The organism is Emticicia soli, assembly GCF_037860775.1.
In the GTDB taxonomy this organism is placed as follows: Bacteria; Bacteroidota; Bacteroidia; order Cytophagales; family Spirosomataceae; genus Emticicia; species Emticicia soli.
In genome coordinates this window covers 1-57,671 of the sequence record NZ_JBBEWC010000020.1, presented here as the reverse complement: position 1 = coordinate 57,671, position 57,671 = coordinate 1, and the positions used below count along the sequence as shown (strand labels likewise).

Below are 57,671 nucleotides of genomic sequence, written 5' to 3'. Positions count from 1 at the left end.
CATGGGACGATTATAATGATTATTATTCGGCCGAAATATCACCCTTGCCTATGTACGGAAACGTAGTTAGAATAAATATTGATAAAGAAGAGTTTTCACCACAACCGACTATTTTTCAGAATAGTTTTTACAAAAAAGACGAAGGGACAAGTATTGTCCGTATTCAGACAGATAATTTGTTTTTGTTGCCTAAATCTATGTTGCAGAAGAGCAGCTATACCCAAGATATTCCTTTTAAAACATCTACTGGTTTAACCCAGCAATTATTGATAGACACGCTACGTAAAAACGTAGGGTTGCTACATATACCCGTGCCTAGAGAGGCCAAAACCTTGTATAGCACTACCTCAGAAGATGTATATCGCCTTATGATGCAGGAAAGCGACAATATGCTGGCTGAGCATTTGCTTTTACTTTGTGGTACTGTAATAAAAGACTCTTTGAACTCTTCGTTTGTAATTAAGACTATCACCGAAAAATACCTGCAAGATTTACCCGATGCACCCAAATGGGTTGATGGCTCTGGTTTATCAAGGTATAATCTTTTTACACCTCGCTCAATCGTAAAGCTTTTAGAAAAATTACGTGCCGATGTGCCACAAGAAAAACTCTACTCAATATTGCCTATAGGCGGGCAATCGGGTACATTAAAGAATGGCTATAAAACCACCGACCGCCCCTTTATATTTGCCAAAACAGGTTCGTTTAGCGGCGTTTACAACCTGAGCGGGTATTTGCTTACTAAAAAAGGCAAAACCCTGGCTGTGAGTTTTATGAACAACAACTTCAATCAGTCAACAACCAAGGTGCGTAAAGAAGTAGAGAAGATTCTGACCTGGATTTATGAAAATCAATAGTTATTTTACTTCGGCAAAGTACTCTTTATCAAAAATACGGTAATATATCCAGACAGGTATTTTGTCAAAATAAGGTTGCATATCGTTGAAAGTAGGTCTTTGAGAAACATGCAAAAGCATGGCTTGTTTCTTAAAGTCGCCTACTTTACTTATTTTAAATGCCATAGTTGGCGTAGGCAATATTGCTCCTGAACCAAAATTCCGTTTAAAACTATCCGAAATCTTCATGGCTGTTTCAATCATCGGTTTTGGTAAGGTAACCTGGTAAAGTTTTTTTACAGGAAAACCACTTTTACCTCTTTCTGCTAAAAAAATCTCTTTCGTATATTGAGCTATCAGCCTGTGGTCGGGGTGGCCATATAGTCCGATAACATCATCGTAGGTAATCAGGATACTTGGTTGATAGCGGGCTATTTTCTGGCGTATTATACTTTTAAGCGAATCAGGCGATAGGTTCTTAATGTCGCTATCAGGGAAATTCAGAATTTCCTGGTTATCTATACCAAGCAATTGCCCTACTGCACTTAATTCTCTAAATCTTATTTCGCCTAAAGCGAGTTTTCTTTTTGCAGAATCGGTCTCTGTTACCATACCATTTGAGCTGCCGGCTTCTCCACGGGTAAAGGTAATCAGGCTGGTTTCTATGCCCTCATTATCTAATAGTTTCAGCGTGCCTGCGCTTGTGATTTCATCGTCGGGGTGAGGGAAAATGAACATAACTTTTTCGCCTGAAAAACTTTCAGCTAGTGGTACGGAGTCGTCTTGTAAGCGGCTGCGCAAATAAAAGAATATGCCTAAAAAGACAAGAAATATAATAATGAGGCTAAATAAGAGTTTTTTCATAGATGGTAATCAGAAGGTGAGTAAAAGGAACGAGTAAAGATAAGCATTAAGCAAACAATATTATTAAGCATTTATTTAACTCAGATAGTTAATTTTGTAGTCTGAAAGTATCAGGAGCAAACACCATAAAGCAGATGAATCAGAACATAGAAAAACTGTATGCTATTGCACAAAAGGAAGAAAGAACAATTATCGGCTTGATGTCGGGCACATCGATGGACGGATTGGATATAGCCGTATGTAAATTCAAAAATAGTGGGGGCGATACCGAAATAACTGTATCTGACTTTGACACTATCAGTTTTTCGGAAGGTATAAAAGATGAAATAAGAAAAGTGTTTGCTAAAAAGGAAATCGATTTTCAACAATTATGCTTGTTGAATCCTTGGATAGGGAACTTGCATGGGCAACTTGTGAACGATTTTCTGGCAAAAAGAGGTATAAATGCAGAGGACATTGACGTAATAGCTAGCCACGGGCAAACGGTGTTTCATGCACCTAAAATTCTGCATGGAATTGATAAGTTTCCGAATGCGACGCTTCAAATTGGCGATGGTGACCATCTGGCCGTAAAGACAGGAATTATTACGCTCTCTGATTTCAGACAGAAACATTGTGCTGCAGGCGGCGAAGGTGCTCCGTTGGCAGTATATGGCGACTACCTGATTTTTTCGAAACGAGGCGAAAACCGAATTCTGCTTAACATGGGCGGCATAGCCAATTTTACATATCTGGCTGGGAATCTGGATGCCAATGAAGTATTTGCCACAGATACAGGCCCGGGTAATACAATAATTGATGCTTATGTAAAGAATTTCTTTAACATACCCTATGATGAAGATGCCCGGATTGCCAAACGTGGTGTAGTAAATGAAGCACTTTTACACGCACTTAAGCAAGATGAGTTTTTTGGGAAACCTTTTCCGAAAACTACTGGCCCCGAATTATTTAATCTGGAATATATGCTTAGGGCACAGCAAAAAAGTAATACTCACCAATTATCTGACGAAGACCTATTGGCTACTTTATGCAGGTTCACGGCAGAAACTATTGCTGAGGCTATCCGTAAACTGGTTATTCAACTGCCTGACTATTCGGTAAATCCTGATACATTTAAGATTTACGGTAGTGGCGGTGGAGTACATAACCCATTGATTATGCAGTTTTTGAAAGAACTACTCCCCGAATTTGAATTTTTACTGACTGATGATTTGGGTATTTCGGGCGATGCCAAAGAAGCTGTTTTATTTGCCACCCTAGCCAACGAAGCACTAGTTGGTGGCAAAACAGATTTTGGCTCACGGAAAGGAGTACCAAGTGTATCAATGGGGAAAGTTTCATTTCCACTATAAATTTTTCTTACATTTGTATAGAATTACAACCTAAATAGTAGGCTTACTGTCATGGTGTATAAGTCTTTACAACTTTATTAGCCTTTTATAATCAATATGTTGTTCAATCGCATCTTTGTCAGAATTTGTCTAGCCATTACGTTTTTAAGCTTTAAAACTACGGCTCAGATTGTTTTATCTCACCCTATGGAACGAATGGTGTTCCAACGTAATAACGCTAATCAGGGGACTATTACTATTGCAGGCACTTATCTGTCAGAGGTTGACAGAATCGAAGCCAGAGTAGTACCCAAGTGGAGTGGTTCTGGTACGTCTACTAACTGGACGGTCATTCAGAATAATCCCTCTAACGGCTATTTTTCGGGTACTCTTACTGTGCAAGGCGGGTGGTATCAGCTTGAAGTAAACGCTTATAAAAACAACAATCTGGTTGATGGCAAAATAATAGAACGTGTAGGTGTAGGAGAAGTATTTGCTATAGCCGGGCAGTCGAATGCGCAAGGTGGAGCAGGCGTTAGCACTTCAGCAAATGATGATAGAGTAAGTACTATTGATTATACAGATGCCTATTCTGACTATAACAGATTACCAATAGGGTTTTCAAAACTAACAGGCGATTCCACAGCCATAGGACCCTTTCATTACGTACCCTGGGCATGGGGAAGGTTAGGCGATTTGCTGGTTCAGAGGCTAAATGTACCTGTGCTCTTTTATGGTGCAGGGCATGGCGGAACCTCAAGTGACCAATGGAGTAAATCGTCACAAGGCTTACCGTTTGATGGCCCTGATTGGATACGCCGAGACCATGGTGCCCCTTATCGTGCACTTGAAAACTCAGTATCTATTTATGCGAGTCTTACCGGGCTAAGAGCAGTGCTTTGGCATCAGGGAGAAAGTGACCCCGATACTTTCTTTGAGACTTACTACAACAATGTTAAGGATGTAATTAACAAAACCCGTGAAAACTCAGAGCATAGCGATCTGGCTTGGGTAGTGGCTCGTGCTTCTGTAAATCCGGGAGAACATATTAATGTAATTATTGGGCAAGATGCCCTTATTTCAGGCTTTTATGTTAACGGATACAGTGTGCCGCCAGTACCTAATGTTTTTGCAGGCCCCAATACTGACCAGTTTCAAGGCGGGCCATATCGCTCAGACGGTATTCACTTTGATACCTATGCAGGACAGATAGAGTTTGCCAATGCCTGGGATGCCAGTATGAATAATGATTTCTTTAACAATTCAAATCCAATGATGCCGTCGCCTTTGTTGGCAATAACTTTGGCGTGTAGTCCTAATAATCCGTCGTCGCCTATTACTTTAACTGTACCGGGTTCATATAGCCAGTATTATTGGTCAAATCGTGATAACACTGATAATGAAGCAAGAGGCCGTAATTCTAGTGGTTGTTGTAACTATACATTCTTGCCTCCGGCTGGTTATGAGCGACTGAACTGGACAACCCTTCCCAATACAAATTCGGTTACGGTTGCGCCTGCACGGTTTGCAGCATCTGCCCGAAAGCCTTCGAAAAAGACATTGTTTAGCCCTATCATAAACTTGTCAACTTTTCCGTTACCTACTACGCCTACCATAACAACTTCAGTTACCCAAGTTCGTCCGGGTGAAAGTGTAACACTAACTGGTTCGGGTTGTAATACCACTTATTTGTGGTCTACGGGGGCAACTACCAATCCGCTTGTAGTGAGCCCGCCTGCCACAACATCTTATAGTGTGCAGTGTAAAACAGTTTATTGTAGTGTAAGCTCAACACCTAAAAACATTACTGTATCGTCTTGTTTCCCTAATAGTTTATTCCTCACAAATTCGGTGGCTAACACACAATCGCCGTATCAGAGTAAGCAGATTATTCAGAGTACACAGAAGATACAAGCTACAGGCAAAATTGATTATACAGCAAAAAACAGAGTAGAGTTATTGCCTGGCTTTGAGTCTAAAAACGGCTCAGTGTTTAAAGCCACGGTTGAAGATTGTAACTAGCACGCAGCGACTGCCAGATATAAAAATACCCACAACAAACGCTGTGGGTATTTTTATATATCAACATTTGAACAAGTTTATGCCGAGTTTCTACTGGCATTGATATTGCCGAAAAGCGAGCGGGTAACCATTTTTTCGTAACTTAATTTCAATTGTTCGTCGGTTGTTTCTTCTATTTTTTGTAAAGCATATTGCTGAATTGTCAACAAAGGCAATACAATATGCTCACGATAATCTATCGATAATTTACTTAGCACTTCGTTTGCCATTAGTTTTTCCTGGCCTGATACCAGAAGCATATTTTTCTTTGTCAATTCATATTCATCGAAAAGAATCTGCCAGAACTCACCATACTCAGGGTCTTTACGCATGTAGTAGGTCAATGGGAAATACGTTTTCGTTAGTCCCATCATACTGTTTTCAATAAGCGTTTTAAAGTACAACGAGTTTTCGTAAAGCAGTTTTAAGTCTTCCAAACGGCCTTCGTCTATTACTTTTTGTAGGGCTGTACCAAAGCCAAAATAACCCGGTACATTCTGTTTCAGTTGGCTCCACGAGCCTACAAACGGAATCGCTCTTAAGTCAGACAATGTTAGTTTTTTACCTGAGCTTCGTTTACTTGGGCGGCTACCAATGTTGGTTAAACCGTAGTATTTCAGCGGACTTTTGTTCTCTAAATAAGGTACAAAAAGCGGATGTTCTTTTAGCTCAAAATATTTTTTAACACCTTCTTCCGCCAGTTCTTCAATCAGATTACGCTCTTGTTTATCAATGATTGACTTATCGTCCTGGAACACATCGTTGATTATACCAGCCGATAATAATTGTTCGAAATTATACATAGCCTGTGAGCGTGAACCATACATTGACGTAATGGTTTGCCCCTGAATAGTTATCTGAATTTCGTTGTTAGCAATAGTTGGGCCTTGCGATGCGTAGAATTGGTGGGTTTTGCCACCACCACGTGCAGGAGGGCCACCACGACCATCGAAGAATATTACTTCTATCTGGTTCTTTTTCGAGATGCGTGTTAGTTTCTCTTTTGCCTGATAAATCTCCCAGTTGGCCTTTACATAACCACCGTCTTTCGTACCATCTGAGAACCCTAACATGATAGTCTGGTGGTTTTCACGGTTATCGAGGTGGTTTTTATAGAATGGTAATTGGTAAAGGTTGCTCATAGTTGCCTGAGAATTATCCAGCCCTTCGATGGTTTCGAATAAAGGCACTACATCAACCTTGATTTCAGATGCCTGATAACCACAGAAACGGAAAAGTGCCAGTACCTCTAACACCGAAAACATAGACGTAGAGTTACTGATAATATAACGATGACAGGCTTTTTCGCCGTTTAAAGTCTGAATTTCTTTGATGACCCTAACTGTCTTGAATGTATCTTTGGTTAAGGTGTCTTCAAAGTCGTCTTCGTTAACCAGAAGTTCATGGCTCGTTAAAAATACTAACTTCTCATCATCGCTCCATTCTGAATAAGGCGTTTCCGAAATACCATATCTACGGTTAATTTGTTCCATCACGTTTTCGTGGATACTGCTATCCTGACGGATGTCGAGACTTGCAAAGTGTAAACCGAAAAGTTTTACCTGCTGAATAAACCTATCTAATAAATTCAGGAATATGCCATTGTGGCGAGTTATCAGTATTTGTCTTACTTCATCGAGCGAGCCTAATAATTCTTGAAGTGTTAAATCATGCTTTAGCCCGTTCATGTTGGTATAAATACGATTACTGATGGCTGTCAGTAAAGGCATAACCCCTTTGAATGTAAGGCGGCGGCAAATGATTTTAAAATCGTTATAGTAGCATTTCAGGATGCTTGTGCGAAGCTCAATTGATACTTTTTTCGAGATTTCGGCTGTAACAAAAGGGTTTCCGTCGCGGTCTCCACCCGGCCAGAAACCTAGCTCTAATACCGGATTAAACCCTTGGCTGCCATTCTGGAAATAAGTTTTAAGTTTTTCGTGAATTTCGCCAATAACCTGATAATATACATGGCGAAGGTAAAATATAATACTTTGTGCCTCTTCTAAAGGCGTTGGTTTTTGTTCATTAATAAAAGGCGTTTTGCCAAGCTGTTGCAGTAGAGAGTCAATACCATTAATGTCGTTTTTAGGTATCAGCTGCTCTAAATCCTGAATAATGCGTAATACACTACTTGGGTAAAACTGTGTAGGATGAGCCGTAAAAACGATACGAACCTTGAAGTTTTTTAATTTTTCGTGTACTTCTTCAAGTTTATCTTGTTGCACTGCCAGGTCAAGGGTTCCTTTCAGGGTTCCTTTTCCATTAAGTGGATTCATTTTTTCAAAAGCAGAATCTTCAACACTATCAAATAATACTACCTGGCGTTCGATATAAGTAATAAACCTGAACAGGAGGTCTATTTTCTCCTTTTCTTCTTTGATTGAAGTATATTGCTTAAAAAATGTGTCAATGATTTCCTTTGGTTCTTTGCCCTCTTCAAAACCTGTTTCTGACAGATCATGCAAAAAAGGCATTAGTTGCCCAATCTTAGTCATTTTATCATAAGGTAACCTTGAAAAAAGTGTATTAAATACAAGGTATTTGTTATGAATTTCTTGCGTAAAAACCGAATCAATAGAATTTTCCAGCATTTTTATCTCGGGGATTAGTGTTTTAACGAAACAAACTACGTAAAAATCTACTGTATTTTGATTGCTTTGCCGAATAAAGTTTGGGTTTTCTTGAAAAAATTAAAACATTTCAAAAGATAAAACAATTCTGTCTTAACTCATTTCTTTTTGGGCTTCAATAATCTATAAAATCAGTAATTTTACTTTCTTAAAAATAACACATAAAAAATATTTTTGTTTGATTAATGAAATATCCAATCTATCTGGACTATAACGCCACCACTCCTCTCGACAAAGAAACGCTGGAAATTATGGTGCCATACCTGACCGAACACTTTGGTAATGCAGCTAGCAGGTCTCATGCCTATGGCTGGAAAGCTGCCGAAGCCGTGGGCACAGCCAGGCAGCAGGTAGCGGGTTTATTGGGGGCATCGGAAAAAGAAATTGTGTTTACAAGTGGGGCAACGGAGTCGGTTAACTTGGCTATTAAAGGTACATACGAGGCTCTTAGTCATAAAGGCAAACATATTATTACGGTTTCTACTGAGCACAAAGCAGTATTGGACACATGCCAACATTTAGAAAAACTAGGCGCAGAACTCACGTATCTGCCTGTTGACAGTCAGGGAAATATTGATTTAGATGTACTTGAAGCTAGCATACGACCAACTACCATTCTGATTTCGGTAATGGCAGCTAATAATGAGATTGGGATTATTCATCCGCTGCGAAGCATTGCTAAAATCGCTCATAAGCACGGAGTGTTGCTTCATACTGATGCAACGCAGGCTGTAGGTAAATTAGCGATTGATGTAATAGCCGATGAGATAGATTTATTGAGTTTATCGGCACATAAATTGTATGGACCTAAGGGGGTAGGGGCTTTATATATCAGAAAAAAACTGAATATTGTTGCACAGCAAGATGGCGGAAAGCATGAAAGAGGACTACGCTCGGGAACATTAAATGTAGCAGGAATTGTTGGCTTTGGTAAGGCTTGTGAGATTTGCCAGCAAACTATGGTTGATGAAACGATAAGATTAAGCTCTTTGCGGGATGCCTTAGAAGCGGGTATTTTAAGCGCCGTACCTGATGCCAAAGTAAATGGCAATGCAATTGAGCGCCTGCCCAATACAAGTAATATATGCTTTGGTAAAATAGATGGAGAGCAGCTATTGATGAACCTGCATGAGATTGCTGTCTCTAATGGTTCTGCTTGTAATTCGGCCTCAACAGAACCCTCTTATGTATTGAAGGCACTGGGTTTAGATGATGAGTCAGCCTATGGGTCGCTTCGGTTTAGTGTAGGTAGAACAACAAGCGCTCAGGATATTGAAATAGCTGTGAATCATATCAGTGAAGTGGTAGGAAGAATGAAAAAAGCTAGTGTGTTGTGATTTTTTGTTTTAGGAAAAATGAACACAATTTTTTGAGCAATGAAGTTGTTTGGGATTTTAATTTCTTTTTAAAAATAGTATTGTTTTGAGCGAGCCAAATCAAATGATAAGAACATAGCAGCGCTATGGTTGAAATCATTTGATGCAGGCGTAGCCAAAACAATGCATTTTTAAATGAAAGAAATAATCCTAAACAACTTCAATATAAAAATCTAAAGAATCCAAGCAGTTTTTGATAGCAATGAACATTGACGAAGTAAAGAAAGAATTTATGCGCAAAGCCATTGAGCTTTCTATTATAGGAAGCCAATATGGTGTGGGGCAAGGGCCTTTTGGGGCTATTGTTGTAAAAGATGGTAAAATAGTAGGGCAGGGACATAATAAAGTAGTAGCGACAAACGACCCTACTGCACACGCCGAGGTAGTGGCTATAAGAGATGCCTGTAAAAACCTGGGCACTTTTGAGTTGAGCGATTGTGAGATTTATACTTCATGCGAGCCATGCCCTATGTGCCTGAGTGCTATATACTGGGCCAGAATAGAAAAGATATATTATGGTAATACCCGTGACGATGCCGCTGCAATAGGCTTTGATGATGCGTTTCTTTACAACGAAATACCATTGCCGCTTTCAGAAAGAAAAATAGCAATTGAAGCATTAAGCAGAGACGAGGCGCAGGAAGCCTTTATGCTTTGGGCAAAAAAAGAAGATAAGACTGAATATTAAATTGCTACTATGCCCTTTTACAGAATATATATGAAGGAAATTAAACAAATTGTTGAGGCCTATCAGAAAATTGATTTCAGCCGGAATAGAGCTGCTTTGGCAACTGTAGTAAGGGTAGAAGGTTCTTCGTACCGGCGGACGGGGGCTCGTATGTTGGTGATGGAATCAGGAGAATGGATAGGCGGAATAAGCGGTGGATGCCTTGAAGGAGATGCCTTGAAAAAAGCTCGCCTGGCTATGTCGCAGAATAAAGCTACACTGATTACCTACGATACGTCTGACGATGACCCTTACCAGATAGGGGTAGGCTTGGGGTGCAATGGTATCATAGATGTATTAATTACTCCTCTTGACCCACATAACGCTCAAAATGCTGTTTTGCAAATCAGTAATTGTCTTGACCAACGGAGCCCAAATGTAATAGTTACTGTTACAGCTTTAAGTGCTAGCCACTCGGCTATTGAATTGGGAGAAGTATTCAGATTTGATACGCCGGAACATTTTAGAGAAGTGTTTCCTCTCGATACGATAAAAGAGCAAGTATTGTCAGAAATTCAGAATGCGCTGGCAACTACCAAATCTGTTTCACAAACTTATACCTTGGCTGATGGGAATAGTATCAGTTTATTTATTGAAGTGATTCCGCCACCAATACAATTATATGTGTTTGGTAGTAACTATGATATCTATACAATGGTGCGTACAGCAAAGGAGTTGGGCTGGAAAGTAATAGTTGTCTGCAACCCAATTAAAATGCACTCCTCGCTATTTACAACTGCCGATGCCGTAATGCCAAAAGACTATGTACCTGTAGTTGATAATTATACGGCGGCTGTTTCGATGTGCCATGATTACGAAACTGATTACCGTAATTTACAAACATTGCTAAAGACAGATATATCTTACATTGGGCTTTTAGGGCCTAAGAAACGAACTGCTAAGATGTATGACCGAATGCAAGAAGAAGGTGAACCTATTACGCCTGCCGACGAGAATCGTATATTCAGCCCTGTTGGCTTAGATATAGGTGCTAATACGCCCGAAGAAATTGCCTTGGCTATTTGTGCCGAAATCCGCACAAACTTCTCAGGAAGAGACGCCAACAGACTAAAATACAGGGATAGACCAATTTATGATAATTAATTCTTGCTTTTTTCTTAGAAGTAAAATATAATTGCTACGGTAGAGTTCACAGCCTTCTGGCGAACACCTATCAAAAATCAATTGCTATTGAATGTAAATTAAACTGCTGTTATAAACTGTATGTACTTTAACTTTTGTAAAATACTTTCTCCATGTCGTTAAAGTTTATTTCCTTCTACGGGGCGGTTGTTATCTTAACTTCCCTGTTTTTTCAGTTTCTACCTGAGCCACATATGCTTTCGTGGGAAGAGCTGCTACTATCTAAATTCTTGAATCAATCCCCGAGTTTGCTTTGTTTAGGTTATTTGTGGTTTCATCAGAAGAGAATAAAAAGAGTATATATTTTTTCTTTGCTGATAGCCTTTCTTTTTCTTAATGTTTTTTCAGAAGTTTATTATTATTTAGTAAGCCCCGAATACCTCGCACCTGTTAATATTCTGAACAATATTGCTATTTATGTAGTATTACTAATGCTTTTTATCGCCCAGAGAACCCAAATAAAAGCGCATGTGTTTAACACCAGAAATACTACATATGCAATACTTACTACAGTATTGTTTTTAATAGGTTTTGGTATTTCTGTACCCCAGGCTTATGAGAAGTACTTGGCTGAAAGTGCTTTGTTTTTCTATATTATATTGGCCGCTATGCTAATCACGAGCCTTACGGTTTGTATGAGTTTTTTTGTAGATAAAACTCGCTCAAGAAACTGGTACAAGCTGGTGGCAGGCACTATTTTAATAGCTTTGGTCGATATTTATGTGTATCTCAGTATTTTTGTATTCGATGCTTCTCCTTTTTTTATTTATACCATTGGTAAGTTGATTTTTTCAATCGGAATCCTATTAATCGTTGATAGGAGTATAGGAAAATGCTTGTATAATAAACCTGCTCTGGGAATAAGTAATGGGCTTATCAAGAGTGTTTAGTTTAAAAATTATCATTATATTTTGCAAAACAGATAAGTGCTTATAGAATTGATGTTTAATGCCCGGTATTTGTTCTATAAATAAAAGAAGCAATGGCTTACAGCTAGAAAAGTATAATTTTGCAAGGCCATAGGGCTATGTATTGTAAAATAAATTGATTTCTGATGATAACAGTTGACCAAGCCGAAGAGATTATTCTTTCTAATAAAATAGCACTGTCTACCGAAAAGGTGGCTATTGAAAATGCCTTAGGACGAATACTAGCAGAAGATTTATACACCGACCGTGATTTCCCGCCTTTCGATCGTGTTTCTATGGATGGTATTGCTGTTGTTTATGCGCAAATAGCCACAGGGCAAACTGATTTTAAGATTGAACAAACCGTAGCTGCAGGAAAACCACAGGTTGTCTTAAATGACACCACTCATTGTATCGAAGTAATGACAGGAGCGATGCTGCCCATTGGTACCGATACCGTTATTCGTTATGAAGATATAAGTATTATAGATAAAATTGCCACAATACAGATAATACCTCCGAAAATAGGGCTAAATATCCATACGAAAGGCATAGACCGCAAGAAAGATGAGATATTACTTGCTAAAGGCAAAAAAATAAGCCCTGCTGAAATAGGTGTAGCAGCTACAATTGGCAAGACCCAGATACTGGTACAAAAGCAGCTAAAAGCTATTGTGATTTCGACAGGAGAAGAGATTATTCCTATCAGCGAAATGCCATTGCCGCATCAGATACGTACCTCGAATAGCTATGCATTACAAGCTTGTTTAAAAAACTGGGGAGTAGAGGCTGATACAGTTTTGCTGCCTGATAGCCAAACAATAATAGAACAAAAAATAGCACAATATTTAAGTACTTACGACGTACTAATTTTAAGTGGTGGTGTATCGGCCGGAAAATTTGATTTTGTGCCCAAAGCGCTCGAGAATCAAGGTGTCAGTAAATTGTTTCATAAAGTTTCGCAAAGACCCGGCAAGCCATTCTGGTTTGGTATGAAGGACAGTAAGGCTGTATTTGCCTTGCCCGGCAACCCTGTTTCTACGTTTATGTGCTTGCACAGGTATTTTAAACCCTGGCTCGATGCTTCAGAAGGCATCAAGACTGAACCTGTTTACGCTGAACTGGAGCAAGATATTGAAGTGAAGTTTGGACTAACTTTTTTCTCACAGGTAAAACTAACCCAAACGGGCACAGGTACCTTGAAAGCAAAACCTATAATAGGAAATGGCTCGGGCGATTTGGCTAGCTTAGTAGATGCTGATGCTTTTATTGAATTGCCACTTGGCAAAGAAACTTTCAGAAGAGGCGAGCAGTATAGAGTATGGTTATATAGATAGTATTTGAGATAAACTTAAGGCTTCAAAAAATTAGCACTAAAAACCGAAACTTTTAGATAGGTAGGGAAGTTTATACTTGAAAGCCGGCACTGATTCGTATAGACCACAAGCAATTTTTTATACGTTTACTTGTGGCGTTTTAACGTTTAAAATGCTATAAAGAGGTTTAGTCTTTCTTTTTTTAGCATTTTTCAATAATTTTGAACAAAAATCTGTGGTAAAGTGAAACATCTAAGAGAAACTATAACAAAAGTGCCGATTGTACCGCCAAAAACGAGTCGTGAAGAACGCAAAGAGTTATTGCAGGAATCTATAGATAAGTATTTAGGAGCAATTGAAACCCAGATAGGAGACCTGAAAAAAGTTGGTAAAAATGCTTTGGTCATTGGAGGAATCATTGTTGCAGTATATGCAATAACAGAACTTCTTTTGCCTGAAGGGAAAGAGGATAAGCAAGAAAGCGAACCTTTACCTATAATAGAGCCGGAAAAGGAAAAAGAAGGAGATTCAATGTTATGGTCTGCCATGAAAGGCGCAGCCACTACAGTTTTGCTGGCTATTGCAAAAGAAAAATTGTTAGAATTGATTGACCACCTCACAACAAAAGATGCCGAAGCAACTTCTTGATAAAATATTACAAAACAAACAGCTAAAGAAAAAAGCTTTGGCTGTTTTACTCGACCCTGATAAAGTTGAGCCCACTGCGTTTAATGATTTCTTATATAGTTGCGTCGAGAATCGGGTAGATTTCTTCTTTGTGGGCGGAAGCCTGATTACCAATAATATTATGGCGCAAATGATTGAGAGCATTCGCAGCCTTACCAATATTCCGGTAGTTATTTTTCCGGGTAATAGCTTACACGTAGAACCCTCGGCTGATGCCATTTTATTGCTTTCATTGATTTCGGGCCGTAATCCTGAGTATCTTATTGGTCAGCACGTAATAGCTGCACCTATTCTGAAACAAAGTGGTTTAGAAATTTTATCAACTGGCTATATTTTGGTTGATAGCGGCCGCCAGACTACGGTTTCGTATATTAGTAACACCACGCCTATACCGCACGATAAACCGGATATTGCCGCTTGCACAGCCATAGCAGGCGAGATGTTAGGTCTAAAGCTTATTTATCTTGATGGTGGCAGCGGAGCAATGTATCCGGTATCGCCTAAGATGATTCGTCGGGTAAGCGAAAATATAGAAGCGCCACTCATTGTTGGTGGTGGCATAAATTCTGCCGAAAAAGCACACAATGCCCTGGAAGCCGGAGCCGATATAATTGTTATTGGCAATGCTTTTGAGAAAACTCCTACTTTACTCCCTGAGATAGCGGAGGTAATCCAATCTTTTAATTTAACTACTGTTTAGTGAAAAGTAATCAGGTTTATCTTGGTCTTGGGTCAAATCTTGGTAACAGGCAAGAAAACTTAGCTTTGGCACGGCAACTTATTACGGAGCAAATCGGTGATATAGTTGCGCAATCGAGCATCTACGAAACAGCCGCCTGGGGCTTAACAGACCAAAACGATTTTCTGAATCAGGTTATCTGCATCAATACTGAGTATGAGCCATCAGAAGTGCTAAAGAAAGTACTGGCAGTTGAGCTTTCGATGGGTAGAGTACGTGAAATAAAATGGGGTGCAAGGCTGATAGATATTGATATTCTGTATTACAACGACGCTGTCATTACGCTTGATAACCTTATAGTTCCGCATCCTTTTATTCAGGAACGCCGATTTGTGTTAGCACCGCTAGCCGAGATTGCTCCCGACTTTGTTCATCCTCAATTAAAACAGACTAATGCCGCATTATTGGCACATTGTGCCGATACTAGCGAAGTAATAAAAAAACAATAGCCACGACAAATTGCCGTGGCTGTGTTTTGACCTGTATCTGTATGTAATCTTAATTAATTCTCCATTCTCCGTCCTTATAAAAGTCCAGAATTTTTTGTTGAAGCAATAGCTCATATTTTGCCTGAACCAAGTTGCTTCTGGCACGGTCGTAGTTAACTTTTGCCAGTACATATTCTACCGAGTTAACAGTACCTGCGCTGATTCTGCTTTCGGCTGCTTTCACGTTTTCTTCGTTTATACTAACCTGGTCGGTTGCAACTCTGTATCTCTCTGATGCAGCATCGAACGACTGAAACGACTGCTCAATAGCCTGGCGTAACTGAAGTTTGGCTGTATTAAGTGAGTTTTCGGTTAATTGCTGCTGTACTTTTACTGCTGCTACACGTGGTTTGTTTTGTAACCCTCCGAAAATCGGAATACTGAGGTTTAAAGATAAAGACCCATTGCGAGTACCATTAATTTGCTTGAAATAAGTTTCAGCTTTATTAGAGGTCGAGTAAAACGCACCATAATTGGCCGAAAGCGAAATGTTAGGCATTACATTGGCTTTGGTTGCCTTAATGAGGTTGTTAAAACTTCTCAACTGTAATTCTGCTCTTTTTACATTCGGGAAATTATTAAGCGATTGCTCATATAACTGATTCACGAAATTATCATCAACCTTATAAAGGTTTGCTTCATCTGCAATAGGCTGAAAAACAATGTTATTGCTTGGATTTATGTTCATTAACTGAAACAATGCCAGGCGGTTCATCTTAAGTGTATTTTGTGTAGTTACAAGTGAGAATTCATCATTAGCCGTTTGAGACCTGATCTGGAAAAACTCGGTCTGGCCAATAACGCCTGCATTTACCATTTTAGTTACCCGGTCGAGCTGTGCTTTAGATGTTGCTACTTGTTGTTTGGCTACTTCAACCAACTCTTGCGATGCCAATACCTGCAAATAAGCCTGTAATAAGCTGATTGTAATTGAGTTTTTAGCTGCTTCTATACCTTTTACCCCAGCTTCTTTCAACAAAATATTCTGTTGAATCTGGTTTTTAATCTGAAAACCATTGAAAAGTGTAACAGAGGCATCAATTCCGAAACCATTGGTGCTATATAATTCTTCAATATAAGAGTTGGTAAAGCGGTCGATACTTCTACCAATACGTAGGTCTTGCCCTACACCGAAACCAACCCTCGGATATTGTAACGATTTCACCCGCATCAATTCAACGTTAGCTCCTTCAGCTTGTATCTGGCTTTCTCTGTAAGTCAAGTTGTTTCTGATAGCAACATCAAGGCACTCTTTCAGGCTCATCTGATTCTGAGCAAATGCACCCGAAAGACTCAAGGTAAGCGAAAAAAATAGTAAGTATTTGGTTAAATTCTTCATTGTATTGTTATAAATCACTTATTTCAAAAACATTCGGCTTATTAGTCTACCCAGCCGTCTTTAAGTCTGATAATTCTGTTGCCATAAGTGGCATTTTCTTCTGAGTGTGTTACTTGCACAATCGTAACACCGTCTTTTTCATTTAATTCTTTAAATAGCTCCATAATTTGTTTCGCTTGTTCGGAGTGGAGGTTTCCGGTAGGTTCATCGGCAAAAATGATTTTTGGTTCGGCCACAATGGCTCTTGCAATACCTACCAACTGTTGTTGACCACCCGAAAGCTGCGTTGGGAAAAGGTCTTTTTTAGCCACCATATTAAATCGGTCTAATACGTCGGCTACTCTACTTTTGCGCTCAGAGCTCGACTGCCCTTTGTACAAAAGTGGCGTTTCTATGTTTTCATATACAGTTAGTTCGTCAATAAGATGATAAGCCTGAAATACAAATCCGATACTGGTGCGGTGTAATTCGGTGCGTTTTTTTTCTGAGAGTTTTTGTACCGGCACATCTTCAAATAAATATTCGCCCTCTGATGCTTCTTCCAAAAGACCTAAGATATGTAATAGAGTAGATTTACCCGAGCCCGACGGACCCATGATAGATACAAACTCACCTTGATTAATAGTAAGGTTGATGTTTCTTAATACATAAATTTTGCCGAAGCCCGCAGGGTAATATTTAGATATGTTATTTAATTGAATCATTTTGATTTAATTGATTAGTTCTAAGCGTTAAGATAGTATTTCTTAGCTGATTTCTACTTTCAAATTCTGTACAAGTACTTGCCAAAGTTATGCCACTAAATTTAATTAGTTGATAATGAGTGTTTTATGTGGTTTGGTTAAAATAAAAATGTCCGAAAACGGACAAGATTTGTACGCCTTCGGACAATGGGTAAGGGTTATAAAAAGTGGGGTTAATTTATGTATTTTTTGCCATTTGAATACTTCATATCAACGCCTGATCTGAAACGGGTGTTATCAAAATTGCCTGAGTCTTTAAACTCTGCATATTTGAAATCAGCATTCTCATTGAAAGATGAACCTTTAAATGTTACACGCTCATTGAAATTGGCATATTTGAAATCAGCATATTTTCTGAAAGCTACCGTATAAAAATCAGCATCAAATTTGAAGTTTGAATACTTGAAATTAGCATACTCATCAAAAGTGCAATTGGCAAAGTTTGATTCTCTCTTGAAATTAGCATATTTAAAATTGGCTTCTTTTTCAAACTTGGTTTTTCCAAAAGACGCCTTATCGGCAAAATCAGAATACTTAAACTCAGTTAAGCCTTCAAAAGTACAGTTTTCAAAAACTACGCTTTTGGCAAAGTCTGTTGTATGCGTTTCATTGTCGCCACCAAAACTGATACTAAAACCTGAGTTGCCACGTTTTTGGTTTTCGCTGTTTTTGTATGCTATGAAATCGTCTTTGAAAACACAATTCTTAAACGTAAGAGGTACTTCTACGATACTTTTAAACTCTTCGTAATCTTTATTTTTTTTGATACGTTTTTTGTTCGAAAGCTCGGTAAGATCAAGGGTGCCTGTAATGGTTACACCATCATAATTTATTTCTTTGCCTTGATCAATCATATCAAAAATGGTTTTTGCCGAAACCTCTTTCTGTGCCGATACTGTGCCCGCAATACCTGCACAGAATAATAAAATCAATAGTTTTTTCATGTTATTTCTTATTTATAAAGTGTTTCACCAATATGTAATAGTTAGTCATTAATATAAACGCCACCTGAGCTAGCATCCATCGTTACCGGAATACCACCACCATTTATTGAGCCTTTTACACGGTCTTTTTCGATTCTTCCGTTAAAGTTTCTGATTTCTGGTACACGCACACGGTTTCCGTCAAGGTCAAGGTCTAAACCTTTGTCAAGTGGCATACGTACTTTAATACTACCGGCACTGGTTGATAACGAAAGGTATTTGCCAAAAGATTTAATGTCGGCATCAATGCCACCACCGCTTGTTGACGCTTTTACACTACCTCTGATATCATCCAAATGAATAGAACCACCTGAAGTTGAAGTAATCAATTCTCCGGTAATAGCTTCTGCTCTTACACCACCACCACTTGTAGTAGCTTTAATTGTGCCATCAAGGCTTTTTAAACGTAAACCACCACCCGAAGTACTTAGTCTGATTTCACCTCTGCAATTATCGGCATCAATACCACCACCGCTGGTCGAAACATCAATTCTATCACGGCAATTAGCAATGTCAATGCCACCGCCAGAGGTTCTTCCTTTAATATCTCCACCTAAGTTAGATAGTTTCAAACCACCACCGCTTGTAGTAAAGCCTAGATTTCCGCTTAGGTTTTTCAGCGTAATACCACCACCGCTGGTTTCTAAGTCTGTTGAAACTTTTTCAGGTGAGTATATTTTAAACGAAATGCTCAAAGATTTTTTCCAGTCGTTCCAGCCACTGTTATTTTTTCTTCTGGCAACACAGTAAATGGTACTTCCTTCCTTTTTTACGCTTAGTTCGTAGTCTCTCAGACGGTCTTCTATTTCGGCTTTGCTGATTGAGCCGCCGTTCCAGTTGTTAGGTTTGATGTAAATCTCTACACGGGCTTCGCTGCCTGGTTGCCCTGTTACGGTAATACCACCACCCGACGTACGAACATTAAGGTTCTGAATCTCAGATGATTTATAAGTTTTTACAAAATAAGGTGTGTCTTTATCTTGTGCCAAAGAAGCAGTAGCGATGGATAATCCGACGATGAGTAATGAGAGTAGCTTTTTCATAAATTAAGTATAGTTTGAAGTCTATAATTTTGTTTGTTTGTAAATAAGATGCAAAAAAACTTTTTTGCGTTGCACAAATAAGACAATTATTTTCGACACTCCCCCTATGTGCTTTTGGTATATATGTATAGATACAAAAAAACGGAGCTACCTGAGCAGCTCCGTTTCGTATGTTTAATTAGTATCTATAAATTATTTACTAGCACTTAGTAAATCATAGAACTGATTAAGTTTTGGCATTAAGATGATACGTGTACGACGGTTCGTTGAACGTCCTTCGGCAGTATCATTGCTTGTAAGTGTGTTAAACTCTCCACGACCTGCGGCAATTAGTTTGTTAGGGTCTACCTTAAACTGGCCTTGTAGTGTACGAACCACCGAAGTAGCACGTTTTACACTTAAATCCCAGTTATCAGAGATACATTCGTTTTTAATTGAAACGTTATCTGTATAACCCTCAACCATTACCTCTAACTCTGGACGAGACTGGATAATCTGCGCAATTTTTCCTAACACTTCGTTAGCTCTTGGAGAAATTTTGAAGCTACCACTGCTGAATAACATTTTATCTGAGATGTTAATCATTACTACAGTTTTATCAACTTTTACTTCAATGTCTTTGTCATCAATACCATCTTTCAATACACGTGTCAGATTAAACGCTAAAGCTAAGTTCATTGAGTCAGCTTTGGTTCTTGCGGCGTGTAGGCGGTTGATGTATAAGTCTTTCTGTTGCATTTGAGACAAAGTGTTATCAATATTAGCATTGGCTGCTTTAGATAGCACTGTTAAATCTCCTACTTGTTCAAGCTGGCGGTCACGCACTTTTTTCAAATCACTTAATTGATCTCTTAGGTCAGTCAACTGTTGGTCACGTTGTTGAATAGTACTTTGAGCACTGGCTATTTGTGTGTCTGATGATGTTTGCAAACTTGCCAGACGGTTTTTGTAATCTTGTACTTCGTCGCCACATTTTACCAGATTAGCCTGAACACGTTCGTGTTCTGTCTGAAGTGCTACATACTTCTTTTTTGCAACGCAGGAAGCTAGTGATGTAACTGCAAAAAAGATAACCAGAGGTTTAACAAAAACTTTCATGAGATTGTGTGTTTTATTTAGTATGACATAATTTTCGGCCGATAGGAATTAATTTTTCATAAGTTTTCCTCAATGCCAATTGTTTGCTTTTATGGTCAAAAAAGTATGCCACCACAATTTAAAGATATTCAAAAAAAAGTGTCATAAACAAGCAAATAACACATATTTAGCGTATTTTATTATCGAAATACGCTGTTTGGTATTTCTTTCAGTTAAGCAGGTTTTGTGAAAAGAATTGGGGAATTTGTTCCCCGGCTTTGTGAAGTTATAAGGTTTCATGCATTAGTGTTGGTACGTTCATAACTGCACTATATTTCTGAAAAACTATATTCTTGCTTGAAAATGGTATTTTTCGATGATAATATTTTCTTTTAATAATTAATTATATTTTTGCTGTAGAATCAATAAAAACGAAATTGAGTAGTAGCAGCAAAGATATTGCTTTATGGAAGGCTTTTAAGGGAGGAGACAGAGATGCCTTTGCTAAAATCTATAATCTTTTTATTGAAGATTTACTTAGCTACGGGTATAGGGTAACAAACGACCGCCAGTTGATAAGAGACAGCATTCAAGACCTCTTTCTACATTTATGGCATTCACGAGAAAACCTGACTGACACTGATTCTATTCGCTTTTACCTATATGTATCACTCCGAAATCGTATTTTACGTAATATTGATAAGCACAACCATACTACTATTGATACACAGGATTTGTTTGAGAACATTATAGGCGTGCTGTCGGTAGAAGATGAACTTATTTCGAGCGAGCAATACAGTGAGCAGATAATTAAACTCAAAAGAGCTATTCAGCAATTACCTAAGCGCCAGCAAGAAATCATACAACTGCGCTACTACCATGATTTCAGTTTTGACGAAATCTCAGAAATGATGCAAATTAACAACCAATCGGTCCGTAATCTTCTTCATCGGGCCATTACTGAGCTACGCCAGTATTTTACTCTGCTTTTATGGCTCTTGGTGGCTTTCTTGATAAGTTTCAAAAAATATTAAAAATAATTCAATTTTGATGAGTACAAAAAACACTTTACCTGATTTAGGGTATAGAAACAAAATACTATGGCTAAGAATTACGAAAAATATACGCTTGAAGAATTAATAACCGACGAAGATTTTATTTGCTGGGTAAAATACCCTACCCAGGAATTGGACGAGTTTTTTCAGACGCTTATCAAAAACAACCCTTCTCAAGCTAAACTAATCCACACAGCAAAATTAGCTGTGCAGCAACTGGCTATTGCAAGCAAACAAGATGCTCCCGCAAACGAAATACCGGTTATCTGGACAGACATAGAAGAAACCCTTACACAAGCACCTGCACCTCGTGCAGGTCTTCGTATCTCATGGAAATACCTGACAGCCGCCGCCGCAGTTATTTTACTAATGGGTATAGGGTATTGGCTCAATACACGCAACATGTCTGCCAGTGTGTACACACAACTCACAAGCAACAGTGCCAAGCCCATAAAAGAAGTTGTGAATACCTCGACAGAAATAATGTCGGTTACATTACCTGATGCAAGTGAGGTAAAACTACAACCCAATAGCCGATTGAGCTATAACAAATCGTTTGAGGGAGACCTAAGAGAAGTGTATTTATCAGGTGAGGCTTATTTTGATGTAAAGAAAAATGCCAAAATTCCATTTGTGGTTTATGCCAATGGCCTGGTAACAAAAGTATTAGGCACAAGCTTCTCTGTTAAGGCTTATGAGCAAGACAAGCAGGTATCGGTAAATGTAAAAACGGGTAAGGTTTCGGTATATGCGCAGAAATCGCCCCAGACTTTAGATCCCGAAACCAAGGGAATAGTACTAACGCCTAATCAACAAGTAATTTATACAAAAGAAAACGAGCAACTTGCACGCACATTGGTAGCCAAACCTACCATATTGCTCAATAAGCAAGAGTTGTTACAGTTTGCCTTTAAAGATGCACCTATTGATGATATTTTTGAGGCTCTTGAAAAAGCATACGGTGTAGAGATTATCTATGATAAAGAAATTATGTCAAATTGCCGTTTGACAACCTCGCTTACTAATGAAACACTCTTTGAAAAACTGGATATTATCTGTGCGGGTATTGAAGCTACTTATAAGCTGATAGACGCACAGATAGTTATCACCAGCAATGGATGCAATTAAAATCAATTCAACCCAAACCTATTCTTTATTTTTTACTATATGGATAAAAAAAGTATCAGGCTCCTTTAAATAAGAAAAACCGATAACGATTCCGGCGTTATCGGCTCTATTTCCCCCTTCATAGTTTCGAAGAACTGCACCCAGATTCTGGGTGAGAAGGATTGTTTTTGCTCCTTATCTAACAAAAACCTAGTAAATTAAATGAAAAAAAGACAAGAAATCAAAAAAAAACTACTGTACCTCATGAAAGTATCGCTCCTACAGTTTTGCATTGCGATGATTTTTACGGGTATCTCGTTAGCGAAAGATGCTGAAGCGCAGGAACTACTCAACCGTAAGGTGAGTGTTCAGATTGAGAACCGCAATTTTGAAGATGCGATTACAATCATTGAAAAACAAGCTGATGTAAAATTTACGTACCGCTCTAAATTATTAGAAGTACCGCAAAAAGTAACGTTGAATATCGTAAATCAGTCGCTTTCGCAGGTACTTGATAAATTGTTGAGACCGCTAAAAATCAAATATAAAGTTGTCAATAACCAGATTATCTTGTCTCGGCTGATAACTCTTGCCTTACCAGAAACACTACCAAACACGTTAGTGTACTCACCGAACGACAACAATATTGCCGATATAGGTGTAAAAGGTGTGGTGAGTGATGAAAAAGGAGAGGGCATACCAGGTGTGAGTGTAATAATAAAAGGTACTACCAAAGGAACAGTAACAGGTATAAATGGAGACTACAACCTATCAGTTCCTGACGGAAACGCCATTCTGGTGTTCAGTTTTGTAGGCTACCAACCAAAAGAAGTAACAGTAGGCAACCAGACAACTTTAAATGTTACATTGGCAACCGATACAAAAGCCCTTGAAGAGGTAGTAGTGGTAGGCTATGGTGTGCAGAAAAAGAAAGATTTAACAGGTGCAGTATCATCTATCAATGCCGATGTTTTTAAAGAGCGTAAAGAAACGCAGGTATCGCAGGCTTTGCAAGGTGCTATGTCGGGTGTAATGGTTAGCCGTAGTGGTGGCAATGGCTCAATGGGTAATGCCAGTATTCAGATTAGAGGGGTAACTACAATTGGTGACTCAAACCCTTTAGTAATTGTTGATGGTGTGCCTGTAAGTGATGTGAATCAGGTAAACCCAAACGATATTGAAAATTTATCTGTACTAAAAGATGCGGCTTCGGCTTCTATCTATGGTTCTCGTGCAGCAGCAGGGGTAATTTTAATTACTACTAAAAGAGCCAAAACAGACCAGGCCTCATTCAATTATAGTTACGAAAGAGGTTTTGATACCCCTACACAATTGCCCGACTACATGGGAGCGCAACGCTACATGGAACTACAAAACGAATTAAGATGGAACGATGCAGGCAATGGTGCAAATAAATTTCCGGCATTCAGCCAGGATCTGCTTACAGATTACAATCAGAAACACCAGACGAATCCTGACAGATACCCTGATACTAACTGGATGGGTATGACACTCAATAATATGGCACAACGTGAGGCCCATAGTGTGAGTGTAGTAGGAGGGTCGAAATTTGTAAAATCAAATGCTTCGGTGCGTTATGAGAAAATAGGTGGTTTTTATGAAAACAAAAACTATAACCGTGTTTTTGTGCGCTCAAACAACGATTTTACTATCAATAAAATAGTAGGGGGTACGGTTGATTTTAACTTTAAAAGAACCAATACCGTTGACCCTACGGCTGATAACCCGCTTTATCGTACCCGTATTGCTGCTCCTATCTATCCGGCTCTTTGGGCTGATGGCCGAATTGCTGATGGTAAAGCAGGTGAGAACGTATATGCTAAAGTAAGATATGGTGGCACCAACCGCTATACTTACAACCAGATAGGGGGCCGTATTGCCTTAGACCTAAAACCTATCGAGGGACTTAAAATTTCGGGTATTCTTGCGCCAATCTTTGATTTTAATGACCAGAAAAGATTCAACAAAAGAGTTGATGTATATGCAGCCGACGACCCGAATCAGTTTGTAGCTTCGTTGATTGGTGGTGGTCTTACTACCCGTCTCGACGAAAACCGTTGGAGTAATTATAGCCTTACTACACAGTTTTTGGCCAACTATGGTAAAACTATTGGCAAACACGATTTCACGGCCTTGTTAGGGTATGAAAACTACTATTACAAAAGCGAATCTATCGGTGCTTCTCGTGACCAATATTTATTTGATACATATCCTTACCTTGACCAGGGCCCTACGGCTTTCAGAGATAACTACGGTACTGCTTTCGAAACAGCTTACCGCTCTTATTTCGGTCGTTTAACTTATAGTTTTCAAGACAGATACCTTATTCAGGCTAATATTCGTCGTGATGGGTCTTCTCGGTTCAATAAAGATTATCGTTGGGGAACATTCCCATCTATTTCGGCGGGCTGGGTAGTGAGCGAAGAAGGATTCATGAGAAACCAGAATCTTATATCATTCTTAAAACTACGTGCTTCTTGGGGTACTTTGGGTAATGAGCGTATTGGTAATTATCCGTCGGTGGGTATCATGAGTTTCAACAATGCCTTGTTTTACCAAAACAATGTAGCTGTTTCGCAACAAACTGCTGCACAAGTACAGTATGCTATTAAAGATATTTCGTGGGAAAAAACCTCTTCTGTCGACTTGGGCTTAGATGCCTATTTTTTGAAAAACAAACTTCGTTTTACTGCTGATGTGTATCGTAAAGAAACTAAGGATATGTTATTGGCTTTACAGATTCCAATATTTGTAGGTTTCGAGAATCCGAATCAGAACACGGGTATCATGACAACCAAAGGTATTGACCTTGATTTGGGTTGGACAAGCACCGTAGGTAAATTAAGATACTCAGCTTCATTCAACCTATCACAGTTCAGATCAGAAATGGGTGATTTGGGTGGAACAGAGTTTATCGGTGATAAAATCAGAAGAAATGGCAGCCAGTTTGATGAGTGGTATGGCTATATATCTCAAGGCATTTACCAAACACAAGAAGATGTAAATAACTCTCCGAAATTAAGTAATAACGTAAAAGTAGGCGATTTGAAATATGCCGACATCAGTGGGCCGAATGGTGTGCCTGATGGAAAAATCTCTCCTGAATACGACCGTGTACTCTTAGGTAGTTCTCAACCACAATGGATGTATGGCGGTAATTTCAAACTAGATTACAGAGGTATCGATTTAGGTATCACAATTCAGGGTATTGGCTACCAACGTACTTCGCTTTTACCATATACCGATTATAATGCCGAAAACTTTGGTGCATTCCCGGTGTATCTTGATGGTAACACCTGGAGCATGAATAACACAGAGCAACAAAATCTGGCGGCAAAATATCCTAGATATACTGAAACAAACAGAGCACTGAACCGTAGCTTATCAGACTTCTGGTTGTTTAACGGTGGGTATTTTCGCTTGAAAAACGTAACGTTGGGTTATACCATTCCACAAAGTATCACGAAGCGAATTATGGCCAACAGTATCCGTTTTTACGTAACCGGAACCGATATTTTCTCGCTTAATAAATACCCTAAAGGTTGGGATCCTGAAGGACTCGGGATTGTGTCGACATACATTGGCGGATTTAGTATTGGTTTCTAAAAAACAAACGACAACAAAATGAGAACAAAGATATATAGTGCAGTACTTAGCTTATTGTTATTAGCTTCCTGCCAGAACTCCCTCGATTTATATCCGCTGGCACAGCCATCGGCCGAAAAATGGTACTCTAACGAAACAGAAATACAACTGGCACTCAACGATTTGTATCGCCTTGAGTGGTGGCAGTGGGACGAAGACAACACAAGTGTAAATTATTTGTCAGACGATGGCTTCTATCGCCAGGCACTTACGCCTATCAAAGCCGGAACAGTAACCAGCCAATGGGATTTTTCTACTAATTTCTGGCGTAATGGCTACAAGGCTATTGCTCGTGCCAATCGTGCTATTGTAGCCTTGAATAGCACCGAAACCAAGTCGAAAGTAAGTCAGGCAAAATTAGATGTGTACCTGGCTGAGGCTCGTTTTCATCGTGCCGCCCAGTATGCCAAACTCGTTGATAAATTTGGTGATGTAGTGTATAGCGATGGTGTTGTAAGTATTGAAGATGCCTACACAATTGGCAGAACTGATAAGAAAACTGTAATAACAAAAATCTATGAAGATTTTGATTTTGCCATTGCCAACCTACCTGATGCTTATGCTGCAACAGCTATCAAACGTGTTACTAAGGGCGTTGCTTTGGCATTGAAAGCTCGCTTTGCTCTATACCAGCAAGATTTTACAACTGCTGCTGCTGCCGCAAAGGCTTGTATAGATTTGAATCAGTACACATTACACCCTGATTACGGTACTTTGTTTTTACAAAGCACTAAAAACTCAAAAGAGGTAGTTTTCTCGATACCTCGTTCGTTAGAACAGAAAATCACGCTTGGGCCTACTTCTGATAAAATCACCAGAAACTCAGGAGGCTTTGCCGCTACCAACCCAACCTGGGACTTGTTCTGTTCTTACTTGTGTACTGATGGCAAAACCATCGATAAGTCGCCTTTGTATGACCCACGCAATCCGTTCAAGAACCGTGATCCACGTTGCACAGCCACTATCGTAGAGTTTGGGCAGCCACACTTAGGTTTTATCTACGACCCGCACCCTAATGCCGTACAGGTTTTACGTTTGAGCAGCAACTCAATGGTTACCAATAACGACAACCGTGTAAATGCACAATTTGCTTCCTTTAATGGTTTGGTCTGGAAAAAAGGTATCGATGATTCGTGGCTATTGAATGGCCGTTTGATTGAGCCAGAACAAATAATTATACGCTATGCTGATGTTTTACTGATGTACGCCGAGGCTAAAATTGAACTCAACCAGATAGATGAGTCGGTACTTAGTGCTATGAATGCCGTAAGAGCAAGGGCTTACAAAGTTGCTGCAAGCGCTACCACGCTTTATCCGGTTATTACTGAAACAAATCAGGCTGAACTTCGTAAACTCCTACGCATTGAGCGCAGAATGGAGTTTGCTAACGAGGGTCTTCGCTACATGGACATTGTACGTTGGAAAATTGCAGGCAAAGTACTCAATCGCCCGATTTATGGTATGCTCGACCCCATTGACCTGAAAGCCAAAGTAGTAGACAAAGGCTTATGGTTCTTTGCCGGGACACCAACGATTGATGAAGACGGTACGCCTGATTTCAGTGCAATGGCTGCAACAGGGCTTATCAAGAATCTGGTTCCTACTGCATGGACCGACCGCCAGTACCTATGGCCAGTACCAACCGCCGAAATTCAGATAAATCCAAACATGAAACAAAACGCAGGGTATTAAGCACCCTAACCATCAAATTTTATTGAAAATGAGAAATTCTAAAGCAATTTTAGCAGTTGCTCTGCTATTGGTTTGCCAAACCTTAAAGGCACAGATTAAAACTTCGTATCGAAAGATTAGCGGTATTTACCCACACTTGGCATACTATAACAACGAAGGCGAGTGTGGAACAGGTGCAGTAGTGCCTTGGGCAGGTAAGTTATGGGTTATTTCTTATGGGCAGCACTTTCCGTTTGGCTCATCTGATAAACTCTATGAAATCAGCCCGAATCTTGACCGTGTGGTACGTCCTGAGAGTATTGGTGGTACACCTGCAAACCGCATGATTCATAAAGAATCAAATCAGTTGTTTATTGGGCCATACGCCATTTCAAATACAGGTAGTGTGCGAGCAATTCCATATGCAAAAATGCCGGGTCGTCATACAGGTAACGCCCGCCACCTTACAGACCCTGCCAATAAGATTTACTATGCTACAATGGAAGAGGGTTTTTATGAGGTAGATGTAAATACACTTGAGCCTAAAATGCTCTACAAAGATGGTAATGTAGACCGGAAAAAGGGTGAAATGGCTCAAGAAGCACAGTTGCTACCTGGTTCTCATGGCAAAGGGGTTTTCTCGGGGCAAGGTGTTATGGTTTATTCCAATAATGGCGAAGCTACTCAATTGGCACTGAAGCAGTTCGATATTGAGTCGGGTCTATTGGCTGAATGGAACGGCAAAGATTGGAAAAATGTACGCCGTAACCAATTTGTAGAAGTAACAGGACCAGGCGGTATTTACGGAAATGCTAATCCGGAAACAGACGCTATCTGGGCTACAGGTTGGGACCATAAATCGGTATTGCTAAGTGTACGTGACGGTGGTAAATGGACTTTCTTCCGTTTACCTAAAGCCAGCCATAGCTACGATGGTGCACATGGGTATAACACCGAATGGCCTCGTATCAGAGACATCGGTACTGCCGAAAAACCAGATTACTTAATGACCATGCACGGTATGTTCTGGCGTTTTCCAAAAACATTTACTTCTAAAAACTCAGCAGGTATCCGCCCTCGTTCGGCTTACTTGAAAGTAATCGGAGACTATACTCGTTGGCAAAATATGCTTGTGTTTGGTTGTGACGACTCAGCAGAAAAAGAGTTTTTAAATAAACGTGGCGCTAAAGGCAATATAGAAGGTCCGGGTCAATCAAATTCTAACCTTTGGTTTACTTCAGCTAACACGCCAGATTTGCTAGGTCCTAATACAGCACAAGGGGCGGTATGGTTAAACGAAAAAGTTAATGCTAACACTGCCTCTGAGCCTTTCCTTTTTGCAGGTTGGAAAAAACGTATCGCATGGATAAACAATGCCGGAAGCGACAACGTAACTTTTACTTTTGAAGTAGATGCTAAAGGAAACAATAGCTGGAAATCCCTACGCTCAGTATCCGTAAAAGCAGGTCAGTCAGCATCGGTAACTTTTGCAGCAACCGAAGTAGGCGAGTGGATTCGCGTAAAAACCGACAAGGCAACTACTGCTACTGTTAATTTCAACTATACTGATGATAGCCGTTACGTTGCAGCAACCGATAAAATGTTTACAGGTTTAGCGCCTGCTAATAGCACTAATTACAAAGGAGGCTTGCTTTATGGCTTAGGTCAGAATCGACATAAACTGGGGATATTAGCAAAAGACTATGCTAATGGTAAGTTTAATGAAACAGGTTATTATGAATTAGATAGCTTAATGAACTTGGTTAAGAAAGATGATGCAAAAACGGAACAGTTTATCCGTGAAAAATTTGCTGTTCCAAGCAATATTCTTACTATCGACGAGGCATCTGTATTAATAACAGACGATTTAGGCAGAAGATGGAGATTGCCAAAAGGTAATGATGCCCTGACAGATAAAACCAATAGCGCTTCTTTAAGAATTTGTAGAGAAGTAGCTACTGAGCGTGATTTAATGAATGCACACGGTACTTTCTATGAACTACCTGCTGAAAATGCCGATGGTTATGCCAAAATCAGACCGATAGCTTCGCATGCCTATGCAGTACACGATTATGCTTCTTACCGTGGCTTATTGGTAATGACAGGCTTAAACAACCAGACTGCTGCTAACGAGCACATTATTACTTCTACCGATGGTAAGGCCAAAGTATGGGCTGGTACTATTGACGACCTTTGGAAATTAGGCAAGCCAGTTGGTCAAGGCGGCCCTTGGAAAAACACGCAAATATCAGCCAATACCGCATCAGACCCATATTTGATTGGTTTTTATGATAAAAAGAGCTTGAAAATATCTCATAACTCAAGCCAACCTGTTACATTCAAAATTGAAGTAGAGCCGATTGGTCATGGCCCTTGGATGACTTATAAAGAAGTAACTGTAAAACCTAACGAGACATTTGAGCATACATTCTCAGATTCGTTCCAGGCTCGTTGGATTCGTTTCGCAACAGATAAAGATTGTCAGGCAACTACATGGTTGACTTACAAATAAACAATAGATATTTTGTAATAATAGTTTTGTTGTTAAATCCCCGGAAAGCTTTTTTCGGGGATTTTTGTTAAGTATTCTTCAATCACTTATTTTCTTCAAACCATTTTATGATTAAAGGATATAAATCGGCTATCGTCTGACCTTTCTCTCGGGTTTTATATATTTGTATCAAGTATTGATTGAAAATGCCGAATTTCTTAAAACCTCTGGCTTCTATTTGCTTTTTTTCAACAACGGCAATTAGTTTTTCTTGTTCAATAGCTGGCGCATAGTCTACATATCTTAAACTAACTAAGCCCCAATTCATATATTCATTAAAGCAGGTATAAGGCGTATTGTAATATAAGGCAGCCGGCTTTCCTTTTTCATTCCAGCTTGTCATGTCAGAAAAGGCATTTGTAATAGCTTTTTGATAGTGTGGTTTTTCTGCTTCAGGATTAATAAAGCTATGATTTAGCTCAGTAAATAAAATGTTGCCTTCTTTCAGATTCAATGCCTTTGATGAAAACTCTTTTTCGTCGTTGCTATCTCTATAAGGAAAATTAACATGGGCTTGAGCCTCTTTAAAGCCATTGTTTTCAAACCAGATAGCAGATTGTATGTTACCAACTAAAGGTGAGAATATCACTTTAAAAGAATTGTATCTGGTGGTCGGAAAGTTTTGTGTTAACCATTTTTGCATTTCCTGTAAATCGATAGAGTCTTTATAAGTCTTTAACTGATGACTATAAAAACGGCTGTTGTTTTTATAAAAATCCTGAAATTTAGATTTATCAGCAAAAGACTGAAGGGCTTCTATGTAAGGCTTTAAGGTATTGAAACGACCTGAGTTAATACGGTTATAAATTTTGCTTTCTACTATTTTCCCATTTGTCGATAAATCAAAAGCATAGGCATCCATTTTAAGAGAGACAAAACCCATTAAATTTTTGGACAGAGCAGAATCTATTCTTTTTACTATAGGCTCGTCTTTGTATTTGTCAAACCAAAGCAATAGATCCTGATAATAAGGTGTATGCTTAACAACCAGACCCTCATCTTTTTTTGCATTATTGGTTAATGCCACAACGATATTGAATAACTCATAAATTGGCGGGATTTCTACAAAAGATTTGCCGTTGTGCGAGGTAATGTATCGTTTGCGAAATTTAGCAGCAGGAATATCTTTAATGCCATTAATTTGTGTATAGGCAGTGTCTTTTTTGTTTAAAATTACCAAGAAAGGATATTTTTTACCTGCTTTTACTTTAAAGCTTATAGAGTCAATATCAGAAATAAACGTAACCCGCTTAGACTTTTTGTCAATAAAGGCCTCATAAATATCAGGCTTAGTTTTAGGGTCTATACTCCAGCGGCCTTTTCTAAGGTTGTTACCATCCCGAATGTCTAAGGTTGGGCTATTTGATTTAAGAAGGAGTTGTTTTTGAGCAAAACTATGAATGCTAATAATTGGCAGTAACAAAAAGGGAAGCAGTTTAAGGTTTATCATAAGAGGCGAGGTCAATTAAAGGATATTGATTCCTATAAGATATAAGTTAGGAATTGATATTTTCTATCCTTAACCTTTAGGTCTGTAAATATGTACTTTTTGATTTTGTCGATAATAACCTATAATAGAATTTAAGATAATTTAACACCACAATAGGTTTTGTTAGCAAAGAGGTTCAATAATTAGGACTTCATGCGCATTCAGTCTATTTTTGTTTTGCTATGGAAAAACGGAATACACCAAATGTACCCTTACTGAACCCTTCGCAGTTCGATGATTACATCTTCGCCGACTGGAAGCCTATGGTATCGGGTTTTTATGAAAAGTTTCACATAGCAAGAGTAGAAAGCTACCGAAATCACCTCCGCATTCCACTACAACCGCATCGGCGTTCGGTTTTCTTTTTCATTTTTATTACCAAAGGGCTCGCAGTTCGTAGCAAAGGGCTTACTTTGTACGATGTACGGCCGAATCATTTTTTTTGTTTACCTGCCAACGAAATCACTTCTTTAGAGGGTGTTGATGAGGATACCGAAGGGTTCTATTGCCATTTTCTGCCCGAAATCTTCAATCAACCTTTTATTAAAGCCGATGTAGCTAAAGATTTCCCCTTTTTTCAATTTACTGGCGAGCCACTGGTACAAGTACAAGAGCCCGAGCGTATTGTTAAGCTATTAGAAATCTTAGAAAAAGAATATAGCATTAACGATAATGAGCGCTTCGATTTAATTCCGATGTATTTGATGGCTCTGTTTTCAGAGTTAAAGCACCTCTCGCAACCTGCCGAACAAAACAATAAAAACGCAGCTACTTTTATTACACAGCGTTATAAAAATGCGTTGTCGGAATTTATTTATGAGAAAAAAACAGTGCAGGAGTTTTCAGAATACCTGGCTATTTCGCCAAATCACCTACATAAATGTGTAAAGGCTACCATCGGTAAATCGGCACATGAGTTGCTCGAAGATATGAGGATTCTGGAAGCAAAGGTTTTATTGAAACAAACTACTATGAGCATAGGCGAAATAGCCTTCAAACTAGGCCGCTTCGACCCTAGTGATTTCAGTCGCTTTTTCAAATCCAAAACAAGTATGACTCCCCGTGAATATCGTCAATTTGAAATTGATTGATTTTGCATGATATAAGATTTTTCTTGCCTATAATTTAAGGTGCTATATATTGAAATTTGTATGGTAAAATTTTAATATATAATTGTATAAATACTAGATATTGTGTACGAAGAAATCTTTCAATCTTTTCTACCGCAAACACTTAAAGTTGAGATTCAGGGCGAAAGCTTATTGCTAGGCTTAAACCGACCCGAAAAGAGGAATGCCTTTAATGATGAATTGATTCTGGGTATTGAAAAAGTGTTCGACAACCTACCGCCTTCTATTCGTTGCGTAATTATTCATGGCATTGGCGAGCATTTTTCAGCAGGGCTCGATTTATCAGAATTGAAAGAAAGAAACGCTGTTCAAGGTATTTATCACTCAAGAATGTGGCATCGGGTGCTCGATAAAGTGCAGTTTGGCACTGCTCCTGTAGTTGCTGTTTTGCATGGTGCCGTAGTAGGCGGCGGTTTAGAACTAGCGGCAGCTTGCCACATAAGGGTATCAGAACCCAATACGTTTTATGCACTACCAGAGGGGCAACGAGGCATTTTTGTAGGTGGTGGTGCATCCGTCAGGCTACCTAAATTAATAGGAGTAGCCCGCATGACCGACATGATGCTTACCGGAAGAGTTTATAAAGCTGAAGAAGGCGAACGCATAGGCTTGGCGCAATATCTTGTAGAAACAAGCGAAGGACTCACAAAAGGTAAAGAATTAGCCAGTAAAATAGCTAAAAACGCCGAAATGACTAACTATGCCCTGATGCATGTACTACCAAGAATAGCAGATTCGGCGCAGACTGAGGGGCTACTTCTTGAAAGTATGATGGCTGCTATTGCACAAAGTTCGCCAGAGGCCAAACAACGTTTGAATGATTTTCTGGCAGGTAAAGCAAAAAAAGTTGGTGAATGATGCAGACTAACTATAAAAATATTGCTTTTGGGCCAACCCGCACTCAAAAATTGGTGCGTGAAAACGGAATCATTCATTTTCGTTTAGAACAAGTACTGGAACCTGTACCCGAAAAATTAACACAAAAGCTAATAGATTGGGCTGAAAATCAACCCGAGAAAACTTTTCTGGCACGTAGAGCAAAAACAGGCGAATGGGAGAAACTATCTTATGCCGAAACATTACGCAAAGTAAAAGCGATAGCTCAATACTTACTAAACCTCAATTTTAGTAATACAGAGACCATTGTTATTTTGTCAGAAAATAGCCTTGAGCACGCTTTATTGGCTTTAGCTGCTGTGCATGTAGGCATTCCGTATTCACCGATTTCCCCGCCTTATTCTCTCATTTCGCAAGATTTCGGGAAATTACGCCATTGTCTGGAGTTAATGACTCCCAGACTCATTTTTGCTCAAAACGGTATTCAATATAAAAAAGCACTTGAACTGGCAAGTACCTTATGCCCCAATGCTGAAATTGTAACGGTTGAGGGCGGATACGGAATTGATTTTGCCCATTTAATAGATACAAATGCTACTTCGGAGGTTAATGAAGCCTTTGCAAAAATTGAGGCCGATACAGTAGCTAAAATACTCTTTACTTCTGGCTCAACGGGTTTGCCTAAAGGAGTAATAAACACCCAGCAAATGTGGTGTACTAATCTGCAACAAATTACGCAGGTGTTTCCGTTTATGTCGGCTACGCCACCTGTTTTTATAGATTGGTTACCGTGGAATCATACTTTTGGAGGCAATCATAATTTCGGGCTGGCGCTTTATAACGGGGGCTCGCTCTATATAGATGATGGAAAACCAACCCCACAAGGCGTAGAAACCACTATTCAAAACCTGAGAGAAATATCGCCAACAGCTTATTTCAATGTACCCAAGGGTTTCGAAATGCTGATTCCATATCTTGAAAAAGAACCTGAGTTAAGACAATCTTTCTTTCAAAACCTGAATATGTTATTCTACGCAGGGGCAAGCCTGGCTCAACCTGTCTGGAATCGGTTAGAAGAATTAGCCATAGAGACCATTGGCGAAAAAATACCAATTATAACAGGCTTAGGTTGTACCGAATCGGGGCCGTCGGCCATGTTTGCTAATTGGGGTGGTGCTTTTTCAGGTTTGTTAGGAGTACCGGTAGCAGGTATGGACGTAAAAATTGTACCTGATGGCGATAAGCTGGAGGCACGCTACAAAGCCCCAAATGTAATGAAAGGCTACTGGCGCAACGAAGAAGCAACGCTAAAAGCATTTGATGAAGAAGGGTATTATAAAACCGGTGACGCTGTAAAGTTCTTGGACGAAAACGATTCTGACAAAGGACTGGTTTTTGATGGGCGCATTGCCGAAGACTTCAAACTATCAACCGGCACTTGGGTGAATGTAGGTGTGCTGAAAGCAAAACTTATTTCGGCAGGTTCGCCCATTGTGCAAGATGTTGTGCTGGCGGGTTTAGATAAAGAATTTGTAAGCGCCATTTTGTTTCTCAATGCTGATGCTTGCAGAAAATACGCTAATCTGGCTGCTGATACTGATAATCAGGTGGTGTTTCAACATGAACTGATAAGCGATTATCTGAAAGAATGCCTAAGCAGATTTAATCAAACGGCTACAGGTAGTGCAAATCGGGTTGAAAAAATAGTAGTGGCTTTAGACCCTCCTTCTATTGATTTAGGTGAAATAACAGATAAGGGTTCGCTCAACCAACGTATAGTACTAAAACACAGAGCGCACCTGATTGAAAAACTATATCTATAAATATTCAATATAACCATAAACAAAAATAGTAGATAATGAAACCTCCTTTCAGAGCCGACCACGTGGGTAGTTTGTTACGTACCACGGCAGTAAAAGAAAATCGTATAAAATGGAAAAAAGGTGAGATTTCTGCCGAAGAATTACGTGCCATTGAAGATGCCGCCATTCTGGAAACTGTGAAAAAACTGGAATCGACAGGAATGAAATCAATTACTGATGGTGAGTTTCGAAGAGATTACTTCCACCTCGATTTCCTGAAAGAACTGGCAGGTGTAACCGTAACAGGTGGGATTGAGGCTAATCCTAATGCGAAGGTAGCAGAAGATGGTTTTAAACCTCCGGTATTAAGTGTAACAGGCGAGTTGAAACACGTAAAAGATATTCAGGTTGATGATTTTAAATACCTTCAATCTATCGTTACACAAACGCCAAAAGTAACAATTCCATCGCCTACGATGATTCATTTCAGAGGAGGACGCAAATCAATAGATATTAATTCGTATCCTGATATGGATGAATTTTTTCATGATTTAGCTGCGGCTTATCGTGAAGAAATCGACCATCTGTATAAAGCCGGGCTTCGTTATCTGCAATTAGACGATACCAATCTGGCCTATCTATGCGACCCTAAAATGCGTGCCGCTGCTGCCGAACGAGGTGAAGACCCGAATGCTTTACCACGGACCTATGCCGCCTTGATTAATTCGGTAATTGATGGCCGCCCTGATGATTTAACCATTGGCATACACCTTTGCCGTGGCAATTACCGCAGCACATGGTTTGCCGAAGGCGGATACGAGCCTGTTGCCGAAATTCTATTCAACGAAATTAACGTTGATGCGTATTTTCTGGAATATGACGATGAACGTAGCGGCGATTTTGCTCCACTAAGATTTGTGCCTAAAAACAAACACGTGGTATTGGGCATTGTTTCATCAAAACAAAAAGCGCTGGAGAACATCGATGATTTGTGCAAGCGTATTGATGAAGCTGCGCAATATATGCCTCTGGAAAATATGTGCGTAAGTCCGCAATGTGGTTTTTCGTCTACCCATCATGGAAATGACATGACGCATGATGACCAATGGCGTAAAATAGAATTGGTAGTAAACACCGCAATTAAGGTCTGGGGAGAATCTTAATTCGTCTTTGATTTTAACATAAGAAAACAAAACTATAAACAATACGTACGCCGAATGCCCTTCCTCAACATTGGGGAAGGGTTTAATCAATTACTAATCAAGCTTTGTTATGAAAAAAATCATGGTTCTTCTGATACTAGCTTCGGTATCTGCATGGGCGCAGCAGAAAGAGATAGACACAGAAAAAACAGCCATTTCTTCATCGAAATATTGGTTAGATATTGATTATGTAGGCGATAACATTATCGGTCACAAGCTTGATATTCATTTGCCCAAAAATGGTAAAGCACCGTATCCTGTTGTGATAGCCATTTATGGTAGTGCATGGTTTTCTAATTCGGCCAAAGAAGAAACATTTAAAGTTGGTTTAGGCCAGAAATTGCTTGAAAATGGATTTGCAGTAGTGAATGTTAACCATCGTTCTAGCAGCGACGCCATATTTCCTGCGCAGATTTATGACATAAAAGCAGCTATTCGCTTTATAAGAGCCAATAGCCGGGAATTTGCTTTAGATGATTCGTTTATTGGTGTAACAGGCTGGTCGTCGGGTGGGCACCTAACGGCCTTAACAGGTACTACCAACTCAACCAAAACCGATAAAATTGGCGGCCTTGCTATTGATATTGAAGGCAGCGTTGGCAAACATACCGACCAGAGTAGCCACATCAATGCAGCAGTAGATTGGTTTGGCCCGACTGATTTTCTGATTATGGATAAATGTGGTAGTTCGTTTTCGCACAACGAAGCAAAATCGCCTGAATCTTCTTTGATTGGTGGTGCAATTCAGGAAAATGCTGCTAAAGTTGCTTTGGCTAACCCTATCAGTTATGTGAATAAGAACAATCCTCCATTCCTTATTTTTCATGGCGACAAAGACCCTTTAGTGCCTGACTGCCAAAGCAAAAAGCTGTATGAAAAGCTACAGAAAGAGAGAGTGCAAAGCGAATTAGTGATTATTGCCGGAGGTGGCCACGGCCCGGGTGTAATGATTGATAAATACTATAGCCAGATGACAGCCTTTTTTGAGCAGGAAATGAAGAAAACAAAGAAATAATAACACGTTTAGCAAAAACAAGTAAACATGAAAAACATCATTTTTCTGATTCTTTTCACATGCATAGCAGCCTTTGGGCAAAACATTGCCAAAATAGATTCGGGCAATATCAACGGAGCTCGTTATAGAATTCTGTTTCCTGCCAATTGGAAAGGCAAACTGGTAATGTATGCACACGGCTATGAGTTTAACGGTAGCCCGCTGCAAAGTAAAAATCCTCAGTTTTTGAAGAGTATGAGTCCGTTTCTGGACAGGGGCTTTGCCGTTGCAGCATCAGACTATCAGTTTCAAGGCTTAGCTTTGGCACAAGGGGTTAACGATACCGAAGCCCTGCGCAAATATTTCTTTGGTAAATATGGTAAGCCTGATAGTACGTTCATGGTAGGGCACTCGATGGGTGGTGGTATTACTTTGGCAATGCTCGAAAACTTCGATAACAACTATCAGGCAGGTTTGGCACTTTGTCCACTTTCAAGCAGAATATACCTGCAATGCCGCAAAGAATATGATATGTATGCTACTTTCAATGGGCTTTTCCCCGGCATTATTACGCCACTAAGCACTATTTTTGATTTAAAAAGTAATTATCAGGCACAAGATTCAAGAAAAATGTTGAACAGAGCGATGGACATCAAAAAGTCGATTATTGCTAAAGATTCAGTGCTGGCGGTTGCCTTTGCCAAAAGATTTGATTTAAAGCTCGACGATTTACCCTTTTCACTTTTTTTCAACGAAAATGTATTACGAGACATAGCCCAGAAAGCAGGCGGCAACCCTTTTGATAATACCAATACGGTTTATTCGGGTTTCCCCGATAATGTGCTGGTAAACCAAAAGGCCGAACGTTTGGCGGCAACTGTGAATCCTGAAACAGTTTTCGGAAAATACGACCGCTCAGGTAATATCAATAAACCTGTATTGCTGGTGCATACCCTTTACGACCAACTAATACCACCAAGTTATGGCGTAATTAATTTCGAAAACATGGTGCACCACAAAGGCAAAGACCAGTATTTTACGGTTAAATACACCAATGGTCAAGGGCATTGTGCTTTTTCTCCTGCGCAGACAGCTCAGGCTTTTGATGAATTAAGAAACTGGACAAAAACAGGCACAAAAGCTAAACCCGGATTTATAGAATAATAGCTATCTTTACTTAGCTAAGAATAAACAGTAATACAGCGTTTTCAGCATAGATATAGCATGATAGACATAAACAAAATAGTAGCCATTGATGTGCATACCCATGCAGAGGTTTCGTGTTGCCAGCCGCATGACGATTATCGGTCTGAGTTTGATGTGGCCTTTGCCAAATATTTTAAGTCTGACAAACGCCCTACGATTCAGGAAACTGCCGATTATTACCGTGAAATGAATATGGCTTTTGTAATGTTTACTGTCGATTCGGAATTTAATGTCGGAAAACGCCGTATCCCGAATATTGAAGTGGCAGAAGGAGCCCTTAAGAACAGCGATGTGATGATTCCGTTTGCGAGCATCGACCCACATAAAGGCCGCATGGGAGCTCGTGAAGCCCGTGAGTTAATTGAGAATTATGGTGTAAAAGGCTTTAAGTTTCACCCGACTGTGCAAGGGTTTTATCCACAAGATAAAATGGCTTATCATTTATACGAAGTCATTGCCGAGTATAAATTGCCTATGCTCTTTCACTCTGGTCATTCAGGTTTTGGCAGTGGTGTTCGTGGGGGCGGTGGGCTTCGTTTAGAATATTCAAACCCAATGCATTTGGATGATGTAGCCATAGATTTTCCAGATTGTCCCATTATCATAGCACACCCAAGCTGGCCCTGGCAAGACGAAGCACTATCAGTAGCCATGCACAAACCTAATGTGTATATTGATTTAAGTGGCTGGTCGCCGAAGTACTTTCCGAAGCAATTGGTTCAGTATGCTAATACCTTGCTAAAAGACCGAATGTTATTCGGAACAGACTTCCCTTTGATAACTCCTGAGCGATGGATAAAAGATTTTGATGAAGCAGGTTTCAAACCGGAGGTAAAACCATTAATTTTAAAGGAAAATGCAATTCGCATGTTAGGATTGCAGTAAGTTCATCTAATCATCTATTAATCCTATGAAAAACATTTACCTCGGCCTGTCGCTGATGCTCTTGTGCTTATGTAATACCTATGCACAGTCTACACCCGAAGCCCCTCAACTAGAATTTGTTTGTGAGTTAAAAGTAAAATTAAACCCTGCTATAGTGGTGGGTGAAACACCGCATGGTGTAAGACGGATTATTCCTATCATTGGTGGAACAGTTGAAGGCCCAAACATAAAAGCCGAAATATTGAATGGCGGTGCCGACTGGCAGATTGTGAGAAGCGATGGCGTGGCAGAGCTGGAAGCGCATTACCAGATGAAAACCAACGATGGCGTAATAATTTACATCAAAAACACAGGTATAAGAGCCGCTACGCCCGAAATAGCCGCACGCATTGCCAAAGGTGAGCAGGTTGACCCGTCAGAATATTATTTCAGAGCTATTCCCAAGTTTGAAGCACCCAAAGGTAGTAAATACGAATGGATGAATAATGCTATTTTTATATGCAAAGCGCTCAGAAATCCTGATAATGTATCTATTCAGGTCTGGAAAGTGAAATGAGAGAGTGTTCTTCAATGCCTATTTAACCATTATAACTATGATATTCAATACCAAAAACCTTATTGATAATTCGCCGCTCTCCCGATTACAATACGCTACGCTTTTCGTTTGCTTCTTTATGAATATGCTCGATGGCATGGATGTGCTCATTATTTCTTATGCCGCACCTGCTATTTCGCAGAACTGGGGCGTAAACCCGGCAACTTTGGGTATTGTATTTAGTGCTGGGCTTTTCGGCATGACCTTCGGCGCTTTATTTCTTGCACCTGTGGCTGATAAGATTGGCCGCAAAAACATGATTCTGCTAAGTGCGGCGCTTATGGGTACAACAGTTTATTTTACCTCGTATGCTTCATCGGTTTATTGGCTGGCAGGATTTAGGTTTATTAGTGGTTTAGGCATTGGCAGTATGCTGGCAAGCACGGCTGCATTAGCTGCCGAATATACGCCTAATAAAAGCAAAGATTTCTGGGTGAGTTTTGTTATTTCCGGTTACCCGATAGGAGCTGTTTTGTCGGGCTTGGCATCAGGGCAAATTATTGTAGAAGATGGCTGGCAGCGTATGTTTCAGCTAGCGGGCATCATCACTATTGTTTCATTGCCACTCATCTATTGGTTTTTAACCGAATCGCTCGATTTTTATATTAAAAAGCAACCCAAAAGAGCCTTAGAGAAAATTAATGCTATTCTACTTAAAATGGGTTTTGAGGCTATTGAGGCCATTCCGCCTAAATCGGCAGAAGGACCTCAAACCTCCATGCAATCGTTGATGAAAAAAGAGTTTCGTATACCAACCATACAATTATGGGTAGCTCTGTTTTTTGCTTTTGCTACTTTGTATTTCCTTACAAGCTGGATACCAAAGCTGGCTGCCAATGCGGGTTTATCAATGAAACTGGCTATTTATACAGGTACTGTTTTTAATGTAGGGGCTTGGTTTGGGATAATGACACAGGGCTATTTTTCGAGTAAAATAGGACTTAAAAAGACTATCGGAATCATTCTGATTCTGACAGGTATACTAATGGCTATATTCAAAATCTTTATAGGTTCAGACTCTATTCTTTATGTTTTCTTCTTATTAGGTTTTGGTATTCAAGGCGGTTTTGTGGGCTTATATGCCGTAGCAGCACGTATGTACCCAACCGAATTCAGAACAACCGGAGTGGGTTGGGCTATTGGTATTGGCAGGCTCGGTGGCATTGTTGGCCCTGCCGTTGGCGGTATCCTGATAGGAATGGGTTTAACATTAAGTACTAATTTCTTGATTTTTGCCATTCCGACTGTCTGCGCCGGAGTAATGACCTTGTTTATTTCTTCGAAGGAAGTGAGTTAATTCTTCCGAAAATCAGTAGGCGTTACGCCTGTTTGTTTTTTAAATAATCGGGTAAAATAGGCCGGGTCTTTGAAATTGAGAAAGTAAGATACCTCCGAAACCGAATAATTAGTATTGAGTAGGTATTTTTTTGCTTCGTTAATCAGGTAATTCTGTACAATTTCGAGGGCAGATTTTTGTACCAGCGACTGGCATATCCTATTCAAATGCACACTTGTGATATTCAACTCTTTGGCATATTGGCTGATAGATTTAGTTTCATGCAGGCTCTTTTTAATACTCTTTTGAAAAGCCTGAAAATATTGCAGCGTTCGGTTATCGGATTGCGCAATGGTTTGCTTTTGCGATACACTAAACCGATACAAATAAATAAAGAACAACTGAAAGAGCGATTGTATGACGGTGTTTTTCTCAAGATTATCATCATACAACTCTTTCACAATTTCGGTTTTGTATTGAAAAATCTGCTGAAATGCCTGTATTTTATCGGTAAATAGTAAAAGATTAAACCGATTGATGCCTAGCAACACTTTCGGGAAATCTTTAAAAATATTCTCCAGAAAAGACTCCGAAAATGTAATTACCTCGCCTTTTATATCAGGCTGAAAAACAAAACCGTGCAGAGAATTAGTAGGTATGGTTACAATGCAAGGGCCGATGAGCTTTAGCTCTTTGTTTTCAGAAATAATAATACCTTCTCCCTCTGCAATCATGAACACCTGAAATAGCTCAGTGTGTAAATGCTCCTTAATCTCCCAATCATACATTTTACTACGGGTTTCAAGTGGCTCGTAATGAATAAAATTAGGCAGATAAATGGCCTGTTTATCTCCATACAATCCCTTGAAATTGATAATGCTTTTGCTCATCTGTATGTTTTAAAAATACAAGTATTTTTTTGGATTGATAATAGGTAATTAGCAAAGGTTTTAAGCTATGAACATTGAAATGTAATGCCTAATTATAGTAGAGCCGTATTGCAATACGGCTCTTGTCGACGAATATGTTTTTTATATGAAATTCAATATTTTTTATCTATTTTCTCAAATATGATTCGAAAATTGGACAAGCCCTTGGAGACGTATTGCAATACGTCTCTACTGGATTCTGCAATTTTGAAGCATTTTAAACCAAACCCGGTCTTTTCTTTTTATAGCTCAAATAACTCAGTGAAATTAAATTGAATGTTTGTTTTGTACAAGTAAAATTTTGATTAATCCAAGAAAGTTTTAGACATCACAGATATCTTTGTTAAAAATATTCAACCATGAGCCAGATTATTTACAATTCTTTCGACAGAGAAGTACACCCTCCTTATTTGACTCCAGAATACAAATCAACTGTATTGAGAGCCCCTCAGAAACCATTAGTCCTTTTAAAGCAATCTTTATCTGAACTTACAGGCCCTGTTTTTGGTGATTTTAACGTTGGGCCGCTAGACAATGACCTTACTAAAAATACAGCAAAAAATGGCGAACCATTAGGCGAAAGAATTATAGTACACGGCAAAGTGATGAACGAAAACGGTCAGCCGATGCCACATACGCTTATTGAAATCTGGCAGGCTAATGCAGCGGGGAGATATGTACATAAAGTTGACCAACACGAAGCCCCACTCGACCCTAATTTTTTAGGCGCAGGGCGTTGCATAACCGATGCCGAGGGTAATTATAAGTTTTATACCATTAAGCCTGGGGCGTATCCGTGGGGAAACCATTATAATGCCTGGCGGCCAAATCATATACATTTTTCTTTATTTGGGGCAAATATCACCAATCGGCTGGTAACACAAATGTATTTTCAGGGAGACCCGCTTTTGCAGTACGACCCTGTTTTTTTAAGTGTGCCACCTAAAGGCAGAGACTTGCTCATTTCGAAATTCGATTTAAGTGCCACCGAGCCTAGCTTTGCCTTGGCCTATCGTTTCGACTTTGTGCTGAGAGGTTATAAACAAACACCTTTTGAAACTTTGTAATTGATTACCTGTAAACTGATTTATCATGATGTTACAAACACCTTCTCAAACTGTTGGACCTTATTTTGCTTATGGCCTCACGCCTGAGCAATATATATATGATTTTAAAAGCCTTGTAGGCAACGAAATGGTTAATCCGATTGACTATGAAGAGGCCATCACCGTTACAGGAAAAGTATTCGATGGACAAGGTGTTGTGATACCCGATGCTATGATTGAACTATGGCAGAACGACGGACAAAACCAGCTTTTCGGGCGTTTTGGTACGGGTACCGATGCGCAGAACCGTTTCGTTTTTTATACAATAAAACCTGCTTCTGTCAACGGACAAGCACCGTATATAACCGCAATTATCTTTATGCGAGGGCAGCAGGTTCATTCTTACACTCGCATTTATTTTTCAGATGAGGCCGAGCTGAATAGCAAAGATGAAGTACTAAACTCAGTACCGGACGACAGACGGCATACGCTGATAGCACACAAAAAAGGCTCAACTTACGAGTTTAATATTTATATGCAGGGTGATAACGAGACTGTTTTTTTTGACATCTAAAATGCCCACAATGCCTGTTATCTTATGAGCTTATATTCTCAGTATTTTTATTCCGACGAGGTCAACGAACTATTGTCTGACAAACAAAGTATTGCGCAAATGCTTCGTTTAGAAGGTGTGCTGGCAATGGTGCAAGCCGAACTGGGAATTATCCCCGCCGATTTAGCTGAAATTATTGTGAGCTGTTGCCGAACCGACTTTATTGACATCGAAAAACTCAGAGCAGACCTGATAACGGGTGGCAATGTGGCTATTCCGCTGGTTAAGCAACTAACACGGGTTGTTAAAAACAACAATGTTGAGGCTTCGAAATATGTGCATCTGGGAGCAACCAGCCAGGATATAGTAGATACCGCCACAGTACTACAAATACAAGAACTGATTATATGGCTCGATGAACGGCTAGATGTGCTCTCACAATTACTGCTTGGGCTCACTAAAAAATATCGACAGACGCTTATGGTGGGGCGTACACTCTTGCAACAAGCAAGGCCCATTACTTTTGGCTTAAAAACAGCTATGTGGTTGCAAAGTATCGAGAGAGCAAAGGCACGCATTAAAAGTGTAGAAGAAAGGGTGCTGGTACTACAGCTCAATGGAGCAGTAGGGAGCGGCAATGCTTATCTGCCAAAAGAAGTGGTACAGTCAGTAGCTGAAATGCTGGAGTTGAACTTTGCTTTTTCGTGGCAATCTCAGCGAGACAACATGGCCGAATGGGCAAGTGTTTTAGGCATATTGGTGGGCAGTTTGGGCAAAATTGCCAAGGATGTTTCTTTAATGATGCAAACCGAAGTAGGTGAGGTGTTTGAAGGTGCAAGAGAGGGCAGGGGTGGTTCTAGCACGATGCCTCATAAACGTAACCCGGTACTATGTGCGTCTATATTGGCTAATGCCAACCGTGTACCGCATTTGGTGGCATCAATTCTATCAGCTATGTCGCAGGAGCATGAACGTTCGGCCGGATTATGGCATTCGGAATGGGAAGTAATGAGTGAGATAATGATGCTTACCGGAGGAACAGTAGAAAGAAGTATAGAATTATTGCAGGGCTTGGAAGTAGACGAAAAAAGAATGCTGGCTAATCTGGAACTAACCAGAGGTTTGATTTATGCCGAAAACGTATCCTTGGCTCTGGCACCTAAAATGGGCAAAATACAAGCCCATGAACTGATAGAGAAAGCCTGCAAGCAGGCAATAGCCCAACAAAAGCATTTGAAAGATATTTTGTCTGAAATGTCTCTGGATTTACCTAATTTAGAAGAACTATTTATGCCTGTGCATTCGATAGGCAATAGTCTGGACATCATCGACGAAATTTTAGACAATCTTTCAAATCATTAAATCACTATGAAAACTAATTATAAACTCCAAGGTACGCCCAATAGTCCGGTGTTGATATTTTCAAATTCGTTAGGTGCCGAAATGATGATGTGGGACGAACTGGTGCCGCATCTGTTACCTTATTTCAGAGTATTGCAATACGATACCCGTGGGCATGGTGGTAGCGAGATTCCGACAGGTCCTTATACGATTGACACACTAGGGCAAGACGTAATAGATTTGATGGATGACCTGAAAATTGAAACGGCTTATTATTGTGGCCTTTCGATGGGTGGTTTAATAGGGCAATGGTTGGGACTGAATTATCCTGAGAGATTTGAAAAGCTTGTTTTGAGCAATACCGGCGCAAAAATTGGTGACGATGAGCGTTGGAATACACGCATTGCAGCTATTAAGAAAGATGGTATGCAAGCCATTGTGAACGATACAATGGAACGATGGTTTACCGAAGATTTCAGAAAACATCAGTTTAAACTGGTAGCTAAAACCAAGGCTATGTTTTTACGTTGCGATACCATAGGTTATGCCAATTGTTGTGCAGCCATAAGAGATGCCGATTTCAGAAATAAAATACAGAATATTTCGGTTGAAACCCTGATTATAACAGGCGATGAAGACCCCGTAACAAACGTAGAGCAGGCTGAGTATCTGGCTAATAAAATACCTTATGCGCACCTGAAAGTGCTTCATGCTCGCCATTTGGCAAGCACCGAAAAACCTAAAGAGTATGCACAGATATTACTTGATTTTCTGGTTGGAGATAACAGCTATGATAGAGGAATGCACGTAAGGCGTACAGTACTCGGCAATGCGTATGTTGATAAAGCCAACGAAAAAATCAATTCGTTCAATACCGATTTTCAATCATTCATTACCAATTATGCCTGGGGTGAAATCTGGACAAGACCCCATCTTTCAAAACATAGCCGAAGCCTTATAACACTGGCAATGCTTATTGCTTTGAACCGAAAAGCTGAGTTTAAACTCCACCTTCGTGCTGCTATCAATAATGGCGTTTCGGTGGCCGAAATCAAAGAAGTTATTCTACAGTCGGGGGTGTATTGTGGCCTTCCTGCTGCTAACGAGGCTTTTGCTACTGCGCAGGAGCTATTTAAAGAAATGGGAGTAGTTTATGAAAATAGTTAAAACACAAGTAGGTATTATTGGGGCAGGTCCTGCGGGTTTAACATTGGCTTTGCTATTGCGTAAGCATGGCATTGAGGCTATTATTCTCGAAAACCGTAGCCGTGAGTATGTACAGTCACGGGTAAGAGCAGGGCTGCTCGAACAAAATACAGTTGATATTTATAAAGATTTAGGCGTAGCCGACCGCCTGTTGAGAGAAGGATTGGTGCATCATGGAGTATATCTGAGTTTTGATGGTCAGCGTACCCGCATCCCTTTTGGCGAATTAACAGGCGGTAGAAATATTACTATTTACGGGCAACAGGAAGTAGTAAAAGACCTGACAGATGTTTGGCTGGCCGGAGGTGGACAAATTTATTTTGAAACCCCGGCTTTAAAAATTGAAAATTTTGAGACTAATAATCCTGAAATTCATTTTGAGCATGGAGGTGAAACAGGAGTTCTGAAATGTGATTTTGTAGCTGCCTGCGACGGTTTTCATGGTATTGGGCGTAAAACTTTACCACCTGATACCTATCGGGAGTATACAGTTACTTATCCTTTTAGTTGGCTAGGCATTTTGGCTCATGTAGCACCATCGACCGAAGAGCTGATTTATGCTTATCATGAACGAGGTTTTGCGCTACATAGTTTACGGTCAGATAAAATTAGCCGTTTATACATACAGGTAGATAATACTGAGCATATTGATAATTGGCCCGATGATAGAATATGGGAAGAATTGTCTATTCGTTTAGGTACAGAAGGGTGGACTTTAAAAACAGGGCCAATTTTCGAAAAAGGTATTACCCCGATGCGTAGCTTTTTTACCGATAATATGCAGGCCGGGAGGCTATTTTTGGCCGGAGACGCTGCCCATATTGTACCGCCAACAGGCGGCAAGGGTCTGAATCTGGCAGTAGCAGATGTAAAACACCTGGCCGATGGATTTGTAGGATACTATCAGAAAAACTCCGCCAAAGCATTAGATAATTACTCCGCTACGGCTCTGAAACGCATCTGGCGAGCACAGGATTTTTCTAATTTCATGACTACACTCTTTCATAAACAAGACCAACACGGGTCGTTTCAATATCAATTACAAAAAGCAAAATTCGATTATATAAAACTATCAAAAGCCTACGCTACAACCATAGCCGAAAACTATGTAGGGCTACCATTTGAGGCATTTGAATAAGATAAACATGAAGCAGGTTCCGATTATAGATACGCACACAGCCGCACGTATGGTAAAAGACGGCGACACACTTTTGCAGGGAGGATTCGGCATGACGGGTAATCCTGTGCATTTGATGCATGCCTTGGCTGAGCTAGGTACTAAAGATTTAACTTTTATTGGCAACAATGCCGGAGAAGTGGGTTTAGGCGGCGGCAGATTACTAAAAAACGGACAGCTTAAAAAATTGATTGGTTCGTTTTTTACTTCTAATCCGGATGCGGTAAAAGCCGTGCAAGCCGGACAAATAGCTTATGAACTATTACCACAAGGTACATTAGCCGAAGCACTGCGAGCAGGTGGAGCGGGTATCGGAGGGTTCTATACACCCGCATCAGCCGGAACATTGATAGCGCAAGGCCGTGAAACCAAAGAGATAGATGGTGTTGAGCAGGTATTTATTAAGGGTTTGCGAGGCAATGTGGCGTTCATTAGAGCATGGCGTGCCGATACAGCAGGTAATTTGCAGTACCGCATGACCGAGCAGAATTTTAATAAAGCCATGGCCACTGCTGCCGATTTAGTAATTGCCGAAGTAGAAGAAATTGTACCGGTAGGAGAGATTAAGCCCGAGCATATTCATACGCCTTGCTGCTATGTAGACTATCTGGTGCAAGCTACCCTTACGCTTGAAGATTTAGGCATGTCAGCATCGGTTTCTTCTTCCAAGAAAGTAGACGAAAGCCGCATGAACATGGCAAAAAGAGCTTTAGAAGAGTTGAAAAAAGGAGATGTGGTAAATCTGGGCATCGGGATTCCGACTTTAGTAGCTGACCTAATAACAGAAGAGCACGATATTATTTTGCATACCGAAAACGGCATGCTTGGCGTAGGCCCCGTACCTGCCGATGGCGGCGGAGCAATGGATTATCCCGTAAATGCGGGTAAAATTCCGGTTACGGCACTAAAAGGCAGCAGTTATTTCGATAGTGCCGATTCGTTTGCCATGATTCGGGGTGGGCATATTGATGTGGCCATTATGGGTGGTTTAGAGGTAGACGAAGCCGCTAATCTGGCCAACTGGGCTGTGCCGGGCAAGCCATTATTAGGTGTAGGTGGGGCTATGGATTTGGCCAAAGGCGCAAAACGCCTCATAATTACTATGACTCACACCAATCCTGATGGTTCGTCTAAAATTGTTCCGGCTTGTACTTTGCCCTTAACAGCCTCAGGTGTTGTGAGCCTTATTATAACCGAGCTGGCAGTATTTAATTATACTGATAATCAGTTGACGCTGATAGAATTAATGCCCAATGCTACGCTTGAAGAAGTAAGAGCTAAAACCAGTGCCAGTTTTGTAGAAAAACTCAATTGAAGAATTAAGCATGAAAGAAGCCTATATAATTGATGCCGTACGTACGCCAATCGGTAGTTTTGGCGGAAGCCTATCACCTGTGAGAACTGATGATTTGGCGGCGATTCCGATTAAAGAATTACTGAAACGAAACCCCAAAGTAGCGCCTGAATTAATTGATGATGTTGTGTTGGGTTGCCATAATCAGGCCGGAGAAGATAACCGCAATGTGGCACGTATGGCGCTGTTGTTAGCAGGCTTACCTTATACTGTTCCGGGAGAGACCGTGAACCGCTTGTGTTCATCAGGTATGTCGGCGGTTATTCATGCTAATAGGGCTATCAAAGCAGGTGACGGAGATGTGATTATTGCCGGAGGAGTAGAACACATGACCCGTGGTCCGTGGGTTATTTCTAAAACCTCAAAACCTTTTGGCAACGATGTCCAGATGTTCGATTCAAGTTTCGGCTGGCGATTTGTTAATCCGCAGATGCATAAAATGTATGGCACCGATGCCATGGGCGTAACGGCAGAAAATCTGGTTGAATTGTATAATATCAGCCGTGAAGATCAGGATTTATTCGCCTACCGTTCTCAACAAAAAGCCTTTGCTGCTCAGCAAAACGGTATTTTAGCCGAAGAAATAATAGGCGTTGAAATAGCAGATAAAAAAGGAAATGTAAGCGTTTTTGATAAAGACGAGTTCATAAAAGCTAACACAAGCCTTGAGATACTGGCAAAACTAAAGCCTGCTTTCAAGAAAGAAGGCGGTACGGTTACAGCAGGTAATTCTGCCGGGTTGAATGATGGTTCAATAGCTATGCTCATTACATCAGAAGAAGCCTTAAAAACGCATAATCTTACGCCTAAAGCTCGTATTGTTTCATCGGCTGTGGTAGGGGTAGAGCCACGCATTATGGGTATTGGCCCTGTTGGGGCTTCACAAAAAGCATTGCAAAAAGCAGGCTTAACGCTCAATGATATGGCGGTAATAGAGTTTAATGAAGCCTTTGCTGCACAATGTTTAGCAGTAAGCCGTTTACTAGGCTTAGCCGATGACGACCAAAGAATAAATCCGAATGGAGGAGCCATTGCGTTGGGTCATCCACTCGGTATGTCAGGTACACGCATTATACAGGCTGCTGCTAATCAGTTGGTAAGAACCCAACAGCGTTATGCTTTAGTTGCCATGTGTGTAGGCGTTGGTATGGGGTACGCGGTTGTTATTGAAAGAGTGTAAAAAATTATTTAGCTTTCATCCAGTTTTCAATCGTATCCAGAAACGCTTTTTGTTGGTCAACAAACGGATAATGCGAGCAGTTATCTATCAGTTGAAATCGGGTTTTGCCTACAATATTTTGCATATCGTTTAATTGCTTCGCCGAAAAAATATTATCTTGTTTTCCGTATAGAGCAAAGAGTTTTATGCCATGTTTCGCTATTTTTTTCAGATTAGGCTTTGTATTTATATTCACAAGCGTTTCATCCTGATAAAATCGTATCGGTGCTAAATCGTTGCGGATATTGCTTTTAGAAAATTCACTTTGCTGATAAATCTCATTCAATCGTTTTGATTCTGCTGTAGGATTTGGCATTCTGAAATAGCCGTTTTCAGAGGCCACTTCATAGCATTCTTTGCGGTATTCAGCAGAATTTTTGCTAAGTTTTTCAATGGCTGAAATTCGAGCCAGCAATTCATTATTATGTTTCTCAATGCCAATTTTCTTTACTGTCGACAAGATATGGTCGTAAGTTTCTTGTTGAGAAAATAAAGCTCCGACTAATATTAGCTGCTCAACTTTTTCAGGGTAAGCATCGGTATAAAGTGTTGAAACAATACCTCCAAAACTATGACCTATTATAGTAACTTTCTTCAAATTATACTTTTGCAGAAGCGAATTAAGGTCAGCGAAGGCTTCTTTAAATGTAAAAGTAGCCGTAGTATCTATCGAACGCCCCTCTCCTCGGCGGTCGTAAACAATTACATAAAATCCTCTTGTTGCAAGGGCTTCTACCGTAGTACCTTCAAAAAGTGTGGAATTACCCCTTGGCCCACCATGTACAAATATTATGGCAGGATTACTGGCCTTTCCGTAAGCTTTTGAGTAAATGGTTTGTGCTGATAAAGTTGGTGTGAGATTTACAAAAAATAGTAATAATAAGATGTGACGCATTGAATGATGAATGAGGTGAATTTTGATAAATATTATATACAAAGTTAAGCTTAAAAATTTTTACGCTTTGAATAATTGAATGAAAACAAAGTTTTCGAGTTAGTTAAAATTCAGCGATACTTAGTAAAGCGGTTTATGAATAGAATTCATACATTTGTATAATTCTATTCAAACCACCTTTCCATGAAAAAAATTATTCTCGTAATTATTCTTACGTCTTTAAGCTTTATTGGATTTTCACAGGATACCTCTTCTGAAAAAACAAGTATTCAGGTTGATTTTGATAAAAAAATAGGTGATATGAGCACCATGTGGGCATGGTTTGGGGCTGACGAACCCAATTATGCATACATGAAAGACGGTAAAAAGCTACTATCTGAATTATCAGCCATGAGCCCTGTGCCTGTCTATTTCAGAGCGCATAATTTGTTGACTTCGGGGCACGACACATTGAACTTAAAATGGGGTTCAACGAATGTTTATACCGAAGATGCCAACGGGAATCCAATCTATGATTGGACTCGTGTTGATAAGATATTTGATACGTATCTGGCAAGAGGTATTAAGCCACTGGCGCAATTTAGTTTCATGCCAAAGGCTCTTTCTCCAAAGCCAGAACCCTACGAACATAACTGGAAGCCTGGCATGCCTTATAATGATGTTTATACAGGTTGGGCGTATCCGCCTACCGATTATAAGAAATGGGCCAAGCTGGTATATCAATGGGTAAAGCATTCGGTTGAGCGATACGGCAAAAAAGAGGTAGAAAGCTGGTACTGGGAGCTTTGGAACGAGCCTAACATTGGCTATTGGAAAGGTACGGTTGAAGAATATTGCAAACTCTATGATTATACGGCTGATGCCGCCAAAAGAGCTTTGCCGACCATTAAAATTGGTGGCCCTGAGACAACAGGCCCAAGTTGGGATAAAGCAGCTGAGTATTTAAAGACTTTTCTGAACCATTGTATATCGGGCAAAAATTACGTAACAGGTAAAGTAGGCTCGCCGCTTGATTTTATTTCGTTTCACGCCAAAGGTGCACCTAAAATCGTAGATGGGCACGTGCAAATGAACATGGGTACACAACTAAGAGATATTTCGGAAGGGTTCAGAATTGTTGCCTCATACCCGACGCTTAAACATTTGCCTATTATTATCGGAGAGTCAGACCCTGAGGGTTGTGCGGCCTGTGGCATGAAAACAAACCCACAGAATGCTTACAGAAATGGTACGATGTATTCGAGCTACACAGCCGCTTCGTTTGCCAGAAAATATGCACTGGCCGATTACCACAAGGTTAACCTGAAAGCCGCAGTGAGTTGGTCGTTCGAGTTCGAGAATCAACCTTATTTCTACGGCTTCCGTGATTTAGCCACTAATGGTATAGATAAACCAGTTTTGAATGTTTTCAGAATGTTTGGGCTGATGTCGGGCAAGCGTGTAGAAACAAAAAGTACTTCGAAGTATGATTTTAAAATGGTGAGAGATTCAAGCGTAAGAGGCAAATATGCCGATATAAATGCGCTTGGCAGTAAAGATGTCAATTCGGCGGCAGTAATGGTTTGGCATTACCATGATGATGACGTAACAGCAGAAAATGCTACCATAGAACTAGATTTAAAAGGATTACCTGTCGGAAAGCTCAATTTTCATCATTACCGGATTGACAAAGAAAACAGCAATGCCTACGAAGTATGGAAAAAAATGGGCTCACCCGAAAGCCCTACGCAAGAGCAATATGCTATACTCGAAAAATCAGGACAGTTAGCACTTGTTGAATCACCGAGTTATATAAAAACAAACAATGGTAGTTTAAAGCTAAACATTAAACTACCAAGACAAGGGGTATCGTTATTGAAATTTAATTGGTAAGTTTCTATATTAATTTACCAATCAACGATTAATGGCTATTTTCTTGGTGATTGTTTTGCCGTTTTCTTCTTGTAGAATAATGAGGTAATTCAAGAAATGCTCAGACTATAATTGTCAAGTAACCCCGGTGAGCCTCGAATTCTCGACCCACTGATTAAGAGAGGGTGGCGTTCGTTCAGTTGCTCTACCAACTGAGCTACGAAGTCATACATGCTACGAATTTATTTTTTTGACCTCAACCCACCAAATCTCATAAAATTATTTTCAGACTGAAAAAGTATCTTAAAAAACTGCTAACTTGCTTATATACTATCTTTTCTGACCTATGACAGTACTTACGCATTATCGCACTTGTAATCTTTGTGAAGCTATGTGCGGGCTTGAAATCAGTGTTGACGGCAGTAAAATAATAAAAATAGAGGGAGATAAAAACGACCCTTTTAGTCGAGGGCACATCTGTCCTAAAGCTGTGGCTTTAAAAGATATTTATGAAGATAATAACCGGCTGAAGTTTCCGGTGAAACGTACTATACATGGCTGGCAGCAGATTTCGTGGGAAGAAGCTTTTACTGAAGTTATTAGCAAAATAAAATATATACAAGCAAAATACGGGAATAATGCCATCGGTATGTATCAGGGAAATCCGTCGATACATAACTTAGGCACTTCCATGAACTCCCCGGCATTTGCCAAAGCCCTGCGTACAAAAAACTTGTTTTCTGCCACTTCGGCCGACCAACTCCCTCATCATTTTGCTGCTTGGCAAATGTTTGGTCACCCGATGCTAATGCCTATCCCCGATATTGACCATACCGATTATATGCTTATTATCGGAGGCAACCCTATTGCTTCTAACGGTAGCATTATGTCGGTGCCCGATGTAGCCAACCGGCTGAAAGCTATTCAGAAAAGAGGGGGTAAGGTAATAGTGATAGACCCACGATTTACAGAGACTGCTGCCAAAGCAGATGAACACCATTTTATTCGTCCTGGAACAGATGCTTTTTTATTATTGGCAATGATTAACACGCTCTTTGCCGAAAACCTTATTGCCTTAGGCATACTAGCTGAATTTACAGATGGGATAGAAATATTAAGAGAACTTTCTCAACCCTTTGCACCCGAAAAAGTAGAAAAGCAAACAGGTATTTCGGCTTCTACAATTCGTCAGCTTGCGTATGATTTTACTAAGGCAAAAGCCGCCGTTTGTTACGGAAGAGTAGGAGTATCGGTACAAGTATTTGGCAGCATAGCACAATGGTTGATTAATGCTATCAATGTGTTAACAGGAAATCTGGATAGAGAAGGAGGTGCCATGTTTACAGCACCAGCCGTAGATTTTCTGGCAAGAGCCAAAGCCGAAAATAAATTTAACCGCTGGCAAAGCAGAGTTCGAAAACTGCCGGAGTTTTTGGGTGAGCTACCTGTTGCTACGCTTGCAGAAGAAATACTGACAGAAGGTGAAGGGCAAATTAAAGCAATGATTACGAGCTGCGGCAATCCGGTACTTTCTACGCCAAATGGTGTGCAGGTCGATAAAGCACTTGAACAACTAGAGTTTATGGTAGCAATTGATATTTATATCAACGAAACCACACGCCATGCGCATATTATACTCCCACCTGCTACTGGCCTTGAAGTATCTCATTACGATATGACCTTCCATGTGCTGGCTGTCAGAAACACAGCTAAGTACTCAGAAGCATTATTTACTAAAGCAGAGGGCGCTAAATATGACTGGGAAATTTATCAGGAATTGGCTCATCGATTAAATAATTCGTCTGATACCCCTTTTACAGCTGAGCCACCTGAACTTAAGCTTGATATGGGTTTGCAGTTTGGCCCTTATAGTCTATCTTTAAAACAGCTAAAAGATAATCCACACGGCATTGATTTAGGCGCTTTAAAGCCTTGCTTACCACAGCGTCTACTTACGCTCGATAAACGCATAAATATAGCCCCTGACTTATTGGTAAAAGATATAGATAGACTTTGCAGATATTTAGATGACGATGCTCTACAAAATGGTTTTGATTACCTGCTGATTGGCAGAAGACACTTGAGAGATAATAATTCATGGATGCATAACGCTGAGCGTTTAGTGAAAGGCCGTAACAGATGTACTTTGATGATTCATTCAGCAGATGCTAAAAAGCTCAATCTCGATAGTCAGTCGATAGTAAAAGTGAGTTCAAGAGTAGGTGCCGTTGAATTGCCAATTGAGATTACCGACCACATGATGCAAGGCGTAGTAAGTATGCCTCATGGCTACGGACACGCACGCAAAGGCGTAAAACTAGACATAGCGGCTAAATATGCGGGCGTAAGTATTAATGATTTAACCGATGAATATATATTAGATGAATTAACAGGCAATGCCGCTTTTAATAATGTGGCAGTGAGAATAGAGAGAGTAGGTTGAAATGTTCTAATGTAACAATATCCTTATTTTTTATTTATAATCAAACTTTTAACTAAACTATAAACTACAATGCTAAGCTCTCTCTCAAACTTGGCTCGACGTTATGCGTCGGGGCTTAATGTGCTGATTTTCTTTGTTCTACAAATGATTATATCAGCCGGAATTTTGCCCTATATGCGGAGTAAATTTGATCCGCAAATGATACTCGGTGTTCTAGACCTTAAATTTGGTTTTACTGCCAACGAGGCATACAATATACTTGTGGCTTATGGTGAAGAGGGACGGAAATATTACTTGTGGGTTGAAGCTTTTATAGATGTAGTTTATCCGCTTATTTACACCACAACCAATGTCTTATTACTGAGTTATGTGTTCAAAAGAGGTTTTACGCCAAGCAGTTTTATGCAGCAATTAAACATATTCCCTATTTTAGCTACTATCGGTGATTTTGCCGAAAATGCCGGAATCATCGCGATGTTAAATGCCTTTCCGGAAAGGGCTGATGCGGCAGCTAATTTTGCTTCTGCTGCCGGAATGTTTAAATGGATAGCTTTTGGTACAAGTATTGCCTTATTTTTGATAGGTATAATAGCCTGGATTATAGCTGCTGTAAAGAATAAAAAACACAACTAACGTAGTGGGAACAAAACATAATTTTAGATTCTTCTTGTTCCTTTAGTCATTTTCCTAAACTTTGTATTTTTAAATCACATAATTATAAAAAACTAATTTCATGGAGTATAGAAGATTTGGACGTACCGACTGGAACGTCAGTGAAATAGGGTATGGTATGTGGGGTTTGGCAGGTTGGACAGGTTCAGACCAAGATGAAGTAGGGCAATCGCTTGACCGTTCGGTAGAATTAGGCTGTAACTTTTTTGATACTGCCTGGGGCTATGCTGAAGGAAGAAGTGAAGAGATTCTGGGCGATGTATTGAAGAAATACGCACAGAAACGCCTGCATTATGGAACAAAAATTCCACCAAAAAATTTCACATGGCCTTCAAAATCTCATTTCCTTTTAGAAGATTGTTTTCCGGCTGAGCATATTATTGAATACACCGAGAAAAGTTTGAAAAATCTGGCAGTTGACTGCATTGATTTACAACAATTTCATGTGTGGGAAGATGCCTGGGCTAACAATGATGATTGGAAAGAAGCCGTTACAAAACTAAAACAACAGGGAAAAGTAAAGCACTTTGGTATAAGTGTAAACCGTTGGGAACCCAATAATGTGCTAGAAACCCTGAAAACGGGGTTAATTGATACTGTGCAGGTAATTTATAATATTTTCGACCAGAACCCGGAAGATGAATTATTCCCACTTTGCAAAAAGTTGGATATTGGTGTAATTGCCCGTGTGCCTTTTGATGAAGGTACGCTAACAGGTCTTTTAACCAAAGAAACCACATTCCCGGCTGATGATTGGCGTTCAACTTATTTTGTACCCGAGAACCTGATTCCAAGTGTAGAGCACGCTGATGCTTTGAAACCACTTGTGCCAGCGGGCATGACCATGCCTGAAATGGCGCTTCGCTTTATTTTAGGCAATGACGATGTACATACCATTATTCCGGGTATGAGAAAGATACGCCACGTTGAAGCTAATATTGGTACAAGTGATGGTAAAAAGCTTGATGAAAATCTTCGCTTAAAACTAAAAAGCCATCGTTGGGATAGAACACCAACGGAGTGGTCGCAATAGTAGAATACAATATTTTTACATACAAAAAGCCCTTATAAAGGGCTTTTTGTATGAGTATCGAAGATAAAACTTAATGTCGGTCAGCATCTAAGTATATGTCAAAAGTTTAGAATAATTGCTAACTGCCTTTAAATCAAACAGTAAAGCTCTATTAAGCTCATCCAATCCGTATCGAAAAATACTAAAAGCCTT

46 protein-coding genes (1 of these 46 running past the window's edge) are annotated in these 57,671 nt (G+C 39.9%); 36 read left to right on the top strand and 10 right to left on the bottom strand.

The window, feature by feature from the left end; genetic code table 11:
- Nucleotides 1–857, top strand: the 3' portion of a protein-coding gene (locus WAE64_RS23395) for a D-alanyl-D-alanine carboxypeptidase/D-alanyl-D-alanine-endopeptidase (RefSeq protein ID WP_340240395.1). Its footprint begins 448 nt before the window's first position; the window shows 857 of its 1,305 coding nt (coding positions 449–1,305); its start codon lies off the left edge, out of view; the stop codon is at nucleotides 855–857.
- Here WAE64_RS23395 and WAE64_RS23390 read toward each other — a convergent pair whose 3' ends face one another.
- Complete coding sequence (locus WAE64_RS23390; RefSeq protein ID WP_340240393.1) at nucleotides 858–1,700, bottom strand: PIG-L deacetylase family protein; 843 nt, start codon at nucleotides 1,698–1,700, stop codon at nucleotides 858–860.
- 134 nt (nucleotides 1,701–1,834) lie between these two features.
- Between WAE64_RS23390 and WAE64_RS23385 the strand changes: the two genes are divergently transcribed.
- Nucleotides 1,835–3,052 carry an anhydro-N-acetylmuramic acid kinase gene (locus tag WAE64_RS23385; RefSeq protein ID WP_340240391.1) on the top strand — a complete coding sequence of 406 codons (1,218 nt, stop codon included), beginning with the start codon at nucleotides 1,835–1,837 and terminating at the stop codon, nucleotides 3,050–3,052.
- A gap of 96 nt (nucleotides 3,053–3,148) precedes the next feature.
- Nucleotides 3,149–5,053 carry a 3-coathanger stack domain-containing protein gene (locus WAE64_RS23380; RefSeq protein WP_340240389.1) on the top strand — a complete coding sequence of 635 codons (1,905 nt, stop codon included), beginning with the start codon at nucleotides 3,149–3,151 and terminating at the stop codon, nucleotides 5,051–5,053.
- 77 nt (nucleotides 5,054–5,130) lie between these two features.
- Here the strand turns inward: WAE64_RS23380 and WAE64_RS23375 are convergent, their stop codons facing one another.
- On the bottom strand, nucleotides 5,131–7,686 hold the full coding sequence (locus WAE64_RS23375) for a phosphoenolpyruvate carboxylase (RefSeq protein ID WP_340240387.1): 2,556 nt from the start codon (nucleotides 7,684–7,686) through the stop codon (nucleotides 5,131–5,133).
- A 224-nt stretch (nucleotides 7,687–7,910) separates the two neighbouring features.
- Between WAE64_RS23375 and WAE64_RS23370 the strand changes: the two genes are divergently transcribed.
- From WAE64_RS23370 to folK, 8 genes are all read left to right on the top strand, one after another.
- A complete protein-coding gene (locus WAE64_RS23370; protein ID WP_340240385.1) occupies nucleotides 7,911–9,062 on the top strand; it encodes a cysteine desulfurase family protein in 1,152 nt (383 codons plus the stop codon).
- Nucleotides 9,063–9,303: 241 nt separating this feature from the next.
- On the top strand, nucleotides 9,304–9,789 hold the full coding sequence (locus tag WAE64_RS23365) for a nucleoside deaminase (protein WP_340240383.1): 486 nt from the start codon (nucleotides 9,304–9,306) through the stop codon (nucleotides 9,787–9,789).
- A gap of 30 nt (nucleotides 9,790–9,819) precedes the next feature.
- The gene (locus tag WAE64_RS23360; RefSeq protein ID WP_340240381.1) at nucleotides 9,820–10,932 is read left to right on the top strand and encodes an XdhC family protein; all 1,113 of its coding nucleotides are present in this window, start codon (nucleotides 9,820–9,822) and stop codon (nucleotides 10,930–10,932) included.
- A gap of 152 nt (nucleotides 10,933–11,084) precedes the next feature.
- Complete coding sequence (locus tag WAE64_RS23355; RefSeq protein ID WP_340240379.1) at nucleotides 11,085–11,861, top strand: hypothetical protein; 777 nt, start codon at nucleotides 11,085–11,087, stop codon at nucleotides 11,859–11,861.
- 164 nt (nucleotides 11,862–12,025) lie between these two features.
- Nucleotides 12,026–13,216, top strand: a complete 1,191-nt coding sequence (locus WAE64_RS23350; RefSeq protein WP_340240376.1) for a molybdopterin molybdotransferase MoeA — start codon at nucleotides 12,026–12,028, stop codon at nucleotides 13,214–13,216.
- 222 nt (nucleotides 13,217–13,438) lie between these two features.
- Complete coding sequence (locus WAE64_RS23345) at nucleotides 13,439–13,843, top strand: hypothetical protein (protein ID WP_340240374.1); 405 nt, start codon at nucleotides 13,439–13,441, stop codon at nucleotides 13,841–13,843.
- The gene (locus tag WAE64_RS23340) at nucleotides 13,824–14,582 is read left to right on the top strand and encodes a phosphoglycerol geranylgeranyltransferase (protein ID WP_340240372.1); all 759 of its coding nucleotides are present in this window, start codon (nucleotides 13,824–13,826) and stop codon (nucleotides 14,580–14,582) included. Before WAE64_RS23345 ends, WAE64_RS23340 begins: the two co-directional genes overlap by 20 nt.
- Nucleotides 14,582–15,070 (top strand): 2-amino-4-hydroxy-6-hydroxymethyldihydropteridine diphosphokinase, encoded by a 489-nt coding sequence (folK, locus tag WAE64_RS23335; RefSeq protein ID WP_340240370.1) that lies wholly within the window; start codon nucleotides 14,582–14,584, stop codon nucleotides 15,068–15,070. The genes WAE64_RS23340 and folK overlap by 1 nt, the downstream gene beginning before the upstream one ends.
- Before the next feature lie 49 nt (nucleotides 15,071–15,119).
- Here the strand turns inward: folK and WAE64_RS23330 are convergent, their stop codons facing one another.
- The 5 genes from WAE64_RS23330 to WAE64_RS23310 all read right to left on the bottom strand — a co-directional run bounded on the left by WAE64_RS23330 (nucleotide 15,120) and on the right by WAE64_RS23310 (nucleotide 20,315).
- A complete protein-coding gene (locus tag WAE64_RS23330; protein WP_340240368.1) occupies nucleotides 15,120–16,448 on the bottom strand; it encodes a TolC family protein in 1,329 nt (442 codons plus the stop codon).
- Nucleotides 16,449–16,489: 41 nt separating this feature from the next.
- The gene (locus WAE64_RS23325; RefSeq protein WP_340240366.1) at nucleotides 16,490–17,152 is read right to left on the bottom strand and encodes an ABC transporter ATP-binding protein; all 663 of its coding nucleotides are present in this window, start codon (nucleotides 17,150–17,152) and stop codon (nucleotides 16,490–16,492) included.
- 212 nt (nucleotides 17,153–17,364) lie between these two features.
- Entirely contained in the window at nucleotides 17,365–18,135 is a 771-nt protein-coding gene (locus WAE64_RS23320; RefSeq protein WP_340240364.1) for a pentapeptide repeat-containing protein, read from the bottom strand.
- Nucleotides 18,136–18,176: 41 nt separating this feature from the next.
- Entirely contained in the window at nucleotides 18,177–19,217 is a 1,041-nt protein-coding gene (locus WAE64_RS23315) for a DUF4097 family beta strand repeat-containing protein (RefSeq protein ID WP_340240362.1), read from the bottom strand.
- A gap of 192 nt (nucleotides 19,218–19,409) precedes the next feature.
- Nucleotides 19,410–20,315, bottom strand: coding sequence for an OmpA/MotB family protein (locus WAE64_RS23310; protein WP_340240360.1), 906 nt, complete (start codon nucleotides 20,313–20,315; stop codon nucleotides 19,410–19,412).
- Between the two features lie 416 nt (nucleotides 20,316–20,731).
- Between WAE64_RS23310 and WAE64_RS23305 the strand changes: the two genes are divergently transcribed.
- The 5 genes from WAE64_RS23305 to WAE64_RS23285 all read left to right on the top strand — a co-directional run bounded on the left by WAE64_RS23305 (nucleotide 20,732) and on the right by WAE64_RS23285 (nucleotide 30,305).
- Nucleotides 20,732–21,328 carry an RNA polymerase sigma factor gene (locus WAE64_RS23305; RefSeq protein ID WP_340240358.1) on the top strand — a complete coding sequence of 199 codons (597 nt, stop codon included), beginning with the start codon at nucleotides 20,732–20,734 and terminating at the stop codon, nucleotides 21,326–21,328.
- Between the two features lie 66 nt (nucleotides 21,329–21,394).
- Nucleotides 21,395–22,477 carry a FecR family protein gene (locus WAE64_RS23300; protein WP_340240356.1) on the top strand — a complete coding sequence of 361 codons (1,083 nt, stop codon included), beginning with the start codon at nucleotides 21,395–21,397 and terminating at the stop codon, nucleotides 22,475–22,477.
- Nucleotides 22,478–22,678: 201 nt separating this feature from the next.
- The gene (locus WAE64_RS23295) at nucleotides 22,679–26,083 is read left to right on the top strand and encodes a TonB-dependent receptor (RefSeq protein WP_340240354.1); all 3,405 of its coding nucleotides are present in this window, start codon (nucleotides 22,679–22,681) and stop codon (nucleotides 26,081–26,083) included.
- A gap of 18 nt (nucleotides 26,084–26,101) precedes the next feature.
- Nucleotides 26,102–27,814 (top strand): RagB/SusD family nutrient uptake outer membrane protein, encoded by a 1,713-nt coding sequence (locus WAE64_RS23290; protein ID WP_340240352.1) that lies wholly within the window; start codon nucleotides 26,102–26,104, stop codon nucleotides 27,812–27,814.
- Nucleotides 27,815–27,842: 28 nt separating this feature from the next.
- Nucleotides 27,843–30,305, top strand: a complete 2,463-nt coding sequence (locus WAE64_RS23285) for a hypothetical protein (protein ID WP_340240350.1) — start codon at nucleotides 27,843–27,845, stop codon at nucleotides 30,303–30,305.
- Nucleotides 30,306–30,387: 82 nt separating this feature from the next.
- On the opposite strand, the gene WAE64_RS23280 is transcribed toward WAE64_RS23285, so the two are convergent.
- Entirely contained in the window at nucleotides 30,388–31,794 is a 1,407-nt protein-coding gene (locus WAE64_RS23280) for a DUF4932 domain-containing protein (RefSeq protein WP_340240348.1), read from the bottom strand.
- Nucleotides 31,795–32,015: 221 nt separating this feature from the next.
- On the opposite strand from WAE64_RS23280, the gene WAE64_RS23275 reads away from it, so the two are divergent.
- The 9 genes from WAE64_RS23275 to WAE64_RS23235 all read left to right on the top strand — a co-directional run bounded on the left by WAE64_RS23275 (nucleotide 32,016) and on the right by WAE64_RS23235 (nucleotide 41,781).
- Nucleotides 32,016–32,924, top strand: a complete 909-nt coding sequence (locus tag WAE64_RS23275; protein WP_340240346.1) for a helix-turn-helix domain-containing protein — start codon at nucleotides 32,016–32,018, stop codon at nucleotides 32,922–32,924.
- A 102-nt stretch (nucleotides 32,925–33,026) separates the two neighbouring features.
- Complete coding sequence (locus WAE64_RS23270; protein WP_340240344.1) at nucleotides 33,027–33,821, top strand: crotonase/enoyl-CoA hydratase family protein; 795 nt, start codon at nucleotides 33,027–33,029, stop codon at nucleotides 33,819–33,821.
- Complete coding sequence (locus WAE64_RS23265; protein WP_340240342.1) at nucleotides 33,818–35,623, top strand: feruloyl-CoA synthase; 1,806 nt, start codon at nucleotides 33,818–33,820, stop codon at nucleotides 35,621–35,623. The genes WAE64_RS23270 and WAE64_RS23265 overlap by 4 nt, the downstream gene beginning before the upstream one ends.
- A gap of 35 nt (nucleotides 35,624–35,658) precedes the next feature.
- A complete protein-coding gene (locus WAE64_RS23260; RefSeq protein WP_340240340.1) occupies nucleotides 35,659–36,765 on the top strand; it encodes a 5-methyltetrahydropteroyltriglutamate--homocysteine S-methyltransferase in 1,107 nt (368 codons plus the stop codon).
- Nucleotides 36,766–36,874: 109 nt separating this feature from the next.
- The gene (locus WAE64_RS23255; RefSeq protein ID WP_340240338.1) at nucleotides 36,875–37,819 is read left to right on the top strand and encodes a prolyl oligopeptidase family serine peptidase; all 945 of its coding nucleotides are present in this window, start codon (nucleotides 36,875–36,877) and stop codon (nucleotides 37,817–37,819) included.
- Between the two features lie 27 nt (nucleotides 37,820–37,846).
- Entirely contained in the window at nucleotides 37,847–38,962 is a 1,116-nt protein-coding gene (locus tag WAE64_RS23250; protein ID WP_340240336.1) for an alpha/beta hydrolase family protein, read from the top strand.
- Between the two features lie 60 nt (nucleotides 38,963–39,022).
- Entirely contained in the window at nucleotides 39,023–39,889 is an 867-nt protein-coding gene (locus WAE64_RS23245; RefSeq protein ID WP_340240334.1) for an amidohydrolase family protein, read from the top strand.
- A 25-nt stretch (nucleotides 39,890–39,914) separates the two neighbouring features.
- Nucleotides 39,915–40,445 carry a DUF3237 domain-containing protein gene (locus tag WAE64_RS23240; RefSeq protein ID WP_340240333.1) on the top strand — a complete coding sequence of 177 codons (531 nt, stop codon included), beginning with the start codon at nucleotides 39,915–39,917 and terminating at the stop codon, nucleotides 40,443–40,445.
- A gap of 37 nt (nucleotides 40,446–40,482) precedes the next feature.
- Entirely contained in the window at nucleotides 40,483–41,781 is a 1,299-nt protein-coding gene (locus tag WAE64_RS23235; protein ID WP_340240332.1) for an MFS transporter, read from the top strand.
- On the opposite strand, the gene WAE64_RS23230 is transcribed toward WAE64_RS23235, so the two are convergent.
- Nucleotides 41,778–42,650, bottom strand: a complete 873-nt coding sequence (locus WAE64_RS23230) for a helix-turn-helix domain-containing protein (protein ID WP_340240330.1) — start codon at nucleotides 42,648–42,650, stop codon at nucleotides 41,778–41,780. The genes WAE64_RS23235 and WAE64_RS23230 overlap by 4 nt on opposite strands.
- Before the next feature lie 398 nt (nucleotides 42,651–43,048).
- Between WAE64_RS23230 and pcaH the strand changes: the two genes are divergently transcribed.
- Genes pcaH through pcaF form a run of 7 tightly spaced genes read left to right on the top strand, consistent with a single transcriptional unit; the run spans nucleotide 43,049 to nucleotide 50,546 of the window.
- Nucleotides 43,049–43,756, top strand: coding sequence for a protocatechuate 3,4-dioxygenase subunit beta (gene pcaH / locus WAE64_RS23225; RefSeq protein WP_340240329.1), 708 nt, complete (start codon nucleotides 43,049–43,051; stop codon nucleotides 43,754–43,756).
- Nucleotides 43,757–43,781: 25 nt separating this feature from the next.
- Nucleotides 43,782–44,309: a protocatechuate 3,4-dioxygenase subunit alpha gene (gene pcaG, locus WAE64_RS23220; RefSeq protein ID WP_340240327.1), complete on the top strand. Its 528-nt coding sequence runs from the start codon at nucleotides 43,782–43,784 to the stop codon at nucleotides 44,307–44,309.
- A gap of 24 nt (nucleotides 44,310–44,333) precedes the next feature.
- Nucleotides 44,334–45,650, top strand: coding sequence for a 3-carboxy-cis,cis-muconate cycloisomerase (gene pcaB / locus WAE64_RS23215; protein WP_340240326.1), 1,317 nt, complete (start codon nucleotides 44,334–44,336; stop codon nucleotides 45,648–45,650).
- A 6-nt stretch (nucleotides 45,651–45,656) separates the two neighbouring features.
- Nucleotides 45,657–46,796 carry a bifunctional 3-oxoadipate enol-lactonase/4-carboxymuconolactone decarboxylase PcaDC gene (pcaDC, locus tag WAE64_RS23210; protein ID WP_340240324.1) on the top strand — a complete coding sequence of 380 codons (1,140 nt, stop codon included), beginning with the start codon at nucleotides 45,657–45,659 and terminating at the stop codon, nucleotides 46,794–46,796.
- Nucleotides 46,783–47,973 (top strand): 4-hydroxybenzoate 3-monooxygenase, encoded by a 1,191-nt coding sequence (locus tag WAE64_RS23205; protein ID WP_340240322.1) that lies wholly within the window; start codon nucleotides 46,783–46,785, stop codon nucleotides 47,971–47,973. Before pcaDC ends, WAE64_RS23205 begins: the two co-directional genes overlap by 14 nt.
- A 7-nt stretch (nucleotides 47,974–47,980) precedes the next feature.
- Nucleotides 47,981–49,327, top strand: a complete 1,347-nt coding sequence (locus WAE64_RS23200) for a 3-oxoacid CoA-transferase (protein WP_340240320.1) — start codon at nucleotides 47,981–47,983, stop codon at nucleotides 49,325–49,327.
- 10 nt (nucleotides 49,328–49,337) lie between these two features.
- Nucleotides 49,338–50,546, top strand: coding sequence for a 3-oxoadipyl-CoA thiolase (gene pcaF, locus WAE64_RS23195; protein ID WP_340240319.1), 1,209 nt, complete (start codon nucleotides 49,338–49,340; stop codon nucleotides 50,544–50,546).
- A 4-nt stretch (nucleotides 50,547–50,550) separates the two neighbouring features.
- Here the strand turns inward: pcaF and WAE64_RS23190 are convergent, their stop codons facing one another.
- Nucleotides 50,551–51,480 carry an alpha/beta fold hydrolase gene (locus tag WAE64_RS23190; protein WP_340240318.1) on the bottom strand — a complete coding sequence of 310 codons (930 nt, stop codon included), beginning with the start codon at nucleotides 51,478–51,480 and terminating at the stop codon, nucleotides 50,551–50,553.
- Nucleotides 51,481–51,663: 183 nt separating this feature from the next.
- Between WAE64_RS23190 and WAE64_RS23185 the strand changes: the two genes are divergently transcribed.
- From WAE64_RS23185 to WAE64_RS23170, 4 genes are all read left to right on the top strand, one after another.
- Complete coding sequence (locus WAE64_RS23185; protein ID WP_340240316.1) at nucleotides 51,664–53,352, top strand: GH39 family glycosyl hydrolase; 1,689 nt, start codon at nucleotides 51,664–51,666, stop codon at nucleotides 53,350–53,352.
- Between the two features lie 325 nt (nucleotides 53,353–53,677).
- Entirely contained in the window at nucleotides 53,678–55,774 is a 2,097-nt protein-coding gene (locus tag WAE64_RS23180; protein WP_340240314.1) for a molybdopterin oxidoreductase family protein, read from the top strand.
- 69 nt (nucleotides 55,775–55,843) lie between these two features.
- Nucleotides 55,844–56,407: a hypothetical protein gene (locus tag WAE64_RS23175; RefSeq protein WP_340240313.1), complete on the top strand. Its 564-nt coding sequence runs from the start codon at nucleotides 55,844–55,846 to the stop codon at nucleotides 56,405–56,407.
- Nucleotides 56,408–56,507: 100 nt separating this feature from the next.
- Nucleotides 56,508–57,479: an aldo/keto reductase gene (locus WAE64_RS23170; protein ID WP_340240310.1), complete on the top strand. Its 972-nt coding sequence runs from the start codon at nucleotides 56,508–56,510 to the stop codon at nucleotides 57,477–57,479.
- The last annotated feature ends 192 nt before the right edge of the window (nucleotides 57,480–57,671 follow it).

What these genes read in the sequence shown, in the direction of transcription:
- WAE64_RS23390 (WP_340240393.1), bottom strand. Translation starts at nt 1,700, where the DNA reads ATGAAAAAACTCTTATTTAGCCTCATTATTATATTTCTTGTCTTTTTA.
- WAE64_RS23385 (WP_340240391.1), top strand. Translation starts at nt 1,835, where the DNA reads ATGAATCAGAACATAGAAAAACTGTATGCTATTGCACAAAAGGAAGAA.
- WAE64_RS23380 (WP_340240389.1), top strand. Translation starts at nt 3,149, where the DNA reads ATGTTGTTCAATCGCATCTTTGTCAGAATTTGTCTAGCCATTACGTTT.
- WAE64_RS23375 (WP_340240387.1), bottom strand. Translation starts at nt 7,686, where the DNA reads ATGCTGGAAAATTCTATTGATTCGGTTTTTACGCAAGAAATTCATAAC.
- WAE64_RS23370 (WP_340240385.1), top strand. Translation starts at nt 7,911, where the DNA reads ATGAAATATCCAATCTATCTGGACTATAACGCCACCACTCCTCTCGAC.
- WAE64_RS23365 (WP_340240383.1), top strand. Translation starts at nt 9,304, where the DNA reads ATGAACATTGACGAAGTAAAGAAAGAATTTATGCGCAAAGCCATTGAG.
- WAE64_RS23360 (WP_340240381.1), top strand. Translation starts at nt 9,820, where the DNA reads ATGAAGGAAATTAAACAAATTGTTGAGGCCTATCAGAAAATTGATTTC.
- WAE64_RS23355 (WP_340240379.1), top strand. Translation starts at nt 11,085, where the DNA reads ATGTCGTTAAAGTTTATTTCCTTCTACGGGGCGGTTGTTATCTTAACT.
- WAE64_RS23350 (WP_340240376.1), top strand. Translation starts at nt 12,026, where the DNA reads ATGATAACAGTTGACCAAGCCGAAGAGATTATTCTTTCTAATAAAATA.
- WAE64_RS23340 (WP_340240372.1), top strand. Translation starts at nt 13,824, where the DNA reads ATGCCGAAGCAACTTCTTGATAAAATATTACAAAACAAACAGCTAAAG.
- WAE64_RS23330 (WP_340240368.1), bottom strand. Translation starts at nt 16,448, where the DNA reads ATGAAGAATTTAACCAAATACTTACTATTTTTTTCGCTTACCTTGAGT.
- WAE64_RS23325 (WP_340240366.1), bottom strand. Translation starts at nt 17,152, where the DNA reads ATGATTCAATTAAATAACATATCTAAATATTACCCTGCGGGCTTCGGC.
- WAE64_RS23320 (WP_340240364.1), bottom strand. Translation starts at nt 18,135, where the DNA reads ATGAAAAAACTATTGATTTTATTATTCTGTGCAGGTATTGCGGGCACA.
- WAE64_RS23315 (WP_340240362.1), bottom strand. Translation starts at nt 19,217, where the DNA reads ATGAAAAAGCTACTCTCATTACTCATCGTCGGATTATCCATCGCTACT.
- WAE64_RS23310 (WP_340240360.1), bottom strand. Translation starts at nt 20,315, where the DNA reads ATGAAAGTTTTTGTTAAACCTCTGGTTATCTTTTTTGCAGTTACATCA.
- WAE64_RS23300 (WP_340240356.1), top strand. Translation starts at nt 21,395, where the DNA reads ATGGCTAAGAATTACGAAAAATATACGCTTGAAGAATTAATAACCGAC.
- WAE64_RS23295 (WP_340240354.1), top strand. Translation starts at nt 22,679, where the DNA reads ATGAAAAAAAGACAAGAAATCAAAAAAAAACTACTGTACCTCATGAAA.
- WAE64_RS23290 (WP_340240352.1), top strand. Translation starts at nt 26,102, where the DNA reads ATGAGAACAAAGATATATAGTGCAGTACTTAGCTTATTGTTATTAGCT.
- WAE64_RS23285 (WP_340240350.1), top strand. Translation starts at nt 27,843, where the DNA reads ATGAGAAATTCTAAAGCAATTTTAGCAGTTGCTCTGCTATTGGTTTGC.
- WAE64_RS23280 (WP_340240348.1), bottom strand. Translation starts at nt 31,794, where the DNA reads ATGATAAACCTTAAACTGCTTCCCTTTTTGTTACTGCCAATTATTAGC.
- WAE64_RS23275 (WP_340240346.1), top strand. Translation starts at nt 32,016, where the DNA reads ATGGAAAAACGGAATACACCAAATGTACCCTTACTGAACCCTTCGCAG.
- WAE64_RS23265 (WP_340240342.1), top strand. Translation starts at nt 33,818, where the DNA reads ATGATGCAGACTAACTATAAAAATATTGCTTTTGGGCCAACCCGCACT.
- WAE64_RS23260 (WP_340240340.1), top strand. Translation starts at nt 35,659, where the DNA reads ATGAAACCTCCTTTCAGAGCCGACCACGTGGGTAGTTTGTTACGTACC.
- WAE64_RS23255 (WP_340240338.1), top strand. Translation starts at nt 36,875, where the DNA reads ATGAAAAAAATCATGGTTCTTCTGATACTAGCTTCGGTATCTGCATGG.
- WAE64_RS23250 (WP_340240336.1), top strand. Translation starts at nt 37,847, where the DNA reads ATGAAAAACATCATTTTTCTGATTCTTTTCACATGCATAGCAGCCTTT.
- WAE64_RS23245 (WP_340240334.1), top strand. Translation starts at nt 39,023, where the DNA reads ATGATAGACATAAACAAAATAGTAGCCATTGATGTGCATACCCATGCA.
- WAE64_RS23240 (WP_340240333.1), top strand. Translation starts at nt 39,915, where the DNA reads ATGAAAAACATTTACCTCGGCCTGTCGCTGATGCTCTTGTGCTTATGT.
- WAE64_RS23235 (WP_340240332.1), top strand. Translation starts at nt 40,483, where the DNA reads ATGATATTCAATACCAAAAACCTTATTGATAATTCGCCGCTCTCCCGA.
- WAE64_RS23230 (WP_340240330.1), bottom strand. Translation starts at nt 42,650, where the DNA reads ATGAGCAAAAGCATTATCAATTTCAAGGGATTGTATGGAGATAAACAG.
- pcaH (WP_340240329.1), top strand. Translation starts at nt 43,049, where the DNA reads ATGAGCCAGATTATTTACAATTCTTTCGACAGAGAAGTACACCCTCCT.
- pcaG (WP_340240327.1), top strand. Translation starts at nt 43,782, where the DNA reads ATGATGTTACAAACACCTTCTCAAACTGTTGGACCTTATTTTGCTTAT.
- pcaB (WP_340240326.1), top strand. Translation starts at nt 44,334, where the DNA reads ATGAGCTTATATTCTCAGTATTTTTATTCCGACGAGGTCAACGAACTA.
- pcaDC (WP_340240324.1), top strand. Translation starts at nt 45,657, where the DNA reads ATGAAAACTAATTATAAACTCCAAGGTACGCCCAATAGTCCGGTGTTG.
- WAE64_RS23205 (WP_340240322.1), top strand. Translation starts at nt 46,783, where the DNA reads ATGAAAATAGTTAAAACACAAGTAGGTATTATTGGGGCAGGTCCTGCG.
- WAE64_RS23200 (WP_340240320.1), top strand. Translation starts at nt 47,981, where the DNA reads ATGAAGCAGGTTCCGATTATAGATACGCACACAGCCGCACGTATGGTA.
- pcaF (WP_340240319.1), top strand. Translation starts at nt 49,338, where the DNA reads ATGAAAGAAGCCTATATAATTGATGCCGTACGTACGCCAATCGGTAGT.
- WAE64_RS23190 (WP_340240318.1), bottom strand. Translation starts at nt 51,480, where the DNA reads ATGCGTCACATCTTATTATTACTATTTTTTGTAAATCTCACACCAACT.
- WAE64_RS23185 (WP_340240316.1), top strand. Translation starts at nt 51,664, where the DNA reads ATGAAAAAAATTATTCTCGTAATTATTCTTACGTCTTTAAGCTTTATT.
- WAE64_RS23180 (WP_340240314.1), top strand. Translation starts at nt 53,678, where the DNA reads ATGACAGTACTTACGCATTATCGCACTTGTAATCTTTGTGAAGCTATG.
- WAE64_RS23175 (WP_340240313.1), top strand. Translation starts at nt 55,844, where the DNA reads ATGCTAAGCTCTCTCTCAAACTTGGCTCGACGTTATGCGTCGGGGCTT.
- WAE64_RS23170 (WP_340240310.1), top strand. Translation starts at nt 56,508, where the DNA reads ATGGAGTATAGAAGATTTGGACGTACCGACTGGAACGTCAGTGAAATA.